This is a genomic window from [Clostridium] citroniae WAL-17108, assembly GCF_000233455.1.
Lineage (GTDB): Bacteria > Bacillota > Clostridia > Lachnospirales > Lachnospiraceae > Enterocloster > Enterocloster citroniae.
In genome coordinates this window covers 1,514,965-1,572,635 of record NZ_JH376420.1, presented here as the reverse complement: position 1 = coordinate 1,572,635, position 57,671 = coordinate 1,514,965, and the positions used below count along the sequence as shown (strand labels likewise).

At 47.4% G+C, this 57,671-nt stretch carries 50 protein-coding genes, 1 tRNA gene and 3 pseudogenes (1 of these 54 running past the window's edge); 46 read left to right on the top strand and 8 right to left on the bottom strand.

From position 1 onward, the window contains the following. The 13 genes and pseudogenes from HMPREF9469_RS07070 to spoIVB form a co-directional block, all read left to right on the top strand. Positions 1 to 1,028, top strand: partial view of an efflux RND transporter periplasmic adaptor subunit gene (locus tag HMPREF9469_RS07070; protein ID WP_007860456.1) — the 3' portion only. It extends 43 nt beyond the left edge of the window; the window shows 1,028 of its 1,071 coding nt (coding positions 44-1,071); the start codon falls outside the window, past its left edge; the stop codon is at positions 1,026 to 1,028. Positions 1,029 to 1,030: 2 nt separating this feature from the next. Then, positions 1,031 to 4,078 carry an efflux RND transporter permease subunit gene (locus tag HMPREF9469_RS07065; RefSeq protein WP_007860454.1) on the top strand — a complete coding sequence of 1,016 codons (3,048 nt, stop codon included), beginning with the start codon at positions 1,031 to 1,033 and terminating at the stop codon, positions 4,076 to 4,078. Between the two features lie 92 nt (positions 4,079 to 4,170). Beyond that, positions 4,171 to 4,554: an Asp23/Gls24 family envelope stress response protein gene (locus tag HMPREF9469_RS07060; protein WP_007860452.1), complete on the top strand. Its 384-nt coding sequence runs from the start codon at positions 4,171 to 4,173 to the stop codon at positions 4,552 to 4,554. A gap of 216 nt (positions 4,555 to 4,770) precedes the next feature. Next, positions 4,771 to 5,229 (top strand): annotated as a pseudogene (nusB, locus tag HMPREF9469_RS07055) (transcription antitermination factor NusB); the annotation flags it as partial. Between the two features lie 15 nt (positions 5,230 to 5,244). Continuing rightward, the gene (gene xseA, locus HMPREF9469_RS07050; RefSeq protein ID WP_007860448.1) at positions 5,245 to 6,516 is read left to right on the top strand and encodes an exodeoxyribonuclease VII large subunit; all 1,272 of its coding nucleotides are present in this window, start codon (positions 5,245 to 5,247) and stop codon (positions 6,514 to 6,516) included. Between the two features lie 3 nt (positions 6,517 to 6,519). Beyond that, a complete protein-coding gene (gene xseB, locus HMPREF9469_RS07045) occupies positions 6,520 to 6,753 on the top strand; it encodes an exodeoxyribonuclease VII small subunit (RefSeq protein WP_007860446.1) in 234 nt (77 codons plus the stop codon). Then, positions 6,746 to 7,657: a polyprenyl synthetase family protein gene (locus tag HMPREF9469_RS07040; RefSeq protein WP_007860444.1), complete on the top strand. Its 912-nt coding sequence runs from the start codon at positions 6,746 to 6,748 to the stop codon at positions 7,655 to 7,657. The genes xseB and HMPREF9469_RS07040 overlap by 8 nt, the downstream gene beginning before the upstream one ends. Before the next feature lie 30 nt (positions 7,658 to 7,687). Further along, positions 7,688 to 9,562 carry a 1-deoxy-D-xylulose-5-phosphate synthase gene (gene dxs / locus HMPREF9469_RS07035; RefSeq protein WP_007860443.1) on the top strand — a complete coding sequence of 625 codons (1,875 nt, stop codon included), beginning with the start codon at positions 7,688 to 7,690 and terminating at the stop codon, positions 9,560 to 9,562. Positions 9,563 to 9,572: 10 nt separating this feature from the next. Beyond that, positions 9,573 to 10,469 carry a TlyA family RNA methyltransferase gene (locus tag HMPREF9469_RS07030; protein WP_007860442.1) on the top strand — a complete coding sequence of 299 codons (897 nt, stop codon included), beginning with the start codon at positions 9,573 to 9,575 and terminating at the stop codon, positions 10,467 to 10,469. A gap of 13 nt (positions 10,470 to 10,482) precedes the next feature. After that, complete coding sequence (locus HMPREF9469_RS07025; RefSeq protein WP_007860441.1) at positions 10,483 to 11,325, top strand: NAD(+)/NADH kinase; 843 nt, start codon at positions 10,483 to 10,485, stop codon at positions 11,323 to 11,325. A 1-nt stretch (position 11,326) separates the two neighbouring features. Continuing rightward, a complete protein-coding gene (gene argR / locus HMPREF9469_RS07020; protein WP_007860440.1) occupies positions 11,327 to 11,779 on the top strand; it encodes an arginine repressor in 453 nt (150 codons plus the stop codon). An 84-nt stretch (positions 11,780 to 11,863) separates the two neighbouring features. Next, positions 11,864 to 13,522: a DNA repair protein RecN gene (gene recN, locus HMPREF9469_RS07015; RefSeq protein ID WP_007860439.1), complete on the top strand. Its 1,659-nt coding sequence runs from the start codon at positions 11,864 to 11,866 to the stop codon at positions 13,520 to 13,522. A gap of 143 nt (positions 13,523 to 13,665) precedes the next feature. Further along, positions 13,666 to 14,943, top strand: coding sequence for a SpoIVB peptidase (gene spoIVB, locus HMPREF9469_RS07010; RefSeq protein WP_007860438.1), 1,278 nt, complete (start codon positions 13,666 to 13,668; stop codon positions 14,941 to 14,943). Between the two features lie 239 nt (positions 14,944 to 15,182). Here the strand turns inward: spoIVB and HMPREF9469_RS07005 are convergent, their stop codons facing one another. Further along, a complete protein-coding gene (locus HMPREF9469_RS07005; protein ID WP_007860437.1) occupies positions 15,183 to 15,458 on the bottom strand; it encodes a DUF3892 domain-containing protein in 276 nt (91 codons plus the stop codon). 313 nt (positions 15,459 to 15,771) lie between these two features. Here HMPREF9469_RS07005 and HMPREF9469_RS07000 point away from each other — a divergent pair, with 313 nt between their 5' ends. The 21 genes and pseudogenes from HMPREF9469_RS07000 to HMPREF9469_RS33485 all read left to right on the top strand — a co-directional run bounded on the left by HMPREF9469_RS07000 (position 15,772) and on the right by HMPREF9469_RS33485 (position 38,061). Continuing rightward, the gene (locus HMPREF9469_RS07000; RefSeq protein ID WP_007860436.1) at positions 15,772 to 16,818 is read left to right on the top strand and encodes an ATP-binding protein; all 1,047 of its coding nucleotides are present in this window, start codon (positions 15,772 to 15,774) and stop codon (positions 16,816 to 16,818) included. Next, on the top strand, positions 16,811 to 18,295 hold the full coding sequence (locus tag HMPREF9469_RS06995) for a S8 family peptidase (RefSeq protein ID WP_007860435.1): 1,485 nt from the start codon (positions 16,811 to 16,813) through the stop codon (positions 18,293 to 18,295). Before HMPREF9469_RS07000 ends, HMPREF9469_RS06995 begins: the two co-directional genes overlap by 8 nt. Continuing rightward, the gene (locus tag HMPREF9469_RS32870) at positions 18,196 to 19,056 is read left to right on the top strand and encodes a hypothetical protein (protein WP_330363655.1); all 861 of its coding nucleotides are present in this window, start codon (positions 18,196 to 18,198) and stop codon (positions 19,054 to 19,056) included. Before HMPREF9469_RS06995 ends, HMPREF9469_RS32870 begins: the two co-directional genes overlap by 100 nt. A gap of 205 nt (positions 19,057 to 19,261) precedes the next feature. Then, positions 19,262 to 19,378, top strand: a pseudogene (locus HMPREF9469_RS33755) (SpoIVB peptidase S55 domain-containing protein); the annotation flags it as partial. A 559-nt stretch (positions 19,379 to 19,937) separates the two neighbouring features. After that, positions 19,938 to 20,600: a CRISPR-associated protein Cas5 gene (cas5, locus tag HMPREF9469_RS06990; RefSeq protein WP_007860433.1), complete on the top strand. Its 663-nt coding sequence runs from the start codon at positions 19,938 to 19,940 to the stop codon at positions 20,598 to 20,600. A 3-nt stretch (positions 20,601 to 20,603) separates the two neighbouring features. Continuing rightward, entirely contained in the window at positions 20,604 to 22,745 is a 2,142-nt protein-coding gene (locus HMPREF9469_RS06985) for a hypothetical protein (protein ID WP_007860432.1), read from the top strand. A 24-nt stretch (positions 22,746 to 22,769) separates the two neighbouring features. Continuing rightward, the gene (locus tag HMPREF9469_RS06980) at positions 22,770 to 23,660 is read left to right on the top strand and encodes a type I CRISPR-associated protein Cas7 (protein ID WP_007860430.1); all 891 of its coding nucleotides are present in this window, start codon (positions 22,770 to 22,772) and stop codon (positions 23,658 to 23,660) included. Then, positions 23,660 to 25,861, top strand: coding sequence for a CRISPR-associated endonuclease Cas3'' (locus HMPREF9469_RS06975; RefSeq protein ID WP_007860427.1), 2,202 nt, complete (start codon positions 23,660 to 23,662; stop codon positions 25,859 to 25,861). Before HMPREF9469_RS06980 ends, HMPREF9469_RS06975 begins: the two co-directional genes overlap by 1 nt. Positions 25,862 to 26,005: 144 nt before the next feature. Continuing rightward, a complete protein-coding gene (locus HMPREF9469_RS06970; protein WP_007860425.1) occupies positions 26,006 to 27,451 on the top strand; it encodes an ATP-binding protein in 1,446 nt (481 codons plus the stop codon). 31 nt (positions 27,452 to 27,482) lie between these two features. After that, positions 27,483 to 27,596 (top strand): annotated as a pseudogene (locus HMPREF9469_RS33750) (SpoIVB peptidase S55 domain-containing protein); the annotation flags it as partial. 1,984 nt (positions 27,597 to 29,580) lie between these two features. Further along, entirely contained in the window at positions 29,581 to 30,399 is an 819-nt protein-coding gene (gene spo0A / locus HMPREF9469_RS06965; protein ID WP_007860423.1) for a sporulation transcription factor Spo0A, read from the top strand. A gap of 97 nt (positions 30,400 to 30,496) precedes the next feature. Next, positions 30,497 to 31,942, top strand: coding sequence for a glycogen synthase GlgA (gene glgA / locus HMPREF9469_RS06960; protein WP_007860421.1), 1,446 nt, complete (start codon positions 30,497 to 30,499; stop codon positions 31,940 to 31,942). A gap of 57 nt (positions 31,943 to 31,999) precedes the next feature. Next, on the top strand, positions 32,000 to 32,512 hold the full coding sequence (locus HMPREF9469_RS06955) for an HD domain-containing protein (RefSeq protein WP_040415687.1): 513 nt from the start codon (positions 32,000 to 32,002) through the stop codon (positions 32,510 to 32,512). Between the two features lie 42 nt (positions 32,513 to 32,554). Beyond that, entirely contained in the window at positions 32,555 to 32,995 is a 441-nt protein-coding gene (locus HMPREF9469_RS06950) for a divergent PAP2 family protein (RefSeq protein ID WP_007860418.1), read from the top strand. Positions 32,996 to 33,041: 46 nt separating this feature from the next. After that, positions 33,042 to 33,593 carry a putative ABC transporter permease gene (locus tag HMPREF9469_RS06945; protein ID WP_007860415.1) on the top strand — a complete coding sequence of 184 codons (552 nt, stop codon included), beginning with the start codon at positions 33,042 to 33,044 and terminating at the stop codon, positions 33,591 to 33,593. 97 nt (positions 33,594 to 33,690) lie between these two features. Then, positions 33,691 to 34,305: a Maf family protein gene (locus tag HMPREF9469_RS06940; protein ID WP_007860414.1), complete on the top strand. Its 615-nt coding sequence runs from the start codon at positions 33,691 to 33,693 to the stop codon at positions 34,303 to 34,305. After that, positions 34,298 to 35,083 carry a Cof-type HAD-IIB family hydrolase gene (locus HMPREF9469_RS06935; RefSeq protein WP_007860412.1) on the top strand — a complete coding sequence of 262 codons (786 nt, stop codon included), beginning with the start codon at positions 34,298 to 34,300 and terminating at the stop codon, positions 35,081 to 35,083. The genes HMPREF9469_RS06940 and HMPREF9469_RS06935 overlap by 8 nt, the downstream gene beginning before the upstream one ends. A gap of 13 nt (positions 35,084 to 35,096) precedes the next feature. Continuing rightward, positions 35,097 to 36,101: a peptidylprolyl isomerase gene (locus tag HMPREF9469_RS06930; RefSeq protein ID WP_007860410.1), complete on the top strand. Its 1,005-nt coding sequence runs from the start codon at positions 35,097 to 35,099 to the stop codon at positions 36,099 to 36,101. A gap of 415 nt (positions 36,102 to 36,516) precedes the next feature. Continuing rightward, entirely contained in the window at positions 36,517 to 37,365 is an 849-nt protein-coding gene (locus tag HMPREF9469_RS06920) for an RNA polymerase sigma factor (protein WP_007860408.1), read from the top strand. A gap of 11 nt (positions 37,366 to 37,376) precedes the next feature. Continuing rightward, entirely contained in the window at positions 37,377 to 37,775 is a 399-nt protein-coding gene (locus HMPREF9469_RS33745) for a DUF2461 family protein (RefSeq protein WP_007860407.1), read from the top strand. Further along, positions 37,726 to 38,061 carry a DUF2461 family protein gene (locus tag HMPREF9469_RS33485; protein WP_007860405.1) on the top strand — a complete coding sequence of 112 codons (336 nt, stop codon included), beginning with the start codon at positions 37,726 to 37,728 and terminating at the stop codon, positions 38,059 to 38,061. The genes HMPREF9469_RS33745 and HMPREF9469_RS33485 overlap by 50 nt, the downstream gene beginning before the upstream one ends. A 185-nt stretch (positions 38,062 to 38,246) precedes the next feature. Here the strand turns inward: HMPREF9469_RS33485 and HMPREF9469_RS06910 are convergent, their stop codons facing one another. The 4 genes from HMPREF9469_RS06910 to HMPREF9469_RS06895 form a co-directional block, all read right to left on the bottom strand. Then, positions 38,247 to 39,731 carry a collagen-like protein gene (locus HMPREF9469_RS06910; RefSeq protein WP_166461754.1) on the bottom strand — a complete coding sequence of 495 codons (1,485 nt, stop codon included), beginning with the start codon at positions 39,729 to 39,731 and terminating at the stop codon, positions 38,247 to 38,249. Next, on the bottom strand, positions 39,629 to 40,024 hold the full coding sequence (locus HMPREF9469_RS34170; RefSeq protein ID WP_166461751.1) for a hypothetical protein: 396 nt from the start codon (positions 40,022 to 40,024) through the stop codon (positions 39,629 to 39,631). The genes HMPREF9469_RS06910 and HMPREF9469_RS34170 overlap by 103 nt, the downstream gene beginning before the upstream one ends. A 489-nt stretch (positions 40,025 to 40,513) precedes the next feature. Next, the gene (locus HMPREF9469_RS33335; RefSeq protein ID WP_007860402.1) at positions 40,514 to 42,103 is read right to left on the bottom strand and encodes a collagen-like domain-containing protein; all 1,590 of its coding nucleotides are present in this window, start codon (positions 42,101 to 42,103) and stop codon (positions 40,514 to 40,516) included. 44 nt (positions 42,104 to 42,147) lie between these two features. Continuing rightward, the gene (locus tag HMPREF9469_RS06895) at positions 42,148 to 43,224 is read right to left on the bottom strand and encodes a tetratricopeptide repeat-containing glycosyltransferase family 2 protein (protein ID WP_007860401.1); all 1,077 of its coding nucleotides are present in this window, start codon (positions 43,222 to 43,224) and stop codon (positions 42,148 to 42,150) included. Positions 43,225 to 43,612: 388 nt separating this feature from the next. Here HMPREF9469_RS06895 and HMPREF9469_RS06890 point away from each other — a divergent pair, with 388 nt between their 5' ends. The 7 genes from HMPREF9469_RS06890 to HMPREF9469_RS06860 all read left to right on the top strand — a co-directional run bounded on the left by HMPREF9469_RS06890 (position 43,613) and on the right by HMPREF9469_RS06860 (position 51,044). Then, positions 43,613 to 44,572 (top strand): hypothetical protein, encoded by a 960-nt coding sequence (locus HMPREF9469_RS06890; RefSeq protein ID WP_007860400.1) that lies wholly within the window; start codon positions 43,613 to 43,615, stop codon positions 44,570 to 44,572. Positions 44,573 to 44,720: 148 nt separating this feature from the next. Continuing rightward, a complete protein-coding gene (gene eno / locus HMPREF9469_RS06885) occupies positions 44,721 to 45,998 on the top strand; it encodes a phosphopyruvate hydratase (protein ID WP_007860399.1) in 1,278 nt (425 codons plus the stop codon). 248 nt (positions 45,999 to 46,246) lie between these two features. After that, positions 46,247 to 47,194 (top strand): type I phosphomannose isomerase catalytic subunit, encoded by a 948-nt coding sequence (locus tag HMPREF9469_RS06880; RefSeq protein WP_007860397.1) that lies wholly within the window; start codon positions 46,247 to 46,249, stop codon positions 47,192 to 47,194. A 97-nt stretch (positions 47,195 to 47,291) separates the two neighbouring features. Next, positions 47,292 to 47,546, top strand: coding sequence for a preprotein translocase subunit SecG (gene secG / locus HMPREF9469_RS06875; protein WP_007860395.1), 255 nt, complete (start codon positions 47,292 to 47,294; stop codon positions 47,544 to 47,546). A gap of 193 nt (positions 47,547 to 47,739) precedes the next feature. Next, entirely contained in the window at positions 47,740 to 49,974 is a 2,235-nt protein-coding gene (gene rnr / locus HMPREF9469_RS06870) for a ribonuclease R (protein ID WP_040415680.1), read from the top strand. 5 nt (positions 49,975 to 49,979) lie between these two features. Then, positions 49,980 to 50,447: an SsrA-binding protein SmpB gene (smpB, locus tag HMPREF9469_RS06865; RefSeq protein ID WP_007860391.1), complete on the top strand. Its 468-nt coding sequence runs from the start codon at positions 49,980 to 49,982 to the stop codon at positions 50,445 to 50,447. A gap of 30 nt (positions 50,448 to 50,477) precedes the next feature. Further along, complete coding sequence (locus HMPREF9469_RS06860; RefSeq protein WP_007860390.1) at positions 50,478 to 51,044, top strand: HD domain-containing protein; 567 nt, start codon at positions 50,478 to 50,480, stop codon at positions 51,042 to 51,044. A 172-nt stretch (positions 51,045 to 51,216) separates the two neighbouring features. Here HMPREF9469_RS06860 and HMPREF9469_RS06855 read toward each other — a convergent pair. Further along, positions 51,217 to 51,288 (bottom strand) — tRNA-Glu (locus tag HMPREF9469_RS06855). Positions 51,289 to 51,713: 425 nt separating this feature from the next. Beyond that, positions 51,714 to 52,205 carry a hypothetical protein gene (locus HMPREF9469_RS06850; RefSeq protein WP_007860389.1) on the bottom strand — a complete coding sequence of 164 codons (492 nt, stop codon included), beginning with the start codon at positions 52,203 to 52,205 and terminating at the stop codon, positions 51,714 to 51,716. 437 nt (positions 52,206 to 52,642) lie between these two features. On the opposite strand from HMPREF9469_RS06850, the gene HMPREF9469_RS30580 reads away from it, so the two are divergent. From HMPREF9469_RS30580 to HMPREF9469_RS06825, 4 genes are all read left to right on the top strand, one after another. After that, entirely contained in the window at positions 52,643 to 53,167 is a 525-nt protein-coding gene (locus HMPREF9469_RS30580; RefSeq protein WP_007860388.1) for a DUF6933 domain-containing protein, read from the top strand. An 84-nt stretch (positions 53,168 to 53,251) separates the two neighbouring features. Beyond that, entirely contained in the window at positions 53,252 to 53,620 is a 369-nt protein-coding gene (locus tag HMPREF9469_RS06835) for a desulfoferrodoxin family protein (RefSeq protein ID WP_007860386.1), read from the top strand. A 177-nt stretch (positions 53,621 to 53,797) separates the two neighbouring features. Beyond that, positions 53,798 to 54,724, top strand: a complete 927-nt coding sequence (locus HMPREF9469_RS06830; RefSeq protein WP_007860385.1) for an N-acetylmuramoyl-L-alanine amidase family protein — start codon at positions 53,798 to 53,800, stop codon at positions 54,722 to 54,724. A gap of 97 nt (positions 54,725 to 54,821) precedes the next feature. Then, the gene (locus HMPREF9469_RS06825; protein WP_007860384.1) at positions 54,822 to 55,181 is read left to right on the top strand and encodes a hypothetical protein; all 360 of its coding nucleotides are present in this window, start codon (positions 54,822 to 54,824) and stop codon (positions 55,179 to 55,181) included. A gap of 246 nt (positions 55,182 to 55,427) precedes the next feature. Here the strand turns inward: HMPREF9469_RS06825 and HMPREF9469_RS06820 are convergent, their stop codons facing one another. After that, positions 55,428 to 56,747: an O-acetylhomoserine aminocarboxypropyltransferase/cysteine synthase family protein gene (locus HMPREF9469_RS06820; protein ID WP_007860383.1), complete on the bottom strand. Its 1,320-nt coding sequence runs from the start codon at positions 56,745 to 56,747 to the stop codon at positions 55,428 to 55,430. A 751-nt stretch (positions 56,748 to 57,498) separates the two neighbouring features. Between HMPREF9469_RS06820 and HMPREF9469_RS31970 the strand changes: the two genes are divergently transcribed. Further along, positions 57,499 to 57,654: a hypothetical protein gene (locus HMPREF9469_RS31970; RefSeq protein WP_157140262.1), complete on the top strand. Its 156-nt coding sequence runs from the start codon at positions 57,499 to 57,501 to the stop codon at positions 57,652 to 57,654. Positions 57,655 to 57,671: the final 17 nt, after the last annotated feature.

The window sequence follows — 57,671 nt, the reverse complement described above, 5'->3', positions numbered from 1 at the left end:
TTGTGGCAGCAGCGGGGATCGGATGGAATGTAATAAAGTCAATGGAACAGCCGGCACAGTACGAAAACCGTCCTACCATATCGGCGGAACATCCTGAGACAGGGGACATTATTTTGTATACGGACCTGACAGGTACGGTGGAGCCCCGGTCCAGGGCATCGGTCCAGCCCAAAATAGGAGGGGAGATTCTGGAGGTGTATTTTCAGGCCGGGGACCATGTGCAGGCCGGGCAGGAACTGTGCAGGATCGACTCGGATGTGCTCACATCCTTAAAACTGCAGATGGATGCGGCAAGCGTATCATCCAATGAAGCGGCCAGGGAGCTGGCCAGGCAGGAGCCCCTTTACGCTGCCGGCTATGTGTCACAGCAGCTGATTGAACAGGCGCGCGATTCTGCCAAAAGTGCGCAGATCGCCTATGAATCAGCAAAGCACCAGTATGAGCTGCAGCTTGATTATACCACGGTAAAGGCGCCCATCAGCGGAGTGGTGGAGACAAGGAATGTGGAACCACATGACCATGTGGACACATCAGCGGAGATCTGTGTTATCTCCGCAGGTGAACAGCTCCAGGTAAAGTTCGGCATCACGGAAAAAATATTAAAACATATGAAAGCAGGAGACACTGTTTCCGTGGAAAAGAACGGAACCAGTTATGAGGGGCAGGTGACCGAGGTGGGCACCATGGCCAATCCTTCCACCGGCCTTTATGACGTCAAAGCCGAGATCAGCCAGACAGGAGGTCTGACCAGCGGAACAAAGGTGAAACTGACCGTGGTGATGGATCAGGCCAGGTCTGTGATGACCGTGCCGGTGGACGCGGTGAACTATGACAACGGTGAAGCATTTGTTTACTGCTACCAGGACGGCAGCGCCCGTAAAACAAAGATTGTAAGCGGTATCTATGACTCCGGACGCATGGAGGTAATATCAGGTCTTGACAGCAGCAGTCTGGTGATCACCAGCTGGAGCAATGAACTCCTGGACGGCGCGCAGGTGATACTGGATACCCGGGAAGCAGGTGAATAGGGATGGTTAATATCACTAAATTCGCAGTAAAAAGGCCCACTACCATTATCCTGTGCCTTATCACTATTTTCTTTTTCGGGATCCAGTCCCTTTTAGGAACCAAGGTTGAGCTGACCCCGGAGATGGAGCTGCCCATGCTGGTCATCAGTACCGTGTATGCAGGGGCAAGCCCGGATGATATCAATGAACTGATCACCATGAAGCAGGAGGATGCCATCACATCCCTGGACGGTGTGGACACAATACAGTCCTACTCCCAGGAAAATGTATCGGTGATCATGGTCCAGTATGAATACGGAACCAATATTGATACAGCCTATATCAATCTGAAAAAGGCCATGGACGGCATCCGCAGCGATCTGCCGGATGATGCCAATGAACCCACCATTATGGAACTGGACCTGAACGCCCAGCCGGTGGTGACCCTGGCGGTCAGCGGGCAGGTGGACGGAAACCTTTATACATATGTGGACAACAATGTGGTCCCACTGTTTGAAAAACTGGGGTCCGTGGGCGAGGTGTCCCTGTCCGGCGGCCAGAAAAGCTATATCAGGGTGGAATTGATACCGGAAAAACTGGAGCAGTATCATCTCACCATGTCTGCAGTGGGCCAGATCGTGGGAGCAGCGGATTTTACCATTCCGGCAGGTGAGGTAAAGGTCGGAAAACAGAACCTGGATGTCAGTGTGGGCAATGACTATGACAATGCGGAAAGCCTGAAGTCCGTGGCTATTCCACTGGCAAACGGGGATGTCATCCATCTGTCCGATATTGCAGAGGTGTATGATGCCCTGGAGGATGCGGATTCCATTGGCCGCTACAATGGAAGTGATATCATTTCCTTGGGCATAAAAAAACAGCAAAGTTCCACGGCTATTGATGTATCCAGGGACGTTATGAAGGAGATCCAGGAGATTGAGGCCGTCAACCCGGGAATCCGGATCACAGTTGTAAATGATTCCAGCGAGATGATCACGGAATCCATTTCAAACGTATTTCAAACCATGATCATGGCGGTGATCCTTTCCATGATCGTTCTGTGGCTGTTCTACGGCGACCTGCGGGCATCTGTGATCGTTGGAACCTCCATTCCCATTTCCATTATGCTGGCTCTGATCTCCATGAGCGCCATGGGATTTTCCTTAAACGTTATTTCCCTCACATCCCTGGTTCTGGGCGTGGGCATGATGGTGGATAATTCCATCAATGTGCTGGACGGCTGTTTCAGGGCAAAGGAAAAACATAATTTTTATGACGCGGCCATTGAGGGCAGCCGTACCATGATCGGCTCCATTACAGGCGGCACGATCACCACCTGCGTGGTGTTCCTTCCCCTGGCAATGCTGAGCGGAATGTCGGGACAGCTGTTTAAGCAGCTGGGGTATACCATTGTCTTCTGTATGATCGCCTCCCTGTTCTCGGCAGTGAGCATTGTGCCTTTGTGTTATTACCAGTGGCATCCCATGGAAAAAGAAAATGCCCCGGTAAACCGCCTGATGAAATCCCTACAGGCATGGTACCGCAAAAACATGCCCTCCATCATACCCAGGACCAGGCTGATCATGGGTACCAGTGTCCTGCTGCTGGCAGCGGCCTTTCTTTTAGCCTCCAGGCTGAATGTGGATCTCATGTCATCCGTGGATGAGGGGATCGTACAGGTGACTGTCAAGACAAAACCCGGACTGTCCATTGAATCGGTCAATGAGACTCTGGCACAGGTGGAGGACATGATCATAAATGACGAGTCCGTGGACCATTACCTTTTAACATATGGCTCCAGCGGGCTGAGTACGGGCGGGGGTGGCGCTACCCTGAACGCATATCTGAAGGATGACCGCAAACTGTCCACCGATGAAGTGATCGACCAATGGAGGCGGGAGACGGAACGGTATAAGGATGTCTCCATTACGATGGAGCAGGGAAGCACCACCAGCTCCTCAGCCATGAGCAGCAGCGACCAGATCGAGATCGACCTGCAGAGCACGGACTATGACGCGCTGAAAATGGCGGCAGATGAGCTGGCTGACGCCCTTCGGGAGAGGGAGGATGTGATGCAGGTCCACTCCTCCATTGAAAACGCGGCTCCGGTCATCAAGGTAAAGATCGATCCTGTGAAGGCACAGGCCGAGGGGCTGACACCTGCGGGCATCGGCTCGGTCATATACAGCAGCCTGAGCGGAATGGATGTTTCCACCGTGCGCATCAATGGTGAGGACGTGGATATCCGGGTGGAGTATGCGCCGGACCGGTACGATACCATTGATAAACTTCAGGGAATGATGATCACCACGGCCACGGGTACAACTCTTCCTCTGGAAGACCTGGGGGATATTTATTATGAGGACAGTCCCCAGCAGATTGAACGGAAGGATAAGCAGTACCAGGTAGCCATCACCATGGAACCACAGGCAGACTATAAAAAGACGGCTGAAAAAAATGTAAAAAAGTTTGTGGATTCATGGGAACTTCCGGCGGAGGTGGAGCCGGCTGCCAATTCCATGGATGAAATGATGGGAGAAGAGCTGGGCGCGCTGGGAGGTGCGCTGGGAACCGGCGTGTTCCTGATATTTATTGTCATGGCGATCCAGTTTGAATCACCCAAGTTTTCCCTGATGGTCATGACCACCATTCCCTTCAGCCTGATCGGTTCATTTGGGCTCTTGTTCGCGGCGGACAGTCCCATCAGTATGGTTTCCATGCTGGGATTTCTGATGCTCATAGGAACCGTGGTCAATAACGGGATCCTCTATGTGGAAACCGTGAACCAGCTGCTGGCGGAAATGCCTCTGGACCAGGCGCTGGTGGAAGCAGGCGCCATCCGTATGAGACCCATTTTCATGACCACCCTGACCACGGTCATATCCATGGTGCCCAATGCGCTGGCTTACGGAAAGGCGGGAGCCATGATGCAGGGGCTGGCCCTTGTAAATGTGGGCGGTCTGATCGCGGCCACGGCACTGACCCTGATCATGCTTCCCACTTACTATAAACTGGTTTACAACCTGGGCCGAAAGAGCCTGGGACTTGATGAGGAGAATATTTCAGACTAAAACTGTCGGAAAAATTAACCTATACATATTTCGCCCTTTTTGTTATAATAGTAAAATAATAGTTTACAAGTCATAACAGGAGGCAAATTGTGATGGCAGAGGAAAATCGCAGTACCCATAAATTATACGAGAAAGATAAGATCGGCGAAGTACAGATAGCGGATGAGGTGGTGGCGATCATAGCCGGACTGGCTGCCACTGAGGTGGAGGGTGTGGACTCCATGGCGGGCAACATTACCAACGAACTGGTAGGCAAGCTGGGAATGAAGAACCTGAGCAAGGGAGTGAAGGTGGATGTGACGGAGGAGCATGTGTCCGTGGATCTTTCCCTGAACATCCGGTATGGGTATAATATACCGGCCGTAAGCGAGCAGGTACAGGACAAGGTGAGCGCAGCCATCGAGAATATGACAGGGCTGACCGTGCTGGATGTGAACATAAAGATTGCCGGTGTCAACATGGACGAAGGCAAGTAGCAGCGTATATAAGATGGATAAGACACTCCCTGGAGCGTTGTTCAGGGAGTGTTTTATACATTTTTTATTGTTTTTATGCAGTGGTTTTGCTATAATGTCTACAATGGAACTTCCTTTTTCAGGGGGAGAACCAACCAACATTGAAGAAAGGAAAATGTACCAAAGGCTGAGGATGTGAACATTACATGGATCGGCTTTTACGTACAAGAAGAGAAAATGACCAGAAGAGAATTGCGGGAGCACTGCTTTAAAATGTTGTTCTCGGCAGACTTCTATCCCACCCAGGAAGAGGCCATCGCCCAGCTGGATCAGTATTTCCAGTCGCCGGAAGAAGAAGACGTAGACACAGAGGGTGTTCTTCAGGTATTGCATAAAGTAGAATTAAAAACCGAGGACAGTGAATATCTTCAGGCAAGAACAGCAAACATAATAGATAAGATTCCTGAGATTGATGCAAAGCTGAACGAGGTGGCGGCCGGATGGAAGACAAAGCGCATGGGTAAGGTGGAACTTACGATTCTGCGTCTGGCGCTCTTTGAGATGGCGTATGATGATACCATTCCGGAAAAGGTGTCCATCAACGAGGCCGTGGAGCTGGCCAAGAAGTTTGGCGGCAACGATTCACCGGCATTTGTCAATGGGATCCTTGCAAGATTCATAGGTAAGGAAAGCAAAGAGCAGGCATAACACATGGCAAGCGTTTATACCGTAACACAGGTAACAGCATATATAAGGAACATGTTTACACAGGACTTCGCACTGAACCGTATTTCTATCAAGGGCGAGGTCTCTAATTGTAAATATCACACATCCGGTCATATATATTTCACCCTGAAGGACGGCGGCTCACAGATTGCCGCCGTCATGTTTGCAGGGCAGAGAAAGGGGCTGACCTTTGAACTGGAGGAAGGCCAGGAAGTTACTGTCACCGGTAATGTGGACGTGTATGAGCGGGACGGCAGGTACCAGCTCTATGCAAAGGAGATAACCAGGGAAGGCCGAGGCGATCTGTTTGCCCGTTTTGAGAAGCTGCGCAATGAATTGGAGGACATGGGCATGTTTGACGGCTGTTATAAGCAGCCCATACCCAAATATGCATTAAAGGTAGGGGTCGTCACGGCCAGTACCGGGGCTGCCATCCGGGATATCATGAATATTTCCGCCAGAAGGAATCCCTATGTGCAGCTGATCCTGTACCCTGCCCTGGTCCAGGGAGAGAGGGCAAAGTTCAGCATTGTAAAAGGGATCGAAACCCTGGACCGCATGGGACTTGATGTGATCATTGTGGGCCGGGGCGGAGGCTCCATTGAGGATCTTTGGGCATTTAATGAGGAGATGGTGGCCAGAGCCATATTTAACAGTACCACTCCCATCATCTCAGCCGTTGGCCATGAAACCGATGTGACCATTGCGGATTACGTGGCCGACCTGAGGGCGCCGACTCCGTCCGCGGCAGCAGAGCTGGCTGTGTTTGACCTCAGCCAGTTTGAAGAACAGGTAAAGCTGTACAGCCAGGTCTTAAACCGTTCCATGGAGCGGAAGGTTGAGAAGCTTGCGTTCCGCCTGGAACAGGGAAAGATGCGGCTGACGCTTCACAGTCCAGAGCGGCAGTTGGTGGACCGCAGACAGAGGCTGGCTGATATTGAGAGCCAGATGGAGCGGATCATGAAGGAACGGCTTGGGTCAGACAAAAGGCGCCTGACAGACATTGAAAAGCGTTTGAGTTTTTTAATAGAGGGAAGCCTGAAAGCAGGAAAGCACCGCCTGGCCCTTGGCGCCGGGCGTTTGGAGGCACTGTCCCCTCTTAAGAAGCTCAGCGCCGGATATGGGTTTGTGACGGATACACGGGGAAATGCCGTCAGGACCATTGCCCAGACAAAGCCCGGGGACATAATAGGAATCAGCGTGAGGGACGGCCGGATCGAGGCCCAGGTTGAACACGTGTTTGAAAGTGAGGGATAAGGCATGCCGCGCAGGAAAGCAGACACACAGGAAAAGGAAGAGCAGCAGGCTGGCATTGAGGAAAACTTTGTACAGCTGGAGGAGATCATAAAAAAGCTGGAGGCAGGGGACAGTACGCTGGAAGAATCATTTGCCTGTTATGAGGCAGGTATGAAGCTGGTGAAGTCTCTGAACAGCCAGATAGATAAAGTAGAAAAGAAAATTCAGATATTGAGCGAGGGTGATGAAAATGAGTGATAAGGAAACATTTAAGAAGGAACTGAACGAACGTACAGCAGAGATCGAAAAGTTAATTGAAACCTATCTTCCGGAAGAAACCGGCCATCAGAAGACCATCCTGGAAGCTATGAATTACAGTATAAGGGCCGGCGGCAAGCGCCTGCGCCCCATGCTGATGCAGGAGATGTGCCGCCTGTTTACAGGCTGCCTTCTGGAATCTGTGATACCATTCATGGCAGCGGTTGAGATGATCCACACCTCCTCACTTGTGCATGATGACCTTCCCTGTATGGATGATGATATGATGCGCAGGGGTAAGGCCAGCACATGGGCTGAATTCGGGGAGGATATCGGCGTTCTGGCAGGAGATGCGCTTATGATGTATGCATTTGAAACGGCCTCCTGCGCATTTGAGACCAGTGTGGATCCGGATGAACTCTCCAGGATTGGAAAGGCCATAGGGATCCTTGCACGAAAGACCGGGGTGTATGGTATGATCGGCGGCCAGACGGTGGATGTTGAACTGGCAGGCGGACCGATTCCGGCGGACAAGCTGGATTTTATCTATCATTTGAAGACAGGCGCCCTGATTGAGGCGTCCATGCTCATCGGCGCCGTGCTGGGCGGGGCTGCGGATGAGGACTGCAAGATCGTGGAATCCCTGGCGTCCAAGATCGGTATGGCATTCCAGATCCAGGATGATATCCTGGATGTGACCGGCAGCGAAGAGATCATCGGCAAGCCGGTAAACAGCGATGAAAAGAATAAAAAGACCACCTACGTGACACTGGAAGGTCTGGAAAAGGCAAAGCAGGATGTGGAGAAGATATCTGCTGAAGCCATAGAGGAACTGAATAAACTGCCCGGGAACAATGATTTCCTGGAACAGTTGATCCATCTGCTGATCCACAGGCAGAAATAAGCCGGTATAACCATTTGGAGAAACATCAATATGATATTGGAGCATATTAAGGGGCCGGAGGAGTTAAAGTCTCTTCCCCCCGAGGAATTAAAAAAACTGTCCCAGGAGATCCGTGAATTCCTGATCGAAAAGATCAGCCATACCGGCGGCCATCTGGCCTCCAACCTGGGTGTGGTGGAGCTGACCATTGCCCTGCATCTCACATTCAACCTCCCGGAGGATAAGGTGATATGGGATGTAGGGCACCAGTCTTATACCCACAAGATCCTGACCGGGCGTATGGCTGAGTTTGATGAGCTGCGCCAATACGGAGGACTCAGCGGATTTCCAAAGCGCAAGGAGAGTCCCTATGATTCCTTTGACACAGGGCACAGTTCCACTTCCATCTCAGCAGGCCTTGGGATCGCTCTTGGCCGTGATCTGAAGGGACTGGATTACAAGGTGGTATCAGTGATCGGAGACGGGGCCCTGACAGGCGGCATGGCCTACGAGGCCCTTAATAATGCCGCCAGAATGAAGCGGAATTTCATTATTGTGCTGAACGACAACAATATGTCTATTTCGGAAAATGTAGGGGGCATGTCCCGCTACTTAAATGGCCTGCGCACAGGCAGCGGTTACAATGACCTGAAGAAGAATGTGGCAGATGCCCTGGACCGGATACCGGTGGTGGGATCTGTGATGATAGATAAGATCAAGCGCACCAAGAACAGCATCAAACAGCTGTTCATACCAGGCATGCTTTTTGAAAATATGGGCATTACCTATCTGGGGCCGGTGGACGGACATAATATCCCCGCCCTGTGCAAAGTGCTAAGGGAAGCACAGAAGTTGGACCACGCTGTCCTGGTCCATGTGATCACAAAAAAAGGAAAAGGCTACAGGCCGGCTGAGAAGAATCCTTCCCACTTCCACGGGGTAGGTCCGTTTGACGTGGACACGGGCAAGCCGTTGTCGGAGCAGAAGAATCCATCTTATACGGATGTATTTTCCAGGAAGATCTGTCAGCTGGGGGAGCAGTATCCCAATCTGGTGGCTGTGACCGCAGCCATGCCCGATGGTACGGGGCTGACTGCCTTTGGAAAAAAGTATCCCCACCGTTTCTTTGACGTGGGTATTGCGGAGGCGCATGCGGTGACCTCTGCGGCAGGCATGGCGGCAGCCGGATTAAAACCGGTGGTTGCGGTCTATTCCTCCTTTTTGCAGAGGGCATATGACCAGATCCTTCATGATGTATGCATCCAGAACCTTCCCGTACTGTTTGCGGTGGACCGGGCAGGCCTTGTGGGCAGCGATGGGGAAACCCATCAGGGAATATTTGATTATTCCTTTCTTACGTCCATCCCCAACATGAGCGTCATGGCTCCCAAAAACATGTGGGAGCTGAGGGCCATGCTGGAATTTGCCATGGAGTATGACCGTCCCCTGGCCGTGCGCTATCCAAGGGGAGAAGCATACCGGGGACTGAGGGATTTCAGGCAGCCGGTGGCCTACGGAAAAGGCGAGATGCTTTACGAGGAAAAGGATATTGCGCTGCTGGCAGTGGGCAGTATGGTGAGCACAGGAGAGCATGTGAGGGAGAAGCTGAAAAAGGAAGGCTATGCATGTTCCCTTGCCAATGGCCGCTTTGTAAAGCCCATTGACATAGAATTGATAGATCGTCTGGCCGAGAATCACGGCCTGATCGTAACATTGGAGGAGAATGTCCTTCAGGGAGGATATGGGCTGGCGGTGACTGCGTATATCCATCAGAATTACCCACATATCAAGGTGTTAAATGTGGCCCTGCCTGATGATTATGTGGAACATGGTAATGTTTCCATATTGAGGGAAGGACTTGGAATAGACAGTGATTCCATCATAAGGACCATGAAGGCCGGAGGATGGATGAATGGGCTGAACTAGGGAGGAAAAGATGAAAGAGCGTTTGGATGTGCTTATGGTGCAGAGAAGTCTGGCTGAGTCCAGAGAAAAGGCCAAGGCCCTGATCATGTCAGGAATTGTCTATGTAAATGGACAAAAGGAGGATAAGGCGGGAACCTCCTTTGACGATACGGCTCAGATCGAAGTCAGGGGAAGCACTCTTAAGTATGTGAGCCGCGGAGGCCTGAAGCTGGAAAAAGCCATGAGTCATTTTGGTGTGGAGCTTGAGGGAAAGGTCTGCATGGATGTGGGGGCTTCCACAGGAGGATTTACAGACTGTATGCTCCAGAACGGGGCGGTGAAGGTGTACAGCGTGGACGTGGGGCACGGACAGCTGGCATGGAAACTGCGGAATGATGACCGTGTGGTGTGTATGGAAAAAACAAATATTCGCTACGTGACCCCGGAGGATATTGGGGACAGGATCCGGTTTGCAAGTATTGACGTGTCCTTTATCTCCCTTACCAAGGTTCTGGGACCGGTGAAGGCGCTGCTTACAGAGGATGGACAGATTGTGTGCCTGATCAAGCCGCAGTTTGAGGCGGGACGTGAAAAGGTGGGCAAGAAAGGGGTTGTCAGGGAAAAGAGTGTGCACCTGGAAGTGATCCGGATGGTGATCCAGTATGCGCTCAGCATAGGGTTTGAGGTGCTGAACCTGGAATATTCCCCTATTAAGGGACCGGAAGGAAATATTGAGTACCTTCTTTATCTTCAGAACCATGGAGGAAACCAGATTGGGGATCATGATGGGAATCATGATGGGAATCATGATGGGTATCATGCCGGGGACCATGATGCAGTTGCAGATGAGGAAACCGTAATCTACAGTCACGTGCCGGTGGATCCCAAGATGGTTGTGGAGGAAGCACACACTTCACTGGATAAATAACAGGAGCCTAACAATGAAATATTTCTATATTATTGCCAATCTGAGCAAGGAATATGTAAAAGACGCTCAGGTGTTTATCAAAACATACCTTGAAGCAAAGGGCGCTGTGTGCAGGTTGAACAGCGCATCTTTGCGGGACAGGGAGAGCACCCATACAAATTCCGGGATGGTACCGGAGAATACGGAGTGTGTTATCACCATCGGCGGGGATGGGACCTTGATCCAGGCAGCCAGGGATCTGGCCGGAAGGGGGATCCCTATGGTTGGCGTCAACCGTGGCCATTTGGGTTACCTGAACCAGATCAGCAGGCAGGAAGATATTGCCCCTGTTATGGATGCGCTTTTGGAGGACCGTTATCAGCTGGAAAAACGGATGATGATACAGGGAACGGCATTTCACGATAAGGAGCCTGTATTGTCGGACATTGCGCTGAATGAGATTGCAGTTACCAGGCAGGATCCTCTGAAGGTCCTGCGTTATTCCGTTTACGTCAATGACGAATATCTCAATGAATACGCGGCGGACGGGGTGTTGGTGGCAACACCCACGGGTTCCACGGCATACAATCTCTCCGCGGGAGGCCCGGTCATTGCCCCCTCGGCCCGGATGATGGTGCTGACGCCCATCTGTTCCCATTCACTTAATGCCAGGAGCATTGTTCTGGCGCCCGAGGACAGGATAGAGATCAGGCTGTTAAACAGCGGCCAGGTGGTGTCCTTTGACGGGGACAGTTCCATGGAGCTGTCCGCAGGGGACAGCATTTGTATTGAGTGTTCCCATCTGGAGACGGTTATGGTGAAATTAAAACAGGTATCATTTATGCAAAATCTCAGCAATCATTTGGGGAGAATATGACATGAAAGTAGAGAGGCACAGTAAAATCGTAGAATTAATCGGTAAATATGACATAGAGACTCAGGAGGAGTTGGCTGAAAAACTGAATGAGTCAGGCTTTAATGTGACTCAGGCAACTGTTTCCCGGGACATCCGGGAGCTGAAGCTGACCAAGATGCAGTCCGAAAACGGCAGGCAGCGGTACATGGTCCTGGAAAGCCCCAGGGGTACCTCGGCTATCAAGTTTATCCGGATATTAAAGGACGGTTTCATGTCCATGGACATGGCGCAGAATATCCTGGTGATCAAAACTGTTTCAGGCATGGCCATGGCGGTGGCAGCTGCCCTGGATGCCATTCAGTTTACTGAGATAGTGGGATGCATTGCAGGGGATGACACCATTATGTGCGCCATCCGCAGCGTGGATGATACGATTATTGTGATGGAGAAGATCAAGAAGATGGTGGAGGATTAAGACATGTCCCAGGGGGTGCAGGGGACATGCTTTAGCGTTAACCGGTGTTCAGATACGTTTTAGCGTCAATGAAAGAGGTGCATTATGTTACTGGAGCTGCATGTAAAAAACCTGGCCCTGATCGAGAAGGCGGACGTGGAGTTCGGCGAAGGGCTCAACATACTCACCGGAGAGACAGGAGCCGGTAAATCCATTATCATCGGTTCCGTGACCATGGCGCTGGGGGGCAAGGCTTCCCGGGAAAGCATACGCCATGGAGCGGATTATGCCTATATTGAACTTGTGTTTTCCGTTTCAGGACAGGAAAAAACAGAAGCCCTAAAAGCGCTGGAGGTAGAACCCACAGAAGATGGGCTTGTAATTGTCTCGCGCAAGATCATGGCTTCCAGGAGTGTGAGCCGTATCAATGACGAGACAGTTACCACGGCCAGACTGCGCCAGATCACAGGCCTGCTGCTGGATATCCATGGCCAGCATGAGCATCAGTCACTTTTGTACAAATCCAAACATCTTGAAATCCTGGATGCCTATATAAAGGCCAATTCCCAGCCGGTAAAACAGAATATATACAGGGAATACCAGACCTACCGCACCCTGAAGGAGCGGTTGGAGGGATTTGACATGGACAGCGAAAGCCGTATCAGGGAGACTGATTTCCTGCGTTTTGAGATACAGGAGATTGCGGATGCCGCCTTAAAGGAAGATGAGGAGGAAGCGTTGACCGCGGTCTACCGCAGGTTTGCCCACTCCCAGAAAATAGCCGAGAGCCTGGGCGCAGCCTATGAGGCAGTGGAGGGGGAATGGATTTCACGTGCCCTGAGGGAGGTTGAGCGGGTGGCAGAGTATGATGGAGCGCTGGGAGGGATACGGGACCAGCTCTATGATGCGGATTCCATTTTGGAGGACGCCAAACGGGAGATATCTTCCTACATGGATTCCATGGAATTTGACGAGGAAACCTTCTGCCAGACAGAGGAGCGTCTGGACCTGATACACAACCTTCAGGCAAAATATGGCGCAACGGTGCCTCTGATCCATAAAAAATTGGAAGAAAAAAGGAAGCGTCTGGATGAACTGGAGGATTATGACTTTCACAGGGAACAGACCAGGAAAGAGCTTGAAATGTGTGTGAATCATCTGGAGGGATTCTGTGCACAATTAACTGAGATACGTAAAAAGGCATCCAGGGATCTTGTAAAAAAAATCAAACAGGGACTGGTTGACCTGAATTTTCTGGATGTGGATTTTGATATGGAGTTCCGGCAGATGGAGCATTTCGGCCCTTCTGGATGGGATGAGGCGCAGTTTATCATTTCCACCAATCCCGGGCAGCCTATGCGGCCGCTAAAAGACGTGGCTTCCGGCGGAGAACTGTCCAGGATCATGCTGGCGATCAAGACCGTGCTTGCTGATTCAGATGATATTCCAACCCTGATCTTTGATGAGATCGATACTGGTATCAGTGGAAGGACGGCACAGAAGGTATCTGAGAAGCTTTCCTATATTGCAGGGAACCACCAGGTCATCTGTATCACCCATCTTCCCCAGATCGCAGCCATGGCAGACGCTCATTTTGAGATATCAAAATCTGCCAAAGATGGAAGCACTCTCACAACCATACGGCTTTTGGACCGGAAAGCATCGGTGGAGGAACTTGCCAGACTCTTAGGCGGCGCACGGATTACGGAAACAGTGCGCAAAAATGCGTTGGAGATGAAGGAATTGGCAGACAGAACAAAATAAAACAGATTGAAATCCGCGGTACGGATAATACTAAGAAAGAGGCAGTGAGCATGCGTCTTTCTTTTTTTGACCGAAAACAGCTTTAAAAGACAGAACATGCCTTTGCCGAAATCTAATACAAGACTATATAAGGAGGCAGGGCGATGACAGGAAAATCAAAATTTTACCGGTGGCTGGGGCGTGTTTTCTGGCTTTCCGTTGTAGCTGTTACGGGATACACGTGGTATTACATGGACCAGGCGGTGCCGGACCGGGTGAGCATCATTCAAAACCAGGAGGAGGAATTTTCCTTTGGTCTGCCTTTAAAAGCAACAATATCAAGCGATAGTAAGGAAGTGTCCCTGGGAAATGAGAGTAATATCCCGGCGGACCAGATTACGATCAGCGGCAAGCAGCACTTCTCCATGTTTGCCCAGGAGCAGGGAAGCTACCAGGTGGGCCTGAAGCTGTTTGGAGTTATTAAGCTGAAGGATATTCAGGTGGATGTGGTGGATACAAGGTATGCCATACCATGTGGAAAGCCCATAGGGATCTATCTGAAATCAGACGGTGTCATGGTGATCGGAACGGGGCGTATCACCGGAACGGACGGAATGGAAGTGGAGCCTGCCTACGGGGTTTTAAAATCAGGGGATTATATAGAAGCATTTAACGGAAAACCAATGAAGACAAAAGAGGATCTCATCAATGCTGTTAACGAGTCGGGAGGACAGGATTCAGTTGTGTCTATCCGGAGAGAGGGAGAGCCGGTGGATGTGAGTGTAAAGCCGGTGGAGAGTTCGGACGGCCACTACAAACTGGGAGCATGGGTCAGGGACGATACGCAGGGGATCGGAACCATTACTTATGTGGACATGAATGGAAATTTCGGGGCACTGGGGCATGGGATCAGCGACAGCGATACAGGTGATCTGGTAGAGACGTCTCAGGGAGCTCTTTACTCAACGGAGATCATGGGGATAGAAAAGGGTACTATTGGGAAACCGGGCCTTTTGTCCGGTGTGATCTACTACGGTCCCCAGTCTCACATGGGAGATATAACCTTAAATACAAATGAAGGGATTTTTGGAACCGTGAACCAGCAGTACAAAAAGCAGCTCACAGGCGAACCCATGGAGATTGCCTGCCGCCAGGACGTAAAACCCGGGATCGCATATATCAGAAGTGACGTCTCAGGCCAGCTTGAGGATTATGAGATAGAGATACAGAAGGTAGATTACAATGCCAGCCATAAGAATAAAAGTATGGTTATTAAGGTAACGGATCAGAGGCTCTTGGATCTGACCGGGGGGATCGTGCAGGGAATGAGCGGAAGCCCGATCATACAGGATGGGAAGCTGGCCGGGGCGGTGACCCATGTGTTTGTGCAGGATGCGAGCCGGGGGTATGGGATTTTGATTGAGAATATGTTGGAGCATTGAGGGTGGGCAGGATAGAGTGAAAAGAAAGGCGTTGGGGGCTTGCTCATGAGATTTACCGATTCTGGAAATTTCCATGTAACGAAAGTTGCTAGGCCGATGATACCTGAAGCGTGCGAGTAGTTGTTGCCTGGACGGAGTGACGAGACATCAGGATTGCATCTCTATACACAAAATTTACAGAGTTATTGAAAAACCACGTAGATGGCATCTTACATCTACGTGGTTGGCGTTATTGTTATTTAGACTCTTGGTAATTTTAAAAGATTATCGTTCGGTGTATCATTTGGTTCGGAGCGGACGTATTTTTCCTGTTTACTACTAAGAGCGGGAATTAAGTTTGGGTATGGATAGATGTTTACTTGAATGGAACCAGGATTCTTTTTTAAGTAATCATACAAGCATTCTTTGGTAAAGTATCCTGGATTAGTACATCCTTTTAGGTAAATCTCGGATATTTCAGTTACATTATTGGAATTTGTACAACCTGCTTTCATTTTAATTTTTGTTGCTTTCATTTTTGATTTCCTTTCAAATAATAATATGGTTTTATATGTAAACAATAAGGAAAGAAATCATAGACGAACGAATGTTTTGGGTTGCCTGGGAAAATGTTCTGTGTTAAACTCACTTTGGGAAAGTACATTTGTACACAGAAGCCAGTATTCTATTCGCTTAGATGCTGGTTTCTTTTTTATTGGAATTTTCGCTTGTTTATGTTGTACACTAACTATATCATTAGTGAAAAGTAAAGTCAATAATTAATTTGTCCCAATATTGACTTTTTTGTCCCTAGGTATTATAATTAAGAAAAAGATAGGAGTGGGGCATATGAAAAAGAAAAACATTATCAATTTGATAAAATATTATTCAGAGGAAAATGATGCTGGCTTTAGGAGCGAAGCATATGAAATCGCAAAAGATTTTGATGAATCAGGTGATCATCAATTAGCAGAATATGTGATGGCCTTAATGTCTGATACAAATACGTTTATGCCTCAAATGAGTGAGAATCAATCTGCGATATTTGATAAACTTGAATCATCAGGAGATAGTTTATGGCTGCCAGATTCAGTTACGCAGGACATTCTTGGAATCGTACACGCAGTTGCACATAAAGCTGGAATTAATAAATTTCTATTTCAGGGGGCACCGGGAACAGGAAAAACAGAAGCGGTTAAGCAATTATCACGTATTTTAGATAGGGATATTTATATGGTGAATTTTGCTGCGGTAATTGATAGTAAATTAGGACAGACACAAAAAAACATAGCTTTACTTTTTAAAGAAATCAACAATTTTGTCCATCCGGAAAAGGTTATAATATTATTTGATGAGATAGATGCAATAGCTCTTGATAGAACGAATGTCAATGATTTACGCGAGATGGGAAGGGCAACATCAGCTATGCTTAAAGGGATGGATTACATGGATGAAAGGGTTGTGTTAGTAGCGACGACCAACTTATATGAACATTTTGATAAAGCTTTAGTGAGAAGATTTGATGCTGTGATAGACTTTAATCGATATACGAAAGAGGATTTAATATCAATTGCAGAAGAATTTTTGAATAAGTTTTTGTCAAAATTTAAATTAGCAAATAAGGATATTCGTTTATTTCGCAAAATTATAGGTTTGTTGGAACCTATTCCATATCCGGGAGATTTGAAAAATTTAATAAAGACAGCCGTTGCATTTAGTGACCCGGATGATGGGATGGATTATTTTAGACGATTATATTATGCAATTAACAATAAGCAACCTCAGGATTTAAAAGAATTACAGTCTCAGAAATTTACAATTAGAGAAATTGAAATCCTGTCTAAAATTTCCAAGAGCACTGTGGCCAGAGAGCTTAAGGAGGGTATTGATGAATAATATATTACAACTTAGAGGGCAGTTTCAGCAAAGGAAAAATGTGAGTGGTTTCGGACCGACAAATCTTCCGAAAGGTTCAAAGGTCACGGCAGAGCATGTCGGAAATATGAAGCAACAACTAAAAAAATTAGATAGCTATTGGCAAAATGAGCAGACGATAGGTGGAGTATTAATAAGCGTTCATTACAAATGTATTGTCGCAAAAAGTAATAGATTACAAATATTACTTGGGGAAAAGAATGCACATCCCAATATGTCAATTAGGGGAGCTAAATTTATAGATGAAAATAATGAGAAGAATGAAAAAGTAAAAAAACATGTATTTACTTATTTTATTTCGTTTGAAGCTCTTCGAAAAACAATAGATTACTTAGAAAAATGTGAATTGGTTTTAAAAAAATACTATAATGGGGAAATTACAGATAAAGATACAGTTATAATAAATAGTGGTAAATACAATGCTAGTATAATGGCTAAATCTTCCTTTTTACGAGTAGTAGTTGATGCAAACTATGTGGAAAATTTTAGATTAGATCGTGCGGATGAGAGAATTAAAGATAGATCAATTGTTACAATATATAAAACAGGAGTAGATACAATAGAACTGTTAAGTAAGTTTGGCATAGATATGATAAAGGCTAAAATGATCGATGAGACAACTTTGAGACTAGATCGAGGAGAAATCGAAATTCTGCAGAACAATGCTCCATATTTAATTGCCATGCATGTAAAAGATTTAGCAGAGATTGTATTAGACGATGATATTGAAGAAAATAGATTAGAAAATATGATATCTATTCAAGAACCTAAAAACGAACCCATCGTTGGTGTTATTGATACTCAGTTTGATGAAAGAGTTTACTTTCATAAGTGGGTTCATTTTGAAAATAAGGTTGATCCTAATATCCCAATTAGTTCGGAAGATAAATTTCATGGAACCGCAGTTACATCAATAATTGTCGATGGTCCTACTTTTAATCCTAAATTGGAAGATAATTGTGGACATTTTAGAGTAAGGCATTTTGGGGTGGCAACAGCAGGGGGATTCAGTTCATTTACAATTCTTAAATTAATCAGAGATATTGTTGTAAGTAACAGAGATATTAAAGTGTGGAATCTTTCGTTAGGATCAGCAATGGAAATAGACCCTAATTTTATTTCACCAGAAGCAGCAGAATTAGATAGAATTCAATGTGAATACGATGTGATATTTATTGTTGCAGGGACAAATAAAACTAGAAAAATGACGGGTTCAGTAAAAATAGGAGCGCCAGCAGATTCACTTAATTCATTGATAGTAAATGCCGTGAATTTTCAAGGAAAACCTGCTTCATATACGAGGGTTGGTCCTGTACTTTCTTTTTTTATAAACCGGATATTTGTTACTATGGAGGAGATAGGGAGGAGAAGATTACAGTATGTGAACCATTGGGGATGGCTGCAGTGTGCGGAACATCATTTGCAGCCCCATGGATAACAAGGAAAATGGCCTATCTTATTCATATTGTAGGATTAAGCAGAGAAGTAGCAAAGGCGTTAATAATTGATTCTGCTGCTGGCTGGAACCGCCAGGATAATAAATATTTTGCTATGGGATATGGTGTTGTGCCTAAACGAATTGAGGATATTACACACTCCAAAGACGATGAAATCAGATTTATTATGAATGGAACTATCGATGAATATGAAACATATACTTACAATATTCCGGTTCCACAAGATATGCATGCTCATCCCTTTTTTGCAAAGGCAACACTGGCATATTTTCCGACTAGTGACAGAAATCAAGGGGTTGATTATACAAGTACTGAAATGGACTTACACTTTGGGAGAGTCATAGAAAAAGATGGAAAAGCTGTGATTAAAGCCATAGATTACAATAAACAGGCAGATGAAGGAATTCAAAACATCTACGAAGAAGATGCACGTAAGCTGTATCGTAAATGGGATAATGTAAAACATATTAGCGAAGCAGTCAAAGAGAATGCAAGACCGCGGAAAGCTTATGCTGCGGGAATATGGGGTCTAAGTATTAAAACAAAGGAACGGCTTGCACCTAAAGCAGGAAGAGGCTTACAATTTGGTGTAGTTGTAACGTTAAAAGAAATGAATGGTGTAAATCGTATTGATGAGTTTATAAAACTTTGTATGGTGAGAGGCTGGCTCGTAAATAGAATAGACGTTCAGAATCAAATTGATGTTTATGTGAAAGCAGAAGAGGAAATTGAATTTGAATAGAAGATGATCTAGAACAAGAGCAGTCTAACTTAAAATGGTCTTACATGAACCTAATAAAGAAAGACTACTAGACATGACAATTCCTGAACAATCAAGAAATAGAAATCAAAGGTATTATTCGTCAGTTTCTTGAACATAGTGAACAAGAAATGGCCAAGAAAGTGATTAAGAAAATAAAAAATGTTGTCCATTACTTGACTCACTCGTGAGCGGAAGCCCGATCATACAGGATGGGAAGCTGGCCGGGGCGGTGACCCATGTGTTTGTGCAGGATGCCAGCCGGGGGTATGGGATTTTGATTGAGAATATGTTGGAGCATTGAGGAACGGTAACAGATGGAAGAAAAGGCCGAAATGGGAGCTAGATCACAGTTTCGGCCTTTTCTGGAGTATGCTATGCCGCCCGGACGGAGTAGTGGGACGCGAGGATACCGCATAGGACACTAACAAAAAGGACACTCACTTAAACAAACTTGCATCGCACCCTTCTTACAGATGGTATGTGCAGGAAGCCGCCAGCAGTAGTCTGGATGTGGGAATGGGACACTTTTATTTATGTGTTATAGCCATTGTATGTTTGTTGGTTGTAAATAATACAATTGGGAGGGACTTGTGTCTGGTGGTGTGAATTTAGAAAAAGGGCTGTCGATTGTTGACTTTTAAGTCATTAAAGCGACAGCCTTTTTCTGAAAAACAAATAATCTAATATTTCAATCCACAATTGATGCGACATCAAAAGATCTTTATAAATTTACCATATAAAATATGAAATGTAAAACCTAAAATAATTTTTAACAAAAAGAATTTATGCTTGTTATATTAATTGTAATGAGATATAATAAAACTAATAATCTAATGAAGATATAGGGAGGAGGATTAAAAGTGAAACACTACAGATACCCAATTACAATGGAGATTGCAGGTGCAACTGCACTCTGGTCAAGACCGGACTCGGGCGATGCGCCTGTAAGCTATGTGGCTCCAACGCCTTCCGCTGTCAGGGGGATTTTTGAATCAATTTTGTGGGGACCTGATATCAGGATTGTTCCAACTGCGGTAGAGATTTGTGCGCCGATTCAGTATCATTCTTATGTGACCAACTATGGCGGACCTCTGCGCGCGGGTAAATCGATTCAGAAAGGCAATAATTATCAGCTATATGCAACGGTTTTGATGGATGTCTGCTATCGCCTTTATGCAGATGCAATACCAAACTGCCGTAAGGAGAATCTGCCGGAGAAGGCATTAGAATGGGACAGAAAAACAACATCACCCGGTCACGCTTATCAGGATATATTTAATCGGCGTCTGAAACGCGGGCAGTCATTTTCCATACCGGTATTGGGCTGGAGAGAGTTTACACCACTTTATTTCGGACCGTTTCGTTCGCAGACAGAGGTATGCAGAGATTTATCGGATATCACAATTCCTTCCATGTTGAGAGAAGTCTTCCCAGACGGTTACAAATCAGCTTTTCGTGCTGTCTACAGCCAGAGTCTTAGAATCCATGAGGGGAGATTAAACTTTCCGAGAGAGGAGCAGTAATCGATGATTAATGAACTATACCGGTTGACAGTGGCACTTGACCAGGCGGACATTGCAACGGAACATACGCATCCGAAGTATAAACTGATTCCTAAGGTCACGAAGAAGACGCCTTGTATACATATTATTTTTGACAAAGGACGGCTTTATAAAGTTGAAAGCATTGAGAGGGAGCAGGCTTCAGAAATTAGAAAATATGGGTCCAATCAGGGGACTTTTCCAGCTCTGAATCTGGCACCCCTTTACCGTCTGACGGATGAAATAGAAAAGAGGACGATTTCCGATTTGATTGAGGGTAAAACTACCGATTTCAATATCGAAGAAATCCGGCATATTTGCAGAGAAAATAACTGGGGGAGGAAATTCAGCAACAAGTATCGCATCAGTATGCAGGATGTGCCGCGTGAAATGACCGAGTTGTTTCAAAAAAACGGAATTGCTTTTCATCCATTACAGAAGTTAACCGGGGAGGCGGAAGCTTTTGCTGAGGCAGAGAATTTACATAGGGAGCTTGAGCATGCAGCCTTTTCCATGTTGGAGCAAAAGAGGGGGATTGCGTTAGCGCTCCAGATTTTGTTTTATCCAGGGAAAATAGGAAAAAGTGTGGAGGAAGATTACGGAACTTTATCCGTGGTACTGGATTGCAGATCGTTGATTGAGGTCGGTTTGTCGGTGACTACGGCTGTTTTTACAAGTATGCTGAATCAAAAGCTGATAGAAGCTGATACAGCGGCGAGGACAGGAGTTGTAGAGAAAGAAACCGATGCATTTGGACATGTTTTTGCGCCTCTGGAGGAACCGATGCCGACAGTAAAACTTGCAGCCGGTTTTGAAGTTTCTCTTAGAACCATGTTTCGCGGACAGCCATGTCAAAGCCGTTACGGGAGAATTGAAAATGCAACCTATCCGATTGCCAAAGAAATGCGCTTTAAGCTGCAGTCAGCGCTGGCGTGGATAAGCGCTGCGGAACACAAGGGAATCACATGGATCAGCACAGATAAGGATGAAGCTCTTTTCGCTTATCCGGAAACCTTAAGAAAAAACATGTACAGCATGGTTGGTTTTTGTAGACGGCAGAGCACGGAAGAAGATCGGATAGAGAGTGAGGCGAGGGATAAAATCAGGAAAAAGGCAGAATTTGAATCTGCTGCAAAGGTATTTATAAGTGAACTGCAGAAAACAAAACAAGTGGATACAGACCCAATGTCGGAGCGTATTCAGTATTTTGTACTGCGAAAGCTTGATAAAGCCAGGACAAAGGTGGTCTATACCTATAATACAACACCGGCTGAAATCGAATATAGCAGCGAGCGATGGTCATTGGGCTGTCAGAATCTTCCGGCATTTTTATTTGGACAGCCTGCTACATTGTTCCCATTAGAGGTATCCGATGTTCTAAACATCATATGGAGACAGGACGGGAAATCTTCTGCGGATAAATTCAAACCGATTCCGCGCTATTATGGAATGCAGCTGTTGTTTGGGGTTGAGTTTCCGGAGGTACGCAGGGATCTGAATATTCTGATGAACAATGTGATGAACCTTGCGCCGTATCTTGGAAAAGCGGGATTTGCCAGAAACGGCTATGATGGTTCGCAGGTTATACTGCTGCGCCAAACTCGGAATACGTTGGCACTGATAGGACTGCTTTTGTATCAGCTTGAAATCAGGAAGGAGAAGTATATGAAGGAATTTCCATATTTATTTGGGCAGCTGCTAAAGGTATCAGATGCGCTGCATGAAATTTATTGTAAGGTCATGCGTGATAACGATGTTCCAAATACACTGGCAGGCAGCGGATTGTACGTCTCAGGGGCGGAACAACCTTATAAGACACTGGCAGTGCTGGGGCAGCGGATGAATCCTTATATCGCATGGGCAAAGAGATACCGTGTGAAAGATATACAGAAAGAGGGGCAGGAGAGTTGGCGTGCAAGTTGGTATCTTTCTCTATACGAACGTATTGCGGCGCAGCTTTATGAGGCATGGGGGGATCAGAAACGATTTAATGAGGAGGAAAAGGCACAGTATTTTATCGGGTATCTGGCAGCTTTTCCCGCTAAAGAAGAAACGGGAGGACAGAAGAGCAGTGAACAGATCTGCGTTGCGCAAAATGAAATAGGTGATGGTTTTCAGAAGCAATAAAAAATAACGGTGGAGGAAATAAAAATGGCTGATGAGATGAGACGAGCAACAGGATTACTGGTGATTGAAGTGGTAAACTCAAATCCAAATGGGGACCCGGATAGGGAGGCTGACCCACGTCAAAGACCCAATGGTTTAGGAGAGATCTCTCCGGTATCTTTCAAACGCAAGGTGAGAGATTTGCTGGATGATTCGGCCTCTCCTTTTTTTGAAAGCTTACCGGAAAAATTTAAATTAAACAAGGATCATTACCGAATTCTGGAGCACCGAGGACGGGATCGTAATGCAATTACGAAGGAAATGACATCCGGCGGAAAACTGGCTGATTTCGATCAGGAAGCGTTCTTGAAAAGCGAGTTTGTCAGAAAATATTGGGATGCCAGAGTATTTGGAAACACATTTCTGGAGAAGGATGGAAATAAAGGGTATATTAAGACTGGTGTTGTACAGTTCGGTGTTGGTATTTCAATTTCTCCAGTTAACATTATCCGCCAGACGAATACAAACAAGGCAGGAGTGCAGGAAGGAAAAAATGCAGGTATGGCTCCGCTGGCTTTCCGGGTGGTTGAACACGGTGTTTATTGTATGCCATTTTTCGTCAATCCCAATTATGCTAGAAAGAGCGGATGCACGGCAGATGATATCGAGTTGCTCAAACTCCTGATTCCACAGGCATATGATATGAACCGCTCTGCAATTCGGCCGGACGTCCGCCTGCGTCATGCCTGGTATATTGAGCATAAGAATCTGTTGGGAAGCTGTCCGGATTATATGCTACTGGATGCATTGACACCGGAACGTATAGGTAATGGATCGGAACCATCGGAGAGCTGGCATGATTACAAGGACAAGACAGAGTTGCCGGAAGAACTGCTTCATAAGGTTGCTGGTATTGTTGACTTGGTGTGTCTGTGATGGAAACTTATCTTGCTCACAGTGCAAAAAGCGGATACCCTTCTCAACCCTATTCAAATCATGTGTATAATACAACGAGATGGTCCCTGATATTTGCGAGAGAGATGAAGGCGTATTGTAGGAAGGATGCAGAACAGATTGAGAATATCTTGTGCCTGGCAGCACCATACCACGATTTGGGAAAGTTGGATGAGGAGAATCAGAAGGTATTGCATAAGGAAGGTGTAAAATCAGGACATCTACCTGTGAACCATATGGATGCCGGTGCGGCATTTCTTAAACAGAAAGGGCAGGAAGCACTATGTTCACTTGCATTGGTGTATGCGCATCATCAAGGGCTGCCTGACTTTATAGTGGAAATGAACAGGGGAGAGACGGTATGCTATCGGGATACACGTGAATCGGTAAGAGCCTGTTTTGACCGGGAGCTGGAGCAGCTGCTTCAGCTCCACAGGCAGCTGATTCCGGAAAGCACCGGACATAATCCGGAGTATTGTGAAGGTGACATGTCTATGTTCTTCCGAATGGTGTTTTCATGTCTGGTGGATGCGGACCATTCGGATACAGCAACTGTTTATGGACAGTATCCTAAACGGGATACGATGCCAAAACTTCAGCCGGAACTTCGCCTGGAGGCGCTAAACCGTTACGTGGCAAGTCTGGGAGCGGACAGCCCGAATAGACGAAATGAATTACGTACACAGATGTATGAAAAGTGCCGGGACGGCCAGCAGAAAGAGGGGATTGTTTCTAATGACGGTCCGGTCGGTTCGGGAAAAACCACAGCGGTGATGGCGTATCAGTTGAATCAGGCGATCTTAAAGGGAGCCAGGCGCATTTTTGTGGTGCTTCCATACACAAATATTATCACACAGTCAGTGGAAGTTTACCGAAAAGCTCTGACATTGCCAGGAGAAAACCCGGAGACGGTCGTAGCAGAATTGCATTGCAGGGCGGATTTTGAAGATGAGGATACGCGTTATCTGACATCCCTGTGGAGAGCGCCAATTATAGTCACTACGGCGGTTGCATTTTTTGAAACGCTAGCCTCAAACCGTCCGGGAACACTCCGCCGCTTGCATGAATTGCCGGGCAGTATTATTTTTATGGATGAGGCCCATGCCGCTCTGCCGCTGAAACTGCTTCCGCTTGCGTGGCATTGGATGAAAGTATTGGAAAAGGAGTGGAGCTGTTATTGGATTTTATCGTCAGGCTCACTGGTCCGTTTTTGGCAGATTCCGGAATTGGTTGGAATGGAGAAAAAGCAGGTTCCGGAGATGGTTCCCGCAAACCTGCGCAACGAACTGTTAGGTTATGAGAAAAACAGAATTCAATTTTGTTGGAATCCGCGTCCGCTTAGCCGGACAGAATTGACTGACTGGGTTATGGCAGAACCGGGTCCGCGTCTTGTAATTATGAATACCGTACAAAGTGCAGCTGTGATTGCAGATGACATTTGCAGAAAATATGGAAGAGAATGTGTGGAGCACCTCTCCACTGCGCTTATGCCGGAGGACCGTGCAGAAACAATTAAGGTGGTTAAAAGACGCTTGGAAAATCCGGTGGATACAAACTGGGTTTTAGTTGCAACATCATGTGTGGAAGCTGGTGTTGATTTTTCATTCCGAATTGGATTCAGAGAACTGGCTTCTGTTCTGTCACTGCTGCAGGCAGCGGGCAGAATTGACCGAAACGGATTTTACGGAGATGCTAAGATGTGGAGTTTCAGTATGCAGGATGATACAATGCTGACTCAGAATCCGAGAGTGAAAATAAGTGCAGGGATTCTGGAAGAATATTTACGAAACGGAATGGAAATTACGCCGGAACTGAGTACAAAATCAATCAGAGATGAACTGCAAAGAGGAAAAATTGAAATAAAAGAAATGCATGCGCTGATAGAGGCCGAGGCAATTCAGAATTTTAAAACGGTGAATGACGTTTTCCATGTGATTGAAAATGATGCCACACCGGTGATTGTTAAAGATGATGTGGCAGAACAGATTAAACAGGGTTACGGGAACTGGAAGGATGTTCAGAAATATTCCGTATCCATACGCCGAAAGAATTTGAAGAGGTGGCAAGTGAAGCAGATTGCAGAGGATGTCTATCAGTGGACACTTTCATATGACTCTTTTCTGGGATATATGGCTGGTGTATTAAGGCAAGTGGAATTTGAACATGGTTTTTTAGAATTTTAGAATTCTCAAGTGGAAAAATTGACAAAAAATTAGTATAACTTGGAGACATCCATACTCATTAAATTGTTCTAAACTATATAAGCGCGACTAAAAAATGAAGTATGAAAGTAGAATAAGGTGCATCAAGTCAGGAGAAGATTTATTATGATCCTAGAAGAAATTATGTCCGGTGAATCACAGTATTTAGAGTTAAAAAGAGACATTCCGGATAAAAGCGAAAAGTATATGAAAACGGTTGTAGCATTCGCCAATGGAAGTGGAGGAAAAATCGTGTTCGGAATAGAAGACCGAACCCATGAAGTAGTCGGGATTGCTCAGGAAACCGTATTCCGGGTTATGGATGGTATAACAACTGCTATCTGTGATAGCTGTACTCCTATGATTACTCCCATTGTATCGATGGCCTCAATAAAAGATAAGGTTGTTATTATAGTAACGATTCAGGCGGGAGGGCAGCGTCCGTATTATATCACTGCGAAAGGCAAAGAGAATGGTACTTATATCCGTGTGTCTGGAACAACAAGACCAGCGGATCCGTTTGTACTGAAAGAACTGGAATTTGAAGGCTCTAACCGGTGTTTTGACCAGACATATGCAGCTCCTAATGCAGCTGTTTCAGATGAGCAGATTGATGAACTATGCGAAAAAATGTACCGGTATTCCATGAGACAGTGTGTTACGAAAGAAGAAATCTCACAGATAAAACAGCTTACAAAGCAGAATTTAATAAGTTGGGGATTTCTAATTAAGAGGGATGGAAAATATTATCCTACGAATGCATTTGTTCTGATGACAGATAATGTTCTTCCACAGGCAACAATTCAATGTGGTCTTTTTAAAGGTGTAAACCGCGATGTATTCATTGACAGAAAGGAGTATGCAGGAGATATTGTCAATCAATTGGATGAAGCTTATGAATATGTTCTTCGAAATATTAATATGGGGGCGGAGATTGATGGGTTACATCGGCGGGATATTTATGAGTTACCAACGGATTGCATAAGAGAAATGATTTGTAATGCTGTTGTTCATCGAAGTTATCTGCATCCATCGAGTATTCAGTTAGCAATATATGATGACAGAGTAGAGGTGACTTCACCAGGAATGCTTTTTGGAAGTCTCAAAATTGAAGATATAAAACAGGGTATTTCCATTCCAAGAAATCGTGCTTTGGTTTATGCGTTTACGTATATGAAAATCATGGAACATTGGGGAAGCGGAATTCCTAAAATTATCAGGCGATGTAAGGAAGAAGGGCTTAGAGAACCAGAACTGACAGAGATCGGCGGTAGTTTCCGTATAAATCTATACCGTTTTCCGGATAAGACCAGGGTTGGAAAAAGTACGGATAAAGTACGGATAAGTACGGATAAAGTACGGAAAAATACGGAAAACCTTACAGACTCACAGGTAAAAATATTGACATACCTTGAGGAAAATGAAAAAATCACGAATCGCGAAGTTCAACAGCTGCTGAATGTGAAGGATTCCAGAGCACTTAAAGTGCTAAGTGGCATGGTTGATGAGAGGATTTTGAAAAAGAAGGGAAAATTAAAAGGAAGTTATTATGTCATAAATAAAAACAGATAAAAAATGTTGTCCATTACTTGACTCACTCGTGAGCGGAAGCCCGACCATACAGGATGGGAAGCTGGCCGGGGCGGTGACCCATGTGTTTGTGCAGGATGCCAGCCGGGGGTATGGGATTTTGATTGAGAATATGTTGGAGCATTGAGGGTGAGGGAGGATAGAGTGGGCATATAGGTGCTGTGATCCTGCGTTCTTGGCTCTTATAAGCCTTTGTCCACTCTATCTTATGGAGTAAAAATTTTTGGTGCTTAGACGAAGTAGTGAGCGGATAGAGGAAGAGATGTAAGGGGAGCAAGATTTTGAACCATAATTTTGGTATATAAATACTTGATAATGTAAGTTACTATATTGGTGCGAATGCCAAGTGCACATGAAAAGCATAGGAGATTCGCACTTGGTTTTTAAGAAAAATTTGAGAAAAGAGAATAATTTAGATATCATGGGTTGTAAAATGATTAAGAGAGTTGTATGATTTGTATAGAATATGTCTTGTATAAAAAAGAAAATTAGACATATTTGCAGTCAGCTTCCGCGAGGGGGCTGTGGATTGAAATTCCTGCCTTGCAGCCCGGAGCGGAAATAGACTCCTGTCAGCTTCCGCGAGGGGGCTGTGGATTGAAATCCCTCAAGCGAAGATACGCGATTATTTGTACTTCCGTCAGCTTCCGCGAGGGGGCTGTGGATTGAAATCAGTTAATTTCAGAATGTTACCCAAATTATAAAGCGTCAGCTTCCGCAAGGAAGCTGTGGTGATAGAAATCCATTGTAATATTGATATCGCTGCGCCCTAAACGGTCAGCCCCAGCATAGGTTAATTCCAGCCGAATCAATTAAGTCATATAATATAAAAAATATTAAAACATCAGATGAAAGCACTATTCTGATAAACCCGACTATCCTGTTCTTCCAGCGTACCGAATAAGTGATCGACATGCAAAAGAAATCAAAGAAATCAAATCACCCCAATACAAAGACCACATAGCCTCCCTCCATTAATTATTCCAATACACCCATCTTCCCAAAATAACATCTCCAATTTTTCCCAAAAAACAAAAACATCACTTCTACAATAAAGAAAACCAAACACACTCCCATTCCAATAACCCAAAAGTAATCACACGTTCAAACATCATATGCCTCAATTATCCATCACACTAAAAAGCATTCAACGATCATATACGGATCCTTCACCTATGTGGCAATGGAGCAAAAGAAATTTTTATTCAGAAGTGGCACAGCCTGCCTCAGAATATCATATCCTCCAGCGGCCAGCGGATGTGAGGAATATCCTAGTGAAATTATGTCAAACAGAAATGGCAGGAGTTTATATCAATCATCAATCCGCCGATATAAGCTAGATTGAATCCCCCAAAAAGAAGAACATGCCACATCAGATCGTCCATCCACCTCTACACCAAAAAAACTCAGAACATCCCTTCGCACAAACACGAACCAATCTAACTTAATAACCCTAATTGTCACCTTATATCCAATCATTGAAATAAATATAACTCCCCCTCCTACGCGCGGGCTTCACGTACAAACTACCAATTTAATGATTTACCACAGTGAAATATTTTGCTAAAATATCCAGATTCATGTCACTTCCCGCTGCGATACATGAGGGACAAAGTATAAAAGGGTTACAAAATTACATGGTTTTTACGCGTAATTCACAAAGAAAATACAGCCCATGGGTATCTTGCTGATGCATGAATTTGAGGAATCCGGCAGAAAAAGACAAGGAGAAAATGTGCGTTGGATGCGTTCTATAATAGTGCATGATGAAATATGGGTTAATTAGTCGATTACTGGCGATTTATGACAAAATGTGTGTCGAAATGTGAAAATATGCTAAAAATATAGTGGTTATTTGTTACGGATTCGTTAACTTGCAAAACAATAACTTGCAAAATATAACCCTCAATGATACAATTATAATTCGACATGTGTCTAAAATTGCGACCACGAATCGTTGATATATGTTATGGGGAACATATATAATAAGATTCGCGAGGAGCTCAGGACGAATGATATGGATTTTTGTAAACCAGAAGGTCGAAAATCAACTAACACATATTTTAGCAGGTAGTTTAGCACAGGCAAACAATTTTAGGAGGTAAAAGGAAGTGGAAAAGCTGAATGTTGCGATTGTTGATGACAATCCGCTGATTCTGAATACTCTGGATGAGCTGATCAATGCTGAGGATGGATTATCCGTAATTGGTAAGGCAGATAATGGCGCTGATGCCATTGACATGATTGTGGATACAACGCCGGATATCGTGCTGTTGGATCTGGTAATGCCGAAAATTGACGGGATATCCGTGGTGGAAAAGGTAAAGAGCGAACATACATTTATGAAAAATCCTGCGTTTATCATTTTAAGTGCAGTAGGTGGAGAGCAGATGACAGAAGACGCGTTCAAAGCGGGAGCGAACTACTATTTGATGAAGCCGTTCGACAAAGAGATTCTGGTCAACAAGATCCGCCACATTGGAAAGCTGCCGGAAAAGCAGACCATGGGTAAGGTGGTGACAGCTCCCTTTGAACCGGGAGAGGAGTCACATATCACAAGAGAGGAATACATGAAGGAGCATTTGGAGACAGATATCACGAAAATGCTTCACGAGTTAGGGATTCCTGCTCATATCAAGGGGTATCAGTATTTAAGGGACGCAATCGCAATGTCTGTGGAGGACCAGGAAATGATGAGCTCTGTCACGAAGATCCTTTATCCGGCCATTGCAAAACGGAACCAGACAACGGCCAGCCGCGTGGAGAGGGCCATTCGTCATGCGATTGAAGTTGCCTGGGGAAGGGGAAAGATGGAAACCATTGATGAAGTATTCGGATATACGATCAGCACAGGAAAAGGCAAACCCACTAACTCTGAATTTATTGCGCTGATATCAGATAAAATACTTCTGGAATACAAAAAAATTTAAAGTAATTTAATCAGAAAGAACTTCCTAATTTCGGTAAAATACGGTATACTATATGGAAAGGCATAAGGAACCTGTTCGTCAGGAGAGGGAGGTTTGGATGAAGAAAATATTATTTGCAGCTTCAGAAGCAGTGCCGTTTATCAAGACAGGAGGACTGGCAGATGTAGTTGGCTCTCTGCCTAAGTGCTTTGACAAAGAGTTTTTTGATGTAAGGGTTATAATCCCCAAGTACCTGTGTATCAAGCAGGAGTGGCGTGACCGTATGGAATATGTGAATCACTTCTATATGGACTATCTGGGACAGAGCCGCTATGTAGGGATTCTTAAATATGAGCATGAAGGCGTCACTTTCTATTTTATTGACAATGAGAGCTATTTCAACGGACCTAAACCTTACGGTGACTGGTACTGGGATCTGGAAAAGTTCTGCTTCTTCTGCCGGGCGGCCCTGTCGGCCTTGCCGGTCATTGGTTTTCAGCCGGATGTGGTGCATTGCCATGACTGGCAGACTGGTCTGATTCCTGTACTTCTTAAGGACAGATTCCACGAGGGAGATTTTTTCCGGGATATGAAGTCGGTCATCACGATCCACAACCTGAAGTTCCAGGGAGTATGGGATGTGAAGACTATTCAGCGCTTTACAGGATTGCCGGATTACTATTTTGCACCGGATAAGCTGGAGGCATACAAAGATGGTAACCTGCTGAAAGGCGGAATCGTATTTGCGGATGCTATCACTACAGTGAGCAGCACCTATGCGGAAGAGATCAAGATGCCGTTTTACGGTGAGGGTCTGGACGGCCTGATGAGAGCCAGGGCAGACAGTCTCAGGGGGATTGTGAACGGAATTGATTATGACGAGTTCAACCCGGAGACGGATCCGCATATTTTCCAGAACTATAATGCCAAGAATTTCCGTAAGGAAAAAGCAAAGAATAAAAAGGCGCTTCAGGATGAACTTGGCTTGCCTGTAGATGAGAAGAAGTTTATGATCGGTATTGTATCACGTCTTACGGATCAGAAGGGATTGGACCTGATACAGTGCGTGATGGATGAACTGTGCAGCGAGGATCTGCAGCTGGTGGTGCTGGGAACGGGTGATGAGCGGTATGAGAATATGTTCCGTCATTACGATTGGAAGTATCACGACAGGGTGTCTGCCCAGATTTATTATTCAGAGCCCTTGTCCCATAAGATTTATGCAGCATGCGATGCGTTCCTGATGCCGTCTCTGTTCGAGCCATGCGGTCTGAGCCAGCTTATGTCGCTGCGCTATGGCACGGTGCCCATTGTCAGGGAAACAGGCGGTCTAAAGGACACTGTGGAACCTTACAATGAGTACGAGGGAGCGGGAACCGGATTCTCCTTTGCTAATTATAACGCCCACGAGATGCTGGGCAGTGTGCGCTATGCGAAGTATATCTACTCCAGCAAGCGCCGTGAGTGGAATAAGATCATTGACAGGGCCATGGCCAGGGATTTCTCCTGGGGGGCATCTGCCGCTAAGTATCAGGAACTTTACGATTGGCTGATTGGATATTGACAGAGGACCTGGAATATCAGATAATATATCTGATAAAGGAAGAAAGGTGTGATGCCCATGGAGCCATCAGGGTTATATGAATACACAAGTGATCAGGAATATATGGAGTGTGTGAAGGATATTTTGGAACATCCTGTATTCCAGTCTATGGACCAGTATATACAGCATGGGACAACGACCTGCAAGACCCATTGTATACAGGTTTCATATCTTGGATATAAGTTCTGTAAAAGGTTTGGAGGAAATTGGAGAAGCGCTGCGAGAGCAGGGCTTCTCCATGATTTGTTTTTATACGACTGGCATACCCATGCCAGGGAGACGGGGAAGCATTTTCATGGATTCACCCATCCCAGAGAAGCACTCCGCAATGCGGACAGATATTTTAATCTGTCATGGGAGGAGGAGACGATCATTCTCCGTCATATGTGGCCCCTGACACCGGTACCTCCGGTAACAAAGGCCGGGTATGCAATTACCTGTGCGGATAAACTATGCAGTACGCTGGAGACAACGGCCCGGTTTAAGCGCTGGCTCATGATGTGCTTTTTTGCACAGCCGGCCAGACGTTAACGAAAGGGGAAAGAGAAGAACGATATGAATGTTTGGACACAAATGCTGGGCAACCAGATTCTTGTCAGCGCAGTAATGGGATGGGTGGTTGCCCAGTTCCTTAAGACACTGATCGACTTTTTGCTGAATAAAAGCTTTAATGCGGAGCGGCTGGTGGGATCAGGCGGTATGCCAAGTTCCCATTCCGCCACGGTTTGCGGTATGACGACCGCGGCCATGCTGAGATATGGGGTTGGTTCCTTTGAGTTTGCCGTGTCATTTGTGGTATCTATGGTTGTTATGTATGACGCCATCGGGGTGCGCCGGGAGACAGGTAAGCAGGCCAAACTTCTCAATTCCATCCTGATGGAAAATCCGCTGAAGCTGAATGCGGAGGTGCTTCAGGAAAAACTTAAGGAGTATGTGGGACATACCCCGCTGCAGGTTATGGCAGGTGCGATATTGGGAATTCTGCTTGCACTTGCAATGGATCCTTACTTTTAATGTGTTGGGGGAGACGTCACATTAGACAGGAAGGACAGAAGATAGCATGAATATTTACAGCTTCATTAACTGGTTTTTTCTATATAGTTTTCTTGGATATCTGCTGGAATGCGTTGTCCTCAGTGTTGAATATAAGCGGCCTGTGGTGGACCGTGGCTTTGGCCATGGCCCCTTTTGCATCATATACGGTTTTGGTGCTCTTGGGGCATGTATGCTGTTAAAGCCTGTGTCAGGAAGGCCCGTAGAACTTTATACGGCATCCATGGCCATGGCCACTACGATGGAATTGGTGACAGCCAATATCATGGTACGCCTGTTCGGTGCGTTCTGGTGGGATTACAGCCACAAGGCATTTAATTACAGGGGCATGGTTTGCCTGGAGAGCAGCCTGGCCTGGGGGTTATTGGGGCTGTTTTTCTTCTATTTTCTGGATCACTGGGTACGTTCCCTGGTGTTTAGCATACCTGGAAATTTGGGCAGTATGTTAGCGGTTGGCCTGACTGTGTTTTACCTGGTGGATTTTATCCATTGCCTGCGTCTGCGCATGGGCGGTATGGAAGAAGAGGAAAGGGCGATCGGCCGCCTGAAGATATATTAGTATTAAAGATATATTTGCACTAAATAGTACTAAAGCTCTATTAGCATTTTGGTTTTCTGCGTATTTTATATCTGGCGGACATTTAAAGGAGAATGACATGAATGGAAATGAGAACTGGGGCGGATACCGGGTTATACTGGCGTCCGCCTCTCCCAGGAGAAAAGAACTTCTGAACCAGATTGGGATCGAACCTGAGATAAGGCCGAGCCATATGGCGGAGGAAACCGGTGAACGAAAGCCGGACCGGGTGGTGATGGAACTGTCCAGACAAAAGGCAGAAGACATAGCTGCAGAATACGGGGCAGGAACCATGGTCATTGGTGCGGATACCGTGGTGGCTGTGGGAAGTGAGATCCTTGGTAAGCCCGGGACCCCCATGAAGGCCTATGAGATGATTGAGAAACTCCAGGGCCGGACCCATCAGGTATATACCGGTGTAACGGTGCTGCTGTGCCAGGGCGGGGGGATGACCCATGGTATTACCTTTGCGGAAAAGACGGATGTCCATGTATATCCCATGACGCCCATGGAGATCAGTGAATATGCAGGATGTCCGGAACCGCTAGACAAAGCCGGAGCATATGGCATACAGGGCCGGTTTGCAGCTTATATAAAAGGAATTGACGGGGACTACGCCAATGTGGTGGGCCTACCTCTTGGCAGGCTTAACCAGGAGATTAAAGGACTTTTGGAGGATAGGGAAGATGATTAAGCTCATTGTATCAGATGTGGATGGAACACTTGTACAGGACGGCTCGCCCAGTGTAAACCCTCAGGTATTTGATACCATTCTTAAGCTGCGTGAAAAGGGAATCCAGTTTGTCATTGCCAGCGGAAGACCATGGGCCAGTGTGGAGCATGCTTTTGAACCTGTGAAAAAAAAGATTTTTTATGTTGCTAATAATGGGGCATATGTGGGATGCTGTGGAAGAAGCCTTTATGTATATTCCATAGAGCCGGAGATCGTTCACCGTATTATCAGGAAGGTGCGCCGGTATCCGGATCTGGAAGTGGTTTATGCAGGTGCCAATGGAGATTATATAGAATCCCCCAATGAGGAGTTGTTCAGGTGGCTTACCGAGAGCTATAAATTCAACCTGACCAGGGTAGATGACCTTCTGGAGCTGGATGAGCCCTGTGTGAAGGTTTCTATTTATAAGCCGGAGGGAATCGAAGCAGCCACCAAAGATATTTACGAAGAGTTTAAGGATGAGTTAAAGGTAGCATGTGCAGGCGATATGTGGATGGACTGCATGGCTAAGGGTGTGAACAAAGGAAAGGCCATTGAGACGATCCAGGATAGTTTGGGGATCAAACCTGAGGAAACTATGGCATTTGGTGACCAGCTGAATGATATTGAGATGCTGGGCCGGGCATATTACAGTTTTGCTGTGGCAAATGCAAGGGAAGAAGTGAGGAAAGCAGCCAGGTTCCAGGCTGACAGCAATGAGAATGACGGTGTCCTCAAGATTTTAAGACATCTGCTGTGAAAGGAGTTCTTTATTGGACGGAAGTAAGATCAACAGAATACGGGGGATGAGAGGAAAAGCTGTTGCTGTAATGATTGCAGTCTGTATGGCGGTTATGCTGCCTGCCGCAGGCTGCTCCAAAAAGGCTGCGTCTTCCAACGGTGTTAAGACCGTGGAAAAGGATTATACCAAAGGACAGATCATGGTCATAGCAGCCACTGAGCGGAACCGTTATCAAAACATATATACCAGTGAACTGTGGTCCGTAAAAGCGGACGACAGTGGTGTCACCTTTGAGGACAAGCTGATCGATCAGATTGAGCAGTTCCTCATTGAACTGGCTACCACGAATATGATGGCGGACGAACAGGGAGTGGAATTGACAGGTCAGGAAAAGGATTCCCTCAAGACCTTGTCAAAGGAATACTACCGCAGTCTGTCAGACCAGGATAAGGACTATATAGATGTATCAGAGAGTGAAATATATGACTTATATTGTGAATATTACAGAGCAGATAAGCTGGTTGGGGAACTGACCAGGAATGAAAATCTGGAGGTCAGTGACGCGGAGGCAAAGGTGATCCAGGTTCAGCAGATTGAACTGGATACCAGGGAGAGGGCGGAGGATATCCTGTCTCAGGTCCGGCAGGAAAATGCGGACTTTTTTTCCATTGCTACACGAAGCTCCAAGGATGCTCAGATTTTATATACCATGGAATGGAATGACCATCTGGACAGCAGGCAGGAGGCAGCATTTGCTCTGGAGCAGGATGAGATCAGCGGCATTGTGGAGCAGGACGGAAAGTATTATATTTTCAAGTGTACCAATGCATATGATGAGGAAGCGACTGCTGCTAGGAAGAGTATGCTGGCCCAGGATAAAAAGACCAGGGCATTTCTGGCCATCTATGAACCGTTTGTACGGGAACATGCAGTAAAGCTTAAGGATGACCTGCGTGAGGTGGTGGATTTTTCCGGTGGACAGGGTTGTGTGACAGACAGCTTTTTCCAACTATATCACAGTTATTTTACTAAATGATCAAAGCTGCCGGCTGAATAATGATAACAGCCGGCAGCTTTTTTGCTATGGAAAAGTCCGGCATTTTATGAAATCGATTATTATATATGATAATAATAGGTAATAAGAAAAGCCGTGGACATGCATTTTGAACCCACATTGGAGTTTCACAGGATTGCAAAAACAAACGGGATCAGTGTGATTGGTGCTACCCATTATTCAACTGAGAGATTTGCATGTATTGCCATGGCGGAATATTTCCAAAAACTAGGACTTGAAGCTGTATTTTTAGAAGGAACATACTATCTGAACGATTTATGAGGTCTTTTTCTGTCACAGATGTGGAAAACTGCTGTCTAATAATAGAGAGGTGGGTGTTGAATTTTATTCAGCTGTAAAACAGTATAAACAGCAGAGAGCAGGAAAGGACAAGAATATGAGAAGAGATGAAAATGAAATTCGTGTATTAATTGATGAGGCAATCGCTGGAAACAATCGATCTCTTGAGGAATTGCTGGATAGTGTGCAGGATATTGTGTTTAATTTGTCGCTGCGCATGCTGGGCACGGTCCAGGATGCAGAGGATGCGGCCCAGGAGATATTGATCCGAATCATGACCCATTTGTCTTCCTTTCGCAGGGAGAGTTCCTTTCGTACATGGGTGTACAGGCTGGCGGTCAATTATCTGAAAAATTATAAGAGGTCTATGTTTGCCGGTCAGCCGCTGGATTTTGAGTATTATGGAAATGACATCCGTTATGCGGATATGGGAAGTATTGATGACCTGGTGGATGATATCAGCAGAGAAACACTTGCTGAAGAGTTAAAAATGTGCTGTACCAATGTAATGCTCCAGTGCCTGGACCCGGAAAGCAGATGTATTTTTATTTTTGGAACGATGTTTAAGCTTGACAGCCATACGGCCGGAGAAATCTTAGATCTGACTCCGGAGAATTACCGCAAAAAGCTTTCAAGAATACGGAAAAAGGTAGCGGCTTTTCTGGATGTTCACTGTGGTCTAACGGAAAAAGGTATCTGTTCCTGCAGCAGGCGGGTCAATTATGCCATTACTCAGAGGCGGATCAACCCGGAAAAATTAGATTATCTTAAGCTTCAGACAATGGACCAGGAAGTTTCAAAAGAGTTTATGGATGAGATGGAAAAACTGGATGCATTAGCCCTTACCTTTGAAATGCTGCCCAGCTATCAGTCGCCGGTGCGGGCGCAGGATGTGGTCTGTAAGATTTTGCAGTCAGCCTCATTTAAAAAGATTCAGGAACTTTAGGGGGAGCTGTAATGAAAAACAGTATGATTTCCTATCTTTCAGATTTTGAGCAGAATAATGATCGCCAATGGTATCATGGCCACAAAGAGGAGAAACGGGCAGCTGTCAAGGAGTTTGAGGATCTGATTCAGGCCCTTATACTTGAAATCGGAACATGGGATAGAACCGCACTTCACAATGAACCACGAAATTTGATATTTAAACTGAGCCGGGATACCAGGTTCAGCGCGGATAAGCAGCCTTATCATCCTGTGTTCCGGTGCCATATTGCGGCTGCAGGTAAATTGCCTGTTCCGGTAGGTTATTTTCTTTACATATCGCCGGAGAAAGTCATTTTTGGGAGGAGGGCTGTTTGCAGATATGTTCAAGGACGTCACATACCGCATCAGGGAATACATACACGGGCATGAGGAGGAGTTTTTGGGCATAGTGGAATCACCGGAATTTACTGCACATTTCAGGATTATGGGAACATCGTTGAAAAATGTACCCAAAGGATATCCTTCTGATTGTCCGGCTGCAGAATATCTAAAATATAAAAGCTGGTTTGTTGAATATCACCTGAAGGACGGCGTGTTTGATGATTTAGAAAGGTTTGTAAAGATTGCAGGGGAAATGTACCTGCTGATAAAGCCATTTAATGATTTTCTGAACAGGGCACTGGATGGGTTTGTCATGCCGGAAAGGCCGATATAGGGGGAAGTACGCTGTCAGCGTTATCTTAGAGCGATGGATGTACAGGATACAGCCGGGTTATCTTTTTATGGATAACCCGGTTGTTCACCATGGCGATCGATCAGCCGATCAGCAGAAACTTACCATTCATGGATGACAGCAGCCATGGAAGATAACTGTAGCCATAGAAGATAATTGCATCCAGATTACGGAGCTACGTTGCCCAACCGCATAACAATAAGGGAAACATTGCTGAAAATAAATCCTGCTTCATCTACCACTACGCGAAGGGTTACAGGCGGTGCGGTAACCGTGAATGGTACTGTAAATGCAAGGGTGGCTGTTTCATTTGAAAAAGTAAAGGTATGTCTTGCTATGGCTCCGGGAACAGATACACCGTCAGCTTCCAGCCTGACTGTTACCGTGGTGGGAATGGTTATGCAGGCGCCCACTGTTACTGTGGAATGGAAGGCTGCCTGATAAACTCCAGCCTCACTGATAATGATATCGGTAGAACCGGCCTGCTGGCTAATGGACTCGCCGGACAGGAGAGGTGCATCATGAAACGTCAATGCACCGCCAGGTGTTGAATCCTGGTAAGTGGGGTCAACAGTTGCAAGTACGTCAAGAGTTGCATCCGCACCGGTAGCACCTGTGGCACCGGTAGCACCTGTGGCACCGGTAGCGCCAGTAGCGCCAGTGGCGCCGGTAGCACCTGTGGCGCCGGTAGCACCGGTTGCACCCTGGATGCCCTGAGGTCCTTGGGGACCGGTAGGTCCGGCAACACCCTGTATACCCTGAGCGCCAGTAGCGCCAGTGGCTCCAGTAGCCCCAGTAGCCCCTTGGATACCCTGAGGCCCGGTGGCACCGGTAGGCCCGGCAACGCCCTGAATACCCTGAGGTCCGGTAGGTCCGGCAACGCCCTGTATACCCTGAGCACCCGTAGCGCCAGTAGCACCGGTAGGTCCCTGGATGCCCTGAGGCCCGGTGGCCCCGGTAGGTCCGGCAACACCCTGGATGCCCTGAGGCCCGGTAGCCCCGGTAGGTCCGGCTATACCCTGTATACCCTGAGCGCCGGTAGCGCCGGTAGCACCCGTGGCGCCCGTAGCACCGGCAGCGCCAGTGGCACCGGCAGCACCTGTAGCTCCCTGGATGCCCTGCGGTCCCTGAGGCCCGGTGGCCCCGGTAGGTCCGGCAACACCCTGTATACCCTGAGCACCTGTGGCTCCGGTAGCACCGGCAGGTCCCATGGCTCCAGTATTACCGGTAGGCCCGGCAGGCCCGGTAGCCCCACGAGGAATAATAAAGTCCAGGACATGGTCAGGTCCGCCGGTTATATCGATCACTTCGGCCGGTTCACCTGGATTTCCGGTGATTGTATTACGGATGGTGATAGTTTCACTGGTACCAGTGGCTCCGGTAGCGCCAGTGGCACCGGCTGTGCCGGTTATTCCTCTAGGTCCCTGAGGTCCGGTAGGTCCGGTAGCTCCGGTAGAACCTGTATTTCCATTTACACCCTGTGCACCTGTTGGTCCGACCGGTCCTGTTGGCCCCACATAACCTTGTGGTCCCATGGCTCCTGTGGGCCCTACTGGTCCCTGGATTCCGGGGCATCCTCTCGGCCCAACGGGTCCCATAGGTCCTCTTGGCCCAGTTGCTCCCATGGGTCCTCTTGGTCCCTCTGGTCCCATAGGTCCCCTTGGACCTGTTGGTCCTCTATTTGGACAGCATCCTGGATTCGGGCATGGATTGCAGCATCTGCAATCGCAGTTACATCTGCAGTTGTCAGGACAATCACAGCTGTCAGGACATCTACAGTTATCGGGACATTTGCATCTGTCAGGGCATTTGCATCTGTCAGGGCATTTGCATCTGTCAGGGCATTTGCAGTTATCAGGGCATTTACAGTTTCCAGAGCATTTGCAATCCCCGGGACACCTGGATTCTCCCATACATCCGGATGAAGTATTAAAGTCATTTTCAAATGGTTGACGGTTCGTATTATCATGCATATTTATATTATCGGGATAATTATAATACATTTCTCCCCCTCCTTTTGGGTAATAGGAATGTTGCAAGGCAAGTTAATGGATAAGCTTTTATGGAGTGATGTTTGTTACCGGTTTTTTATCTAAAAGACCTCTGGTTTGGCCTCGGATAATGTGGGAGGAGAAGTGGTGGCGGCTCCTCTGCTTTCTATGAGCAGGTAATACCTGTATCAGCACGGTTCCGGAACTGCAGGAGAATCGAACCTGCTGAACCGGAATTTCATTTCTGTTGGCAACACATGTGTGAAAAAGGGCCATGATAAAGTCTGGATTGTAATGTATCTTTTGTATTTTAAACACTTAAATTTCATATCCATAAATGGAATACCTCCGGCTCTGTTGGTGAACTGATCCAATGGAACCAGAAAGAGCCGTATTTCATCTGTGTATAATATTGTTTTCATCCGATTTCGGATGGTTTTGGTTTATTTTGATATGATTTCGGCTTTGCAGGCAGAAACAAAGGTTGGATCATTGTTATTGGGACCAACGAGAACTAACATACCGAATTCATTTATTAAAACAGTCCCCTGTGCAACGGTCTGACCGCCGGCTTTGATATCTACACCGCTGGTTCCGACTGGCAGATATGCCCGTATTGCATTTTGACAATCTGCACCACATCCAATTGGTAGAGGTTCTGGAGCAGGAAGATAAGTGATGCTGTTGTTGTAAGTTGAACTGGTGATTCGTATAGCCGTAATCCGGCAGATTGACACCGCTTCCTGGGGAACCCCCTGGCTATTCACCAATTGGAACAGACCGGCGTTGGGATTGGTATTGGGGGCGGGTAAAAGTGAACCCGGACGTCCGCTGACATTGTTGCCGCTTTCCATGGCAACAATAATCGTATCATTGGGGTAAAGGCTGATGATCTGCCGGATCAGATTTCTCATCTGTTCAACGCAGAAGCATTCTACAGCATTGCCGGCAGCCCCCGTAGCCCCCGTGGCTCCCGTAGCGCCTGTGGCTCCCGTAGCTCCAGCAGCCCCCGTGGCCCCCGTGGCCCCAGTAGCCCCCGTAGCCCCCGTGGCTCCCGTAGCGCCCGTGGCCCCCGTAGCTCCAGCAGTCCCCGTGGCCCCAGTAGCGCCGGTAGCCCCAGTGGCCCCTGTAGGTCCGGTAGGACCAATCGGACCCTGGTTACCTTGAGAACCTGTGGCCCCGGTAGTCCCAGCCGGTCCTTGAATCCCTTGAGCCCCGGTAGCCCCAGTGGCGCCTGTGGCCCCAGCAGGTCCGGTAGCCCCAGCAGGCCCCTGTATGCCCTGAACTCCCTGAGCCCCTGTTGCACCGGTGGGTCCGACAGGCCCCTGTATGCCCTGAACTCCCTGAGCGCCGGTAGCGCCCGTAGCGCCGGCCGGTCCCTGGATGCCCTGAATTCCCTGAGCTCCTGTGGCTCCGGTAGCGCCGGTAGCACCCGCAGCCCCGGCCGGTCCCTGTATGCCCTGCGGTCCCTGAACTCCCGTGGCACCTGTGGCTCCGGTAGCACCTGTGGCACCGGCAGCACCCGTAGCGCCGGCTGGTCCCTGGATGCCCTGCGGTCCCTGAATCCCCTGAATGCCTGTTACACCTGTGGGCCCCTGGATGCCCTGCGGCCCCTGAAGCCCGGTTGGTCCGGTAGCGCCTGTAAGACCGGCCGGTCCCTGTATTCCCTGTGGCCCCTGTGGTCCTGCGGGGCCAGTGGCGCCGTTAAATCCTCGCGGCCCCATAGGCCCGGTTGGTCCGGTGGGCCCTACATAACCCTGTGGTCCTATGGCACCGGTAGCGCCTGTGGGTCCCTGGATTCCGGGGCAGCCTCTGGGGCCTTGAGGCCCGGTTGGTCCGGTAGGACCCCTGCCATTACAGCAGCAGTCGCAACAGTCACAATCACAGCCGCATCCACAGCCTGAGCCTGCCAAACGGCTGCCCTCAGTGGTGCTGCAGCCTGGACGGCGCTGTTCCATGTTCATGGAATCGCTGCGGCTGTCCATATGATAGTCTGGATATGGGTTCATTCCTTGTGGAAAATCATAATACATAACAACCTCTCCTTGCTTTATTATCTGGAAGCATCTGCTTCCGTTCAATGTTTTAAGATGCGTTCAAAATATGCCTGATTCTGCTTTACGGCCTCATGATCCGGTTTTAGATTCCGGGCTTTTTTGTGATAGTAGTAGGCCCGTTTGGGATCACCCAGCTTGTCATAGCAGACACATAGCTGAATGGCAGGAAGAAAGCCATAACAATCTTTTTGGACAAAAGCTCCTGAGCGTTCATCCGGACTGCATGCCAGGGCTTGGCTGTACCAGTAGACGGCTTCCCGTAAGGTTCCGTTTTCCAGTTTAAGACGTCCCATTTCGCAGCACGCTTCCGCCCGGGGAATGTCATAGACGAAGCTTTTAGTAAGAGCCATCATGGCATGTTCCCGCTGCCCCGTCCTGTCATAACAATAGGACAGGTGAAGGCATGCATCGATCTTATTTTCAATCCATCCGTCCGGTTCCCTGAGAAAGTTCTCAAGTACTTGGATGGCATCGGAAAAACGTTCATGGTAATACAGCTCCCGGGCGTAATAAAACTGGTGTCTGGGTTCCAGTTTTTCTCCTTCCTTTAGCATGGTCTCGTAAATCCTCAGATTGCGGTCCCTGTCGCCGGTGCCCTCCTTTTTATGCTGTATTTCTATATCGGAATACAGGATATTACCTCCCGGAGTCACGGCCTCATGGACCCTTCCCTGCCACAGAAATCCCCGGTGGTTCTTAAGGATCCGCTCTCTATAGTAGGAAAATGTAGTCCTGCCTTTGGAGTCAAAACCTGTGGCGTATCTCATCATCACCACATCAGTGGACGGATCCAGACTTTCTTTTAACTTAATAAGTTGTTTTACAGTCTCCGGACTTACCGTATCATCGGCATCCAGCCACATCCAGTAATCCATGGATGCCTTTTCGCAGGCCGCATTTCTGGCTGCGGCAAAATCATCTTTCCAGGGAAAATCATAGACTTCCTGGGTATAACGGCGTGCAATCTCTTTTGTCCTGTCAGTGGATCCGGTATCCATAATGATGATCTGGTCTGCTGCCAGGGACATGGGCTTTAGAATTCGCTCCAGCACTGCCTCTTCATTTTTAACAATCATACAAAGACTTAAGGTAATCAAGAAATAATCCCCCTGTACTAAACTGTTTATCTGACCGGGCTTTGGAATATGGGTGGATCTTGGATTGATGGTCTTCCGGCCCGATACTGATCTGCATCAATAACCGAAGTGCGGCGTCTATTGCCCCTGATGGGATATTCCCTGGCTTTTGGCCCGGTCCGTGAGACGGACATGGGATTGGATTCGGATATGCCTTGGGCGGTTCAGGCGCTTTATTTACGGTTATTTACGCAACTCAGTACTAGTAATACTATATGAAAATGGAACAAGTTTGGTGTATGGGAAAATGGACAGTAAATTCCCTGAACTGAGGATCGGAAAGGAGATTTCAATCATCGGTGTTTTGTGGTATGATAGAGTGAGAACAAGGACAAAGGAGGAATTTCTTATGAGAAGGAGATGGGAAGGGGCCGCTGTCGCCGGTCTGGCTCTGGTGGTTGCAATGTCCATGTCCCTGGTCAGTTTCGCGAAAGAAGAACGGACAAAAGTGGGGACCATTGGGCTTACGTTCGCTTCCGACATACAGGCAGGGGAATCAGGCGGAACGGTGGATGTTACGCTGGACAGTGGGGAATGCTCCATTGAAAGCGTGGATATTGTAAATGAAGGAGATTACTGGATCGGCGGTGACAAGCCAAAGGTGGAGATATGGCTGTCGGCGGATTCTGATTACTACTTTTCCAAATCAGGCAAGAATGCATTTAAATTTGACGGGGATAAGGTAAAGTATGTGTCCAGTTCTGTTAAGAGCGACAAATCCGAGATGGTGCTCACCGTTACCCTGGAAAAGCTGGATGAGGATGATGAGGATCTGGATGTGGACGGACTGATCTGGGATGAGGACAACGGAATCGCCCACTGGGATCACCTGGATCTGGCAAAGACATATAAGGTACGTCTGTGCCGCAGAGGGAACAGCAGCTCTGATGATGGGATCGGAACAGTCTACACAGTGAAGGAGAACAGCTTTGATTTCTCGGGTAAGTTTCCCAGAACAGGCACCTATTACTTTAAGGTAAGAGCCATTGACGCAAGGAATCATGCAGGGGACTGGGAGGAGTCATCTTATATTGAGATAACCGACCAGGACCTGGTAAGGCTGAATGGACAGTGGATGAGGGATGACAGAGGCTGGTGGTATGTAAATACGGACGGAAGTTATACAAAGAACAACTGGCAGTATATCCATTCCAAATGGTACTTTTTTGACGAGGAAGGTTATATGAGGACCGGATGGATCTCCTGGGGAGATAAGCAGTATTACTGTGATGAAAACGGAGCCATGCTCTCCAGCACGGTCACACCGGACGGATTTACGGTTGGTGCAGACGGAGCCAGGGCCAACTGATGGAACCGGGACCAACTAACGGAGCCGGGGCCAACTGACAGGGCAGTCAGGTAAAACTCCGCCATAAAGCCCATAAACCATACATAAAATGCTAAAAAATGGCTATCCTTATATCAATGATAAGATTGATATGAGGAGGTCATTTTTTATGTTGAACGAGCTGGAGATAGAGGCGGTTACAGGCCGCGAGATACTGGATTCCAGGGGGAATCCTACAGTAGAGGTGGAGGTATGCCTGGCGGGCGGAGCCACAGGACGGGCTGCAGTTCCCTCCGGCGCATCTACAGGAAAATTTGAGGCAGTGGAACTGCGTGATGGCGGGGAACGGTATAACGGCCAGGGTGTAAAAACGGCAGTGGAGCATGTGAATTCAGTGCTGAGCGAGGTAGTGCTTTTTGAGAGTGCACTGGACCAGAGAAGGCTGGACCAAATGCTTTTAGATGCAGACGGTACGGAGAATAAAGGAAAATTAGGGGCGAACGCCATACTGGGCGTATCCATGGCAGTGGCCAGAGCGGCTGCCAATGGCCTTCATATGCCTCTCTACCGCTATCTGGGAGGAATACATGCATCCCAGCTTCCTATTCCCATGATGAATATCCTGAATGGAGGAAAACATGCCGATAATACAGTGGATCTTCAGGAATTTATGATCATGCCATATGGAGCCTGCTGCTTTTCAGAGAGACTGAGGATGTGTGCAGAGGTCTATCATACCCTGAAAAAACTCTTAAAGGAAGATGGCTACAGTACCGGCGTGGGCGATGAGGGCGGATTTGCACCCGATCTTAAGAACTCTGAGGAAGTGCTGGAATACCTGGTCAAGGCCATGGAAAAGAACGGGTTAAAGCCGGGCACGGACATGAAGATCGCCATTGACGCAGCCTCCAGTGAACTCTATGATGAGGCATCGGGAATGTATCTGTTCCCGGGAGAGAGCCGGATGGCAGGCAGGCAGATACGCCGCAGTGCAAGTGAGATGGTGGAGTACTACAGAGGCCTTGTGGAACGTTTCCCTATCTGCTCCATTGAGGACGGCTTGGAGGAAGAGGACTGGGAGGGCTGGAAAATGCTGACCAGGGAGCTTGGAAACCGTATCCAGCTGGTGGGTGACGATCTGTTTGTTACCAACACAAAACGACTGGCTAAAGGGATAGAGATGGAAGCCGGAAATGCCATTCTGGTGAAAGTGAATCAGATTGGTACCCTGACGGAGAGTTTTGAGGCTATTGAGATGGCAAAACGGGCCGGATTTGGCACCATTATTTCCCACCGCTCCGGTGAGACGGAGGATTCTATTATTGCAGATATCGCGGTGGCAGTAAATGCGGGACAGATCAAGACAGGAGCGCCATGCCGCTCCGACCGTGTGGCCAAGTACAACCAGCTGCTGCGCATTGAGGAAAACCTTACCCTCGAAGTCTGACCAGCGCATGTTTTTGCAGATGATCTTTTGCCGGCCCTACACTGATTGGATCAATGTACACAACCTGTGTGCCTCACAAATTTGTGCACAGCTGACAAGAGATCATCTCGCAGATTTAAGTGCCAGAAGACTCCGGGAGTACACGATAATGTAAAACCGGTTGTTTTACCCATGTAAATCTTGACAAAGGAGAAATCTGGGGTATGATGAAATAAGAAAAAATACAGCATGGGTTAAGGAGATAAAGCATGAGAGAACTGTTATTCATCGAACCGGTATTTAAGGAAGCCATCTGGGGCGGAAGCCGTCTTAAGGAAGTGTATAACTATGATATCCCCAGCGACCATACGGGAGAGTGCTGGGCGATCAGTGCCCACAGAAGCGGTGACTGTAAAGTGGCATCCGGTACCTATGCAGGACGTACATTGAGCTCACTTTGGAAGGGACAAAGGGAACTGTTTGGTAAAGCAGCTGATTCCTGTGAGGAATTTCCTCTTCTTGTAAAAATCATAGATGCCAGGGAGGACCTAAGCATCCAGGTCCATCCGGATAATACATATGCGGCAGAGCATGAGAACGGCTCCCTTGGCAAGATGGAATGCTGGTATATCCTGGACTGTGATGAGGATGGAACCATTGTCATAGGCCACCACGCAAAGGACAGGGAGGAACTGGCACAGATGATCGGGGAAGGGAGATGGAATGAGTTCATCCGCCAGGTCCCTGTTAAGAAGGGGGATTTCTTCCAGATCGATCCGGGATGCGTCCATGCCATCAAGGGCGGAACGCTGATACTGGAGACCCAGCAGAGCAGTGATATTACATACCGTGTCTATGATTATGACAGACTTTCCAATGGAAAGCCCAGACAGCTCCATGTAAAGCAGAGCATTGATGTGATCCGGGCCCCGTTTGTGGAGAACAGGGACCAGCAGCCTGTGCTTACGGCTGACACAGACAACGGTAAGAAATATCACCTGGTCACCTGCGCTTATTATACAGTGGACAAGGTGGAGGTGACAGGACACTGGGAGGAGGATTTTGGCAGCAGCTTCGCCAATGTGAGCATCCTGGAGGGAGAGGGCACGGTGGACGGCATCGCGGTTGCAAAGGGAAGCCATTTTATTGTACCTGCAGGATATGGGACCGTGGAATTTAAGGGCAGGATAACATTCATCTCATCCCAGGCCGTATAGGAAATGGTCACAAAAATGGGAAAACAGGTTGTGTTTTTGGACAAAGTATGATAAGATATCTTTGTTTGACTATAAGAAAATGGAGAGGTGCACACGAATGTCAGTTATTCAGATTATTTTATCAATCATATATGTAATTCTTGGTGTTGCGATATCAGTGGTTATCCTGATGCAGGAGGGCAAGTCCAATGGTCTTGGAAGTGCGATCGGCGGTATCTCTACTGACAGTTACTGGAGCAAGAACAGAGGCCGTTCTATGGAAGGTGCCCTGGAGCATTTTACCAGGTACGGAGCCATTGTATTTATGGTAATTACCATTATCCTGAATATCCTGTTAAAGATTCAGGGATAATAAGAGAACAGAAGCGAACGTGACCAAAACACCCTTGTATTCATATAAGGGTGTTTTATTGCTTTATGCTGTATCGAACATGTGGACAGGCTGGGATTGCTGACAGCATTTTATGCGCTTGATGGCTGGCATGCCATAAGCGGCAGGTAAGAGAGGTTATATGGAAAAGGAAATATTGGAACAGCGCAAACAGATACTTACGGAACTTATGGATGATAAGGCCTATGTGCCTATGAAGGCAAAGGAACTGGCCATTCTCCTGAATATCCCAAAATCACAGCGGGATGAGCTGACAGAGGTGCTGGACGCCCTGGTGGCCGAAGGAAAGATCGGTGTGTCGAAAAAGGGAAAATACGGAAAGCCTGAGACATTTTCCATTAACGGCATTTTTTTCGGGCATCCCAAGGGCTTTGGCTTTGTGACAGTGGACGGCATGGAACAGGATATATTCATACCCGAGGACCGCACCGGTGCAGCCATGCATGGTGACAGGGTGCAGATCGTGGTGGAATCAGAGGCAGTCAGATCCGGTCATTCAAAATCCGGCATGGGGGCTTCGGGGCGCAGGGCAGAGGGTACTGTGATCAAGGTGCTGGAGCATGCCAACAAGGAAGTGGTGGGCTATTACCAAAAGAATAAGAGTTTTGGTTTTGTGATACCGGATAACCAGAAGCTGGCAAAGGATGTTTTTATACCCCAGGGCTGTGATATGGGGGCTGTCACCGGGCACAAGGTAGTGGCAAAGATCAAGGACTATGGGGATGAAAAGCATAAACCCGAGGGATGTATCACGGAGATCCTGGGCCATGTCAATGATCCCGGGACAGATATCCTGTCCATTGTCAGAGCATACGGGCTGCCGGAGGAGTTTCCTCAGGCGGTCATGGATGAGATCCAGGACATTGAGGATTCGTTGGAGGTTCCGGGAAATCAGGAGCAAGTATTAGGAGAGTACGGGATCAATGATCTGAAGACACATGAGGACTGGACCGGGGAGCTGGCCGGCCGTCTGGATCTGAGAGGGCTTCAGACCGTAACCATAGACGGTGAGGATGCCAAGGACCTGGATGATGCGGTGACCATTTGTAAGACTGGAAAGGGAACGTATATCCTGGGTGTCCACATTGCGGATGTAAGCCATTATGTGAAGGAAGGAAGCCCTCTTGACAAGGAGGCCCTTAAAAGAAGCACCAGTGTTTATCTGGTGGACCGGGTGATTCCCATGCTGCCCCACAAGCTGTCCAACGGCATCTGTTCCCTGAATGCAGGTACGGACCGCCTGGCATTGAGTTGTATCATGGAGGTGGATGCACAGGGCACTGTGACGGACCATAAGGTTGCGGAAACCGTGATCCATGTGGACCGGCGCATGACCTATACTGCGGTCAATGCCATTGTCACTGACCGGGACGAGGCGGTGATGGCAGAGTATGAGGGGTTTGTCCCTATGTTTGACTGTATGAAGGAATTGTCCCTTATCCTCAGGGAGGAAAGGCGCAAACGGGGGGCTATTGACTTTGATTTCCCGGAAAGCAAGATCCTGCTGGATCCCAAGGGAAAGCCATTGGAGATTAAGCCCTATGTGCGAAACGCGGCCACCAAGATAATCGAGGATTTTATGCTGCTGGCCAACGAGACAGTGGCGGAGGACCATTACTGGCAATCCATCCCCTTCCTTTACAGAAGCCATGACAATCCGGATCCTGAAAAGATGAAGCAGCTGGGCACATTTATCAATAACTTTGGTTACTTTATAAAAATGCAGCACGGGGAGATCCATCCTAAGGAACTTCAGAAGTTGCTGGATAAGATAGAAGGGACGCCGGAGGAGGCCCTGCTTTCAAGGCTGACCCTGCGCTCCATGAAGCAGGCCAAGTACACTACTCTGTGTTCCGGCCATTTTGGACTGGCTACCAGGTATTACACTCATTTTACCTCCCCCATCAGAAGATACCCGGACCTGCAGATCCACAGGATCATCAAGGAGAACCTGAAAGGGGGGCTTGGGGATAAGCGGACCGGCCATTATGAGCGTATCCTGCCAGAGGTGGCTGTGCAGACATCCGCGCTGGAGCGCAGGGCGGACGAAGCGGAGCGGGAGACTGATAAACTGAAGAAATGTGAATATATGTCACAGTTCATCGGCCAGGAATTTGACGGCGTCATATCAGGCGTTACCAGCTGGGGGCTTTATGTGGAGCTTCCAAACACCGTGGAGGGCCTGGTGCGCATGAGTGACCTGAGCGATGATTATTATATATTTGACGAACAGCACTATGAACTTACGGGAGAGATGACTAAGAAAACATATAAACTGGGACAGCCTGTGCGGGTAACGGTATCCGGCACGGACCGGCTTCTCAGGACCGTTGATTTTGTCCTGGCCAGGAACTGGGACGGGAATCAAATGGACGAGAAAGGGGAATAGAACTAATGGGGAAGGAAAGTATTAAGCTGGTTGCCAACAATAAGAAGGCGTATTTTGATTATTTTATAGATGAAAAATATGAAGCCGGGATTGAACTGTTTGGCACCGAGGTAAAGTCGATCCGTATGGGCAAATGCAGCGTTAAGGAATCATTTGTCAAGGTGGACCGGGGTGAGATGTACATCTGCGGCATGCATGTCAGCCCTTATGAAAAAGGCAACATTTTCAATAAAGATCCGCTTCGCGTGCGCAAGCTTCTGCTTCACAAGTATGAGATATTAAAAATAGGCGGCAAGATCAAGGAAAAGGGCTATACTTTGGTTCCGCTGCGGGTGTACTTTAAGGGAAGCCTGGTGAAGGTAGAGATCGGGCTGGCGCGTGGTAAGAAGAACTATGACAAGCGGGCGGATATTGCCAAGAAGGATCAGAGAAGGGAACTGGAAAAAGACTTTAAGGTCAAGAACCTGTATTAGGGAAAACGGAAGGTTCCATGTGAGGTTGATATGAGAAGATATCTGGAATTTATAAAGGAAGTGGAAGGGCTTAAATCCACTTTGCGGACCGCATGGACAGCCACAGGACGCCAGGAGAGTACGGCAGAGCACTCCTGGCGTCTTGCCCTTGGGGCAGCTGTCCTCTGCTGTGAGTTTCCTGAGCTGGACCGGGAAAAGGTGATGCTTATGTGCCTTGTCCATGATCTGGGAGAACTGTACACAGGCGATGTATCAGCGGCCCTGAGGCCGGATGAAGGGGAAAAGCACAGGCAGGAGCAGCTGGATGTGTCCAGGGCGACCAAGGCCATTTCCGGTCCATGTGCAAAAGAGATCATGGCATTGTGTGAGGAATATAACCAGGGTCAGACACCGGAAGCCAGATTTGTTAAAGCCATGGATAAGGCTGAGACGATTATACAACACAGCCAGGGCGCGAATCCGCCTGATTTTGACTATGAGTTTAATCTTTCCTATGGAATGGAATATTTTCAGGAAAATGAAAAACTAAAGGAACTGAGAACGCTGATGGATGAAGAGACCGGCGAAGCACAGCACAGGAGCCTGCAATACGGTTGAGGCTGCATTGGACCAGGCATTTGGGTATTTGGGGGCGGAGGCTTCCGTGGGCATCATTCCTTTTTGCGGGGAGACACTTGTCCGGTGTGCATGCTCAACAGAGCAGCAGCGGCCTGCTAAACAATGAAGGGAATAAAACAAAAAAACAAGCAGTTATCTGCTTGTTTTCGTATGACCTGACCGGGAATCGAACCCGGGTTTACGCCGTGAGAGGGCGTCGTCTTAGCCGCTTGACCATCAGGCCTTATGATATTTGTTTTGCATGTTTGCTGTACTCATCACCGACAGCTTGTTTATAATACCATATTGTTTTTAGTTTGTCCAGTACTTTTTGAAAAAATTTTATTTCTTTCTGGAATTTTCTGGGAAGTGTATTTGGACCGGCAACAGGGGAGGGATACCTGCTTTGTGCACCTGTTTTTGGACAGCGAAAAGACCAGTCGGGGAACTGGTCTTTTCAGGAGAAGGTATTTCGTTTCTTATGGGGTGTAGCAAAAACTATATAATGTATTGGGGGGGTTTACGCTAATTATAATAGCATATGACGCATAAAAAGTGTGCACAAAGTTTTCCCTGTATGAAAAATTAATCTATGCATTTTCACATGGGAAGGAAAAACTGACGAACCGTGACCGCGGTTTTCGACATTTTATTGTGCTCCTTTGAGTATCAGGGGGTTGTGGTCTGGCACAGCACAATGATCCGGTTGGGAGCTGTCTGCGGCGGAATGCTTTTAGTGGTTGCCGCATAATAGACCATCAGGTAATGGTCTCCGGGAGGGCAAAGGTAAGCCTGGCCGTTCAGGGTGGAGATGATGGTGGACTGGTACAGATTCAGCTGAAGGGAATTGTCAATTGCCGTAAGGCTGCTGTCAAAGTAAGCCAGGGTGATATCCTCCTCAGGTCTCAGTACGGCGATCATGTCTGCCCGATACTGGGGCGGATAGATCAGGGGAACGGGGCGGGTGGAGTCATAGAAAGCCGCGATGCGCATTCCGGGCATGATACGCATGGTGTCTACCACAAACGTATCCTGGGTCATGATGATGTTGATCTGCTGGCCGTCCACGGTAATGGTGATGAACTGGCTGCAGCAGTCATTGTTGTAATTTGTGATATCGGTTATGACGCCTGTAACAGAAATGAGATTTTCGTAATTCATGGAAAATATCCTTTTTTATTTATCATATGCCGGAAAGGGATAAAAGTTATCCTGAAAAAGGAAAAGATGGGATAAAAGGAGGAGGCCGGTGAAGTTATCTTCACCGGCCGAGTATTATGAAAAAAAGTTTTATTAGCATTAACTCTTTACAATATTTAGTATATTGGAAAAATATGAGTAAAGTTTTATCATTCTGTAACAAATTTATGAACAGAATGTGAGAAGTTTGTGAATGAACGCGAAGGGTGAGTTGCGAATGGACGTTAAGAGCGTGAGGGTGAGCGTGGGGGAGCGCATGAGAGGGTGGCAGGAACCTTTGATCCATGATATTATAATGTATATAATGTAATAAATATAATGCAATAATAATGCAATAAAAGAATCCGCAGGAACATAAGTCTCTAAGCCTCGGAATAGCATTAGGAGGAAAAGGAGCCATGGAGCTTGGCCTTACAATACCACTGCAAACATACCTTAAGATAAAACAGCTGGAGGACAGGACACAGAAGGACTTGTTTTTCTGCTGGGAACTGCACCGTATCCAGCTTCAAAGCAGGGATACCCTTGTAGCAGTAAATTCCAGCAACCGCCTGGCCGTGGTGATGAGCGGCATGGACGGGGCGGCCTGGAGGGATTTTCCCTTAATATTTACCCAGGGGCTGCGGCAGGTCCTGGGAGCGGAGGGATACAGATCCTGTCAGATAGAAGCATACCTTTCGCAGGCAGGCCCGTTAAAACTTACCAGGACCCATGGACGCCGTTCCGTGGCTGGGCTGAACAGGATGGATGACTGCCTTTGGAGTGTTCCGGTGCTGGTGGATGAAACCCGGCTTTTTCAGCAGGTGCACTGTATGGAAGCAAACAGGCAGAGATGCAGGATGGCAGGGCATGAGGGATATCAGGAGCCTTCCTATTGCTGGGAAATAGATATGGATGCCCGCCAATTGTTACATATTTGTTAATTATACCAATTCTACCTTGTAAATAGTAATGTTTGTGGTAGACTTGAAATATAAGTTAAATACAACAGAGAAAGGGGTAACACTATGAAATTTTATGTTTGCAGCCATTGCGGCAATATAATCGCATTTGTAAAGAGCAGCGGGGTCCCGGTTGTTTGCTGCGGTGAAAAGATGCAGGAACTGGAGCCCAATACCACGGATGCAGCGGTTGAAAAGCATGTCCCGGTTGTCCAGGTGGATGGTCAGAAGGTAACGGTCACCGTTGGTTCCACGGAGCACCCCATGCTTCCCGAGCATTACATAGAGTGGATTGCTCTTGCGACCAAGCAGGGCAATCAGAGAAAGGAACTGAAGCCAGGCCAGAAGCCTCAGGCAGAGTTTATGGTCTGTCCGGATGATGAGGTGGAGGCTGTGTATGCCTACTGTAATCTCCACGGACTGTGGAAGGCGTAGGATTTCCTTCCCGGTGATACGGGAAAACATCTGGATTGAGATGAATTGAGAAAAGGCGGCATATTCCGGATTGATACCAGTCCGGGGCATGGCCGCCTTTTGCGGTGTTCTCAGTCCGGGACAAACCTGTTCTGTCCCGCATATTATAGTACCATAGAAAGACGAGGTGATTATAATATGAAGATATGCTTAGATGCAGGCCACTATGGCAAATACAATCAGAGCCCGGCAGACAAGCGTTATTATGAGTCGGAAATGGTATGGAAGCTTCATCTCCTTCAAAAGAAGTATCTGGAAGCCTATGGCATAGAGGTGATCACAACCAGGGAGGAAAGGGATACGGACAGAGGGCTCTATGAGAGGGGGGCTGCCTCCGGGGGATGTGACCTGTTCTTGTCAGACCACTCTAATGCAGTGGGGGACAAGGTGAACAATTCAGTGGACTATCCTGCTGCCTACTGCGCGATCAACGGAAGTGCAGATGGGATCGGCATGGCCCTGGCCCAGTGTGTGGAAACCGTTCTGAACACGGACCAGCCGGCCCGTATCGAACACCGCAGAGGGCAGAACGGGGATTATTACGGCGTGCTCAGGGGAGCCACTGCGGTGGGGACCCCGGGCCTGATCCTGGAGAATTCCTTTCATACAAATGAGGAGATCGTCAGATGGCTGCTGAATGATGCCAATCTGGAACGACTTGCCAGTGCACAGGCAGATACCATTGCCCTGTATTACGGCATCACGGATCCCCTTAAGAAGTCCGGATGGGTGGAGGAGAACGGAGGATGGAGATTCTACCTGGGCGATACAGGCAGGTATGTGGCAAATGACTGGTATAAGGACGGCGACAACTGGTACTGGTTTGACGGTGCAGGAATGATGATACACAATGACTGGAAAACCGGCTCTGACGGGAAATGGTACTATCTCCAGGAAACAGGGGCCATGGCCAGGGACCAGTGGGTGATCTGGAAGAATGAACTTTACCGCCTGAAGGATGACGGCAGCATGTTTGAGGGCTGCGTATGCCTTGAGACAGATGAGAAGGGAGCTATGAGGTTTCCTTTGATGGGCAGAAGATCGGATCCTGAGAAAATAGACTAGAAGTATTGTCCGGCGGTGGGAGAAGGAGTATAATAAAAGACACAGGGGGGCATTTATAGAATGTGCAAGCGGGATGCCCTATAAGAGGGGGTGCAGCATGGATCTAAGATGTTTCTCACAGCCGGACGAAAAGATTAAGCTGACATTTTATCCATGCAGTTCTGACATGGGACCGGGAGATCATTGTGATACCTGTATGGATACGCTGACCGTATTTAAGACAGATTATACCCAATTGCTTCTTCCGTATCTGAAGTCGGTCCTGCCGGAGTTTGATGTGTGCTGGGATAACAGGCTTGGCAGAGAGCAGTGGAATCATGTGATCCAGGCCATGGAGCAGGATATGGGGAAGATACAGTTTGATGATACGGTCTTTGACTTCTATACCAGATTTGCAGGCTGGATCACCGCGGCTTTGGAACTGGCGGAGGGCATTGCGGTGGAGGGGAATTTGTGAGAATAGACCTGTCCACATGGTTTCCCCAAGATATACACAGAGTTATCCACATTATCCACCGGGAATACAAGATGTTTCACCATATATTATGTGTTTATCTATATCTGGTGGTGGCTCGATTGTGGATAACTTAGAAGTTTCAAGTATGTCCTGGCCGAATGGTGCCATACACATGCTATGCCTAAGATGAGATGATAAAAACCGCCCCATACACATATCTGTTGGTATGGGGCGGTTTTTTATTTGTTATGGATGCTGCTCCACTGCCTGAAAGGCTTCCTCCAGGTCTTCCAGAATATCATCAATGTGTTCCGTACCAATGGAGAGGCGAATGGTTCCCGGGCGGATACCCTGTTCCAGCAGTTCCTCCTCGTTTAACTGGGAGTGGGTGGTGGATGCAGGATGGATGACAAGGGATTTCACATCCGCGACATTGGCCAGAAGGGAGAAAAGCTCCAGGTTATCAATAAACTCTCTGGCTTTTTGGGCGCCGCCTCTGATTTCAAATGTGAAAATAGAGCCGCCGCCATTGGGGAAATATTTTTTATACAGCGCCTGCTGGACCGGGTCATTGCTGACTGCAGGATGGTGGACGGCCTCCACCTGAGGATGGGAATTCAGGTAGTCCACGACTTTCAGCGCATTTACCACATGGCGCTCCACGCGCAGGGACAGAGATTCCAGCCCCTGCAGGAACAGGAACCCGTGGAAGGGGGACAGGGTGGCGCCCGTATCCCTTAAAAGGATGGCTCTGATCCTGGTTACAAATGCAGCAGCTCCCACGTCCTGGGCAAAGCGGATTCCGTGGTAGCTTGCATTGGCATCCGTAAGTCCCGGAAATTTGCCGGAGCCGACCCAGTCAAATTTCCCTCCGTCCACGATCACTCCGCCCACAGTGGTCCCGTGGCCGCCGATGAATTTGGTAGCGGAGTGGACAACGATATCCGCGCCGTATTCAATGGGACGCACAAGGTAAGGAGTGGCAAAGGTATTATCAATAACAAGGGGGATCTGATGGCGGTGGGCAATGTCTGCGATTGCCTCTATATCTGCAATATCCGAGTTGGGATTGCCCAAGGTCTCTATAAACACGGCCTTAGTGTTATCCCTTATGGCAAGTTCCAGCCCTTTTAAGTCAGCCGGGTCCACAAAGGTGGTGCCGACCCCGTATTCAGGAAAGGTGTGGGCCAGGTAATTATATGTACCCCCATAGATATGGCTGGATGCCACAAGATGGTCCCCGGCCCTTGTCAGGTTCTGGAAGGTGTAAGCCAGGGCTGCCGCGCCTGAGGCGGTTGCCAGAGCCGCCACGCCGCCTTCCAGGGCTGCCATTCTTGCCTCGAACACATCCAGGGTGGGATTGGTCAGCCTGCTGTAGATATTGCCTGCATCGCTGAGGTTAAAACGGGCTGCCCCATGATCACAGTTGTCAAACACATAGGATGATGTCTGGTAAATCGGTACGGCCCTTGCTCCTGTGGCGGGATCCGGCGTTTCCTGTCCTGCATGAAGCTGTGTTGTCTCAAATCTGAACTGTCTGTTTTCTCTCTTGCGTTTCTCTCCCATTTGATGTCCTCCATTCCATTCCTACTATTTCTGTAGGTTTAGTTGATAATAGCACGGTCTTTTTTTCCTGTCAAGACTTTGTTTCACTGCTTTGGTAAATTTTTATATTGTTCCCATCACAGCCCGGCTGACGGCGGAAGCAGGGAAAACGCGGGGAAGGCAGTGATCCTGTTTTTGGACAAAATAAAATGACCAGTCGGGGAACTGGTCATTTTAGGAGAAGGTATTTCGTTTCTTATGGGGTGTAGCAAAACTATATAATGTATTGGGGGGGTTTACATTAATTATAATAGCACAGGATGTAATAAAAGTCTGCACAAACATAAGGAAAGACAAGAGGCCTTTTTGTCTATTTTACACGCGTGATCTGGATGAACATGGAAATAGTATGGAAGTTTCATACTATGAACAGGGGAAACAGAGGATATTTGCATATTATACAGATTGTTGCAGGTTGTCACAGGAATGTTCTGACCGGCATATGATAGCTTAGAGCATGTCTTAGTAATCTTAGTGAATGAGCAATGGCTTCCAACCTCAAAGAGGCGGGAGGCTTGATCGGAGGGAAAGATTCAAGGACGCCTAAGCGTCCTTGTGCGAGGCGCAGGTCATGCTATGCATGACATACTACATTGATGCGCCTCTGCAATCCGCCGGAGGCTTCATCTTGGAGGGAGATTGAGACTCCCGCCATATGAATGAGCAATGGCTTCCAACCTCAAAGAGGCGGGAGGCTTGATCGGAGGGAAAGATGAAATGTTTAAAAACAGGGTGGAAATGTGTGTGCAGGGATTTTCACAGGATTCATCTGGTGGACCGCTGCCTGATTCGTTTTTATGGCCCTTCTGTTAATACAGTCAGCTTACAGCCTGGTCACCCGCAGCGGAGGATCGGGCAGTACAAATGAAATTGATGTCATAGTGC

Excerpts from the sequence above, each read along its gene's own strand:
- HMPREF9469_RS06995 (WP_007860435.1), top strand. The coding sequence starts at position 16,811 with ATGAATAATATATTACAACTTAGAGGGCAGTTTCAGCAAAGGAAAAAT.
- HMPREF9469_RS06980 (WP_007860430.1), top strand. The coding sequence starts at position 22,770 with ATGGCTGATGAGATGAGACGAGCAACAGGATTACTGGTGATTGAAGTG.
- argR (WP_007860440.1), top strand. The coding sequence starts at position 11,327 with ATGAAAGTAGAGAGGCACAGTAAAATCGTAGAATTAATCGGTAAATAT.
- spoIVB (WP_007860438.1), top strand. The coding sequence starts at position 13,666 with ATGACAGGAAAATCAAAATTTTACCGGTGGCTGGGGCGTGTTTTCTGG.
- HMPREF9469_RS07030 (WP_007860442.1), top strand. The coding sequence starts at position 9,573 with ATGAAAGAGCGTTTGGATGTGCTTATGGTGCAGAGAAGTCTGGCTGAG.
- HMPREF9469_RS06860 (WP_007860390.1), top strand. The coding sequence starts at position 50,478 with ATGAGAAGATATCTGGAATTTATAAAGGAAGTGGAAGGGCTTAAATCC.
- HMPREF9469_RS06820 (WP_007860383.1), bottom strand. The coding sequence starts at position 56,747 with ATGGGAGAGAAACGCAAGAGAGAAAACAGACAGTTCAGATTTGAGACA.
- eno (WP_007860399.1), top strand. The coding sequence starts at position 44,721 with ATGTTGAACGAGCTGGAGATAGAGGCGGTTACAGGCCGCGAGATACTG.
- recN (WP_007860439.1), top strand. The coding sequence starts at position 11,864 with ATGTTACTGGAGCTGCATGTAAAAAACCTGGCCCTGATCGAGAAGGCG.
- secG (WP_007860395.1), top strand. The coding sequence starts at position 47,292 with ATGTCAGTTATTCAGATTATTTTATCAATCATATATGTAATTCTTGGT.
- HMPREF9469_RS06835 (WP_007860386.1), top strand. The coding sequence starts at position 53,252 with ATGAAATTTTATGTTTGCAGCCATTGCGGCAATATAATCGCATTTGTA.
- HMPREF9469_RS33335 (WP_007860402.1), bottom strand. The coding sequence starts at position 42,103 with ATGTATTATGATTTTCCACAAGGAATGAACCCATATCCAGACTATCAT.
- HMPREF9469_RS06950 (WP_007860418.1), top strand. The coding sequence starts at position 32,555 with ATGCTGGGCAACCAGATTCTTGTCAGCGCAGTAATGGGATGGGTGGTT.
- HMPREF9469_RS06830 (WP_007860385.1), top strand. The coding sequence starts at position 53,798 with ATGAAGATATGCTTAGATGCAGGCCACTATGGCAAATACAATCAGAGC.
- HMPREF9469_RS06955 (WP_040415687.1), top strand. The coding sequence starts at position 32,000 with ATGGAGCCATCAGGGTTATATGAATACACAAGTGATCAGGAATATATG.
- HMPREF9469_RS06890 (WP_007860400.1), top strand. The coding sequence starts at position 43,613 with ATGAGAAGGAGATGGGAAGGGGCCGCTGTCGCCGGTCTGGCTCTGGTG.
- HMPREF9469_RS06910 (WP_166461754.1), bottom strand. The coding sequence starts at position 39,731 with ATGGGACCAGAGGGACCAAGAGGACCCATGGGAGCAACTGGGCCAAGA.
- HMPREF9469_RS06970 (WP_007860425.1), top strand. The coding sequence starts at position 26,006 with ATGATCCTAGAAGAAATTATGTCCGGTGAATCACAGTATTTAGAGTTA.
- HMPREF9469_RS06975 (WP_007860427.1), top strand. The coding sequence starts at position 23,660 with ATGGAAACTTATCTTGCTCACAGTGCAAAAAGCGGATACCCTTCTCAA.
- HMPREF9469_RS07000 (WP_007860436.1), top strand. The coding sequence starts at position 15,772 with ATGAAAAAGAAAAACATTATCAATTTGATAAAATATTATTCAGAGGAA.
- HMPREF9469_RS31970 (WP_157140262.1), top strand. The coding sequence starts at position 57,499 with ATGAAATGTTTAAAAACAGGGTGGAAATGTGTGTGCAGGGATTTTCAC.
- HMPREF9469_RS06880 (WP_007860397.1), top strand. The coding sequence starts at position 46,247 with ATGAGAGAACTGTTATTCATCGAACCGGTATTTAAGGAAGCCATCTGG.
- HMPREF9469_RS06940 (WP_007860414.1), top strand. The coding sequence starts at position 33,691 with ATGAATGGAAATGAGAACTGGGGCGGATACCGGGTTATACTGGCGTCC.
- HMPREF9469_RS07005 (WP_007860437.1), bottom strand. The coding sequence starts at position 15,458 with ATGAAAGCAACAAAAATTAAAATGAAAGCAGGTTGTACAAATTCCAAT.
- HMPREF9469_RS06985 (WP_007860432.1), top strand. The coding sequence starts at position 20,604 with ATGATTAATGAACTATACCGGTTGACAGTGGCACTTGACCAGGCGGAC.
- HMPREF9469_RS07065 (WP_007860454.1), top strand. The coding sequence starts at position 1,031 with ATGGTTAATATCACTAAATTCGCAGTAAAAAGGCCCACTACCATTATC.
- HMPREF9469_RS07025 (WP_007860441.1), top strand. The coding sequence starts at position 10,483 with ATGAAATATTTCTATATTATTGCCAATCTGAGCAAGGAATATGTAAAA.
- HMPREF9469_RS06850 (WP_007860389.1), bottom strand. The coding sequence starts at position 52,205 with ATGAATTACGAAAATCTCATTTCTGTTACAGGCGTCATAACCGATATC.
- HMPREF9469_RS07060 (WP_007860452.1), top strand. The coding sequence starts at position 4,171 with ATGGCAGAGGAAAATCGCAGTACCCATAAATTATACGAGAAAGATAAG.
- HMPREF9469_RS06935 (WP_007860412.1), top strand. The coding sequence starts at position 34,298 with ATGATTAAGCTCATTGTATCAGATGTGGATGGAACACTTGTACAGGAC.
- HMPREF9469_RS33745 (WP_007860407.1), top strand. The coding sequence starts at position 37,377 with ATGAAAAACAGTATGATTTCCTATCTTTCAGATTTTGAGCAGAATAAT.
- glgA (WP_007860421.1), top strand. The coding sequence starts at position 30,497 with ATGAAGAAAATATTATTTGCAGCTTCAGAAGCAGTGCCGTTTATCAAG.
- smpB (WP_007860391.1), top strand. The coding sequence starts at position 49,980 with ATGGGGAAGGAAAGTATTAAGCTGGTTGCCAACAATAAGAAGGCGTAT.
- xseB (WP_007860446.1), top strand. The coding sequence starts at position 6,520 with ATGCCGCGCAGGAAAGCAGACACACAGGAAAAGGAAGAGCAGCAGGCT.
- xseA (WP_007860448.1), top strand. The coding sequence starts at position 5,245 with ATGGCAAGCGTTTATACCGTAACACAGGTAACAGCATATATAAGGAAC.
- HMPREF9469_RS06825 (WP_007860384.1), top strand. The coding sequence starts at position 54,822 with ATGGATCTAAGATGTTTCTCACAGCCGGACGAAAAGATTAAGCTGACA.
- HMPREF9469_RS06945 (WP_007860415.1), top strand. The coding sequence starts at position 33,042 with ATGAATATTTACAGCTTCATTAACTGGTTTTTTCTATATAGTTTTCTT.
- HMPREF9469_RS06920 (WP_007860408.1), top strand. The coding sequence starts at position 36,517 with ATGAGAAGAGATGAAAATGAAATTCGTGTATTAATTGATGAGGCAATC.
- HMPREF9469_RS30580 (WP_007860388.1), top strand. The coding sequence starts at position 52,643 with ATGGAGCTTGGCCTTACAATACCACTGCAAACATACCTTAAGATAAAA.
- dxs (WP_007860443.1), top strand. The coding sequence starts at position 7,688 with ATGATATTGGAGCATATTAAGGGGCCGGAGGAGTTAAAGTCTCTTCCC.
- HMPREF9469_RS33485 (WP_007860405.1), top strand. The coding sequence starts at position 37,726 with ATGTTCAAGGACGTCACATACCGCATCAGGGAATACATACACGGGCAT.
- HMPREF9469_RS07040 (WP_007860444.1), top strand. The coding sequence starts at position 6,746 with ATGAGTGATAAGGAAACATTTAAGAAGGAACTGAACGAACGTACAGCA.